63 protein-coding genes and 2 pseudogenes (1 of these 65 cut by a window edge) are annotated in these 54,763 nt (G+C 67.8%); 31 read left to right on the top strand and 34 right to left on the bottom strand.

What is annotated here, in order from left to right; all coding sequences use genetic code 11:
- Positions 1-515: the 3' portion of a slipin family protein gene (locus G514_RS25825; protein ID WP_028651507.1), read on the top strand. The gene continues 421 nt to the left of window position 1, outside the view; the window shows 515 of its 936 coding nt (coding positions 422-936); the start codon falls outside the window, past its left edge; it ends in the stop codon at positions 513-515.
- Positions 516-634: 119 nt separating this feature from the next.
- Positions 635-1,066: a PRC-barrel domain-containing protein gene (locus G514_RS0109170; protein ID WP_028651506.1), complete on the top strand. Its 432-nt coding sequence runs from the start codon at positions 635-637 to the stop codon at positions 1,064-1,066.
- Between the two features lie 28 nt (positions 1,067-1,094).
- Here G514_RS0109170 and G514_RS0109165 read toward each other — a convergent pair whose 3' ends face one another.
- The 3 genes from G514_RS0109165 to fdxA are packed head-to-tail and all read right to left on the bottom strand — an operon-like array spanning position 1,095 to position 2,534.
- Positions 1,095-1,520, bottom strand: coding sequence for a hypothetical protein (locus tag G514_RS0109165; RefSeq protein ID WP_028651505.1), 426 nt, complete (start codon positions 1,518-1,520; stop codon positions 1,095-1,097).
- Positions 1,517-2,188 (bottom strand): helix-turn-helix transcriptional regulator, encoded by a 672-nt coding sequence (locus G514_RS25820; RefSeq protein WP_036564259.1) that lies wholly within the window; start codon positions 2,186-2,188, stop codon positions 1,517-1,519. Before G514_RS25820 ends, G514_RS0109165 begins: the two co-directional genes overlap by 4 nt.
- On the bottom strand, positions 2,181-2,534 hold the full coding sequence (gene fdxA, locus G514_RS0109155) for a ferredoxin (protein WP_028651504.1): 354 nt from the start codon (positions 2,532-2,534) through the stop codon (positions 2,181-2,183). The genes G514_RS25820 and fdxA overlap by 8 nt, the downstream gene beginning before the upstream one ends.
- Before the next feature lie 50 nt (positions 2,535-2,584).
- Here fdxA and G514_RS0109150 point away from each other — a divergent pair, with 50 nt between their 5' ends.
- The 6 genes and pseudogenes from G514_RS0109150 (at position 2,585) to G514_RS25810 (ending at position 7,250) form a co-directional block, all read left to right on the top strand.
- Positions 2,585-3,184, top strand: coding sequence for a DUF2249 domain-containing protein (locus tag G514_RS0109150; protein ID WP_028651503.1), 600 nt, complete (start codon positions 2,585-2,587; stop codon positions 3,182-3,184).
- The gene (locus G514_RS30895) at positions 3,181-4,032 is read left to right on the top strand and encodes a DUF488 family protein (RefSeq protein ID WP_084151922.1); all 852 of its coding nucleotides are present in this window, start codon (positions 3,181-3,183) and stop codon (positions 4,030-4,032) included. The genes G514_RS0109150 and G514_RS30895 overlap by 4 nt, the downstream gene beginning before the upstream one ends.
- A 452-nt stretch (positions 4,033-4,484) precedes the next feature.
- Positions 4,485-4,952, top strand: a pseudogene (locus tag G514_RS31085) (SigE family RNA polymerase sigma factor); the annotation flags it as partial.
- Positions 4,953-5,007: 55 nt separating this feature from the next.
- Positions 5,008-5,718, top strand: coding sequence for a hypothetical protein (locus G514_RS31080; RefSeq protein WP_245582152.1), 711 nt, complete (start codon positions 5,008-5,010; stop codon positions 5,716-5,718).
- 496 nt (positions 5,719-6,214) lie between these two features.
- Entirely contained in the window at positions 6,215-6,514 is a 300-nt protein-coding gene (locus G514_RS0109135) for a DF family (seleno)protein (RefSeq protein ID WP_028651501.1), read from the top strand.
- A 211-nt stretch (positions 6,515-6,725) separates the two neighbouring features.
- Entirely contained in the window at positions 6,726-7,250 is a 525-nt protein-coding gene (locus G514_RS25810; RefSeq protein WP_051247196.1) for an SRPBCC family protein, read from the top strand.
- Positions 7,251-7,395: 145 nt separating this feature from the next.
- Here the strand turns inward: G514_RS25810 and G514_RS0109125 are convergent, their stop codons facing one another.
- On the bottom strand, positions 7,396-8,991 hold the full coding sequence (locus G514_RS0109125) for an alkaline phosphatase (protein ID WP_051247193.1): 1,596 nt from the start codon (positions 8,989-8,991) through the stop codon (positions 7,396-7,398).
- A 537-nt stretch (positions 8,992-9,528) separates the two neighbouring features.
- Here G514_RS0109125 and G514_RS29800 point away from each other — a divergent pair.
- A complete protein-coding gene (locus tag G514_RS29800; protein WP_211222095.1) occupies positions 9,529-10,500 on the top strand; it encodes a M23 family metallopeptidase in 972 nt (323 codons plus the stop codon).
- Positions 10,501-10,568: 68 nt separating this feature from the next.
- On the opposite strand, the gene G514_RS0109115 is transcribed toward G514_RS29800, so the two are convergent.
- The 3 genes from G514_RS0109115 to G514_RS0109105 are packed head-to-tail and all read right to left on the bottom strand — an operon-like array spanning position 10,569 to position 12,576.
- Positions 10,569-11,327, bottom strand: coding sequence for a cytochrome c biogenesis CcdA family protein (locus tag G514_RS0109115; protein WP_245582148.1), 759 nt, complete (start codon positions 11,325-11,327; stop codon positions 10,569-10,571).
- Between the two features lie 20 nt (positions 11,328-11,347).
- Positions 11,348-11,971, bottom strand: a complete 624-nt coding sequence (locus G514_RS25800; protein ID WP_084151916.1) for a vitamin K epoxide reductase family protein — start codon at positions 11,969-11,971, stop codon at positions 11,348-11,350.
- Positions 11,968-12,576, bottom strand: coding sequence for a DsbA family protein (locus tag G514_RS0109105; RefSeq protein ID WP_157544678.1), 609 nt, complete (start codon positions 12,574-12,576; stop codon positions 11,968-11,970). Before G514_RS0109105 ends, G514_RS25800 begins: the two co-directional genes overlap by 4 nt.
- Before the next feature lie 137 nt (positions 12,577-12,713).
- Between G514_RS0109105 and G514_RS25795 the strand changes: the two genes are divergently transcribed.
- Both G514_RS25795 and G514_RS31365 read left to right on the top strand, forming a co-directional pair.
- Positions 12,714-13,307 (top strand): TlpA family protein disulfide reductase, encoded by a 594-nt coding sequence (locus tag G514_RS25795; RefSeq protein ID WP_051247188.1) that lies wholly within the window; start codon positions 12,714-12,716, stop codon positions 13,305-13,307.
- Positions 13,307-14,113 carry a DUF3152 domain-containing protein gene (locus G514_RS31365; RefSeq protein WP_084151912.1) on the top strand — a complete coding sequence of 269 codons (807 nt, stop codon included), beginning with the start codon at positions 13,307-13,309 and terminating at the stop codon, positions 14,111-14,113. The genes G514_RS25795 and G514_RS31365 overlap by 1 nt, the downstream gene beginning before the upstream one ends.
- Here the strand turns inward: G514_RS31365 and G514_RS29120 are convergent.
- Positions 14,074-15,075, bottom strand: coding sequence for a M56 family metallopeptidase (locus tag G514_RS29120; protein ID WP_051247186.1), 1,002 nt, complete (start codon positions 15,073-15,075; stop codon positions 14,074-14,076). The two genes, G514_RS31365 and G514_RS29120, sit on opposite strands and share 40 nt — an antisense overlap.
- Complete coding sequence (locus G514_RS0109090; protein ID WP_051247184.1) at positions 15,072-15,440, bottom strand: BlaI/MecI/CopY family transcriptional regulator; 369 nt, start codon at positions 15,438-15,440, stop codon at positions 15,072-15,074. Before G514_RS0109090 ends, G514_RS29120 begins: the two co-directional genes overlap by 4 nt.
- Before the next feature lie 64 nt (positions 15,441-15,504).
- Between G514_RS0109090 and lnt the strand changes: the two genes are divergently transcribed.
- Positions 15,505-17,067 carry an apolipoprotein N-acyltransferase gene (lnt, locus tag G514_RS25785; protein ID WP_084151910.1) on the top strand — a complete coding sequence of 521 codons (1,563 nt, stop codon included), beginning with the start codon at positions 15,505-15,507 and terminating at the stop codon, positions 17,065-17,067.
- On the opposite strand, the gene G514_RS25780 is transcribed toward lnt, so the two are convergent.
- Together G514_RS25780 and G514_RS29790 are read right to left on the bottom strand one after the other, a co-directional pair.
- Positions 16,996-19,011 (bottom strand): bifunctional copper resistance protein CopD/cytochrome c oxidase assembly protein, encoded by a 2,016-nt coding sequence (locus G514_RS25780; protein ID WP_051247180.1) that lies wholly within the window; start codon positions 19,009-19,011, stop codon positions 16,996-16,998. The genes lnt and G514_RS25780 overlap by 72 nt on opposite strands.
- On the bottom strand, positions 19,008-19,547 hold the full coding sequence (locus G514_RS29790) for a copper resistance CopC family protein (RefSeq protein ID WP_169576358.1): 540 nt from the start codon (positions 19,545-19,547) through the stop codon (positions 19,008-19,010). The genes G514_RS25780 and G514_RS29790 overlap by 4 nt, the downstream gene beginning before the upstream one ends.
- A gap of 185 nt (positions 19,548-19,732) precedes the next feature.
- Between G514_RS29790 and resB the strand changes: the two genes are divergently transcribed.
- Genes resB through G514_RS30225 form a run of 8 tightly spaced genes read left to right on the top strand, consistent with a single transcriptional unit; the run spans position 19,733 to position 26,312 of the window.
- On the top strand, positions 19,733-21,322 hold the full coding sequence (gene resB / locus G514_RS0109075) for a cytochrome c biogenesis protein ResB (protein ID WP_028651496.1): 1,590 nt from the start codon (positions 19,733-19,735) through the stop codon (positions 21,320-21,322).
- Positions 21,309-22,277, top strand: coding sequence for a c-type cytochrome biogenesis protein CcsB (ccsB, locus tag G514_RS0109070; protein ID WP_028651495.1), 969 nt, complete (start codon positions 21,309-21,311; stop codon positions 22,275-22,277). Before resB ends, ccsB begins: the two co-directional genes overlap by 14 nt.
- Positions 22,278-22,325: 48 nt before the next feature.
- Positions 22,326-22,706: an ArsR/SmtB family transcription factor gene (locus tag G514_RS29785; protein ID WP_084151908.1), complete on the top strand. Its 381-nt coding sequence runs from the start codon at positions 22,326-22,328 to the stop codon at positions 22,704-22,706.
- Positions 22,706-23,605: a cation diffusion facilitator family transporter gene (locus G514_RS0109065; RefSeq protein ID WP_028651494.1), complete on the top strand. Its 900-nt coding sequence runs from the start codon at positions 22,706-22,708 to the stop codon at positions 23,603-23,605. The genes G514_RS29785 and G514_RS0109065 overlap by 1 nt, the downstream gene beginning before the upstream one ends.
- 31 nt (positions 23,606-23,636) lie before the next feature.
- Positions 23,637-24,314 carry a methyltransferase family protein gene (locus G514_RS25775; RefSeq protein ID WP_084151906.1) on the top strand — a complete coding sequence of 226 codons (678 nt, stop codon included), beginning with the start codon at positions 23,637-23,639 and terminating at the stop codon, positions 24,312-24,314.
- 52 nt (positions 24,315-24,366) lie between these two features.
- A complete protein-coding gene (locus G514_RS30630; RefSeq protein WP_051247178.1) occupies positions 24,367-24,840 on the top strand; it encodes a hypothetical protein in 474 nt (157 codons plus the stop codon).
- Positions 24,841-24,850: 10 nt separating this feature from the next.
- On the top strand, positions 24,851-26,170 hold the full coding sequence (locus G514_RS0109050) for a hypothetical protein (RefSeq protein WP_028651493.1): 1,320 nt from the start codon (positions 24,851-24,853) through the stop codon (positions 26,168-26,170).
- A gap of 4 nt (positions 26,171-26,174) precedes the next feature.
- Entirely contained in the window at positions 26,175-26,312 is a 138-nt protein-coding gene (locus G514_RS30225) for a hypothetical protein (protein ID WP_157544675.1), read from the top strand.
- Positions 26,313-26,509: 197 nt separating this feature from the next.
- Here the strand turns inward: G514_RS30225 and G514_RS31285 are convergent, their stop codons facing one another.
- The 6 genes from G514_RS31285 to G514_RS30890 form a co-directional block, all read right to left on the bottom strand.
- Entirely contained in the window at positions 26,510-26,836 is a 327-nt protein-coding gene (locus G514_RS31285; protein WP_051247176.1) for a hypothetical protein, read from the bottom strand.
- 732 nt (positions 26,837-27,568) lie between these two features.
- Entirely contained in the window at positions 27,569-28,768 is a 1,200-nt protein-coding gene (locus G514_RS0109030) for a sensor histidine kinase (RefSeq protein WP_245582150.1), read from the bottom strand.
- Positions 28,722-29,417, bottom strand: a complete 696-nt coding sequence (locus G514_RS31070) for a response regulator transcription factor (protein WP_028651491.1) — start codon at positions 29,415-29,417, stop codon at positions 28,722-28,724. The genes G514_RS0109030 and G514_RS31070 overlap by 47 nt, the downstream gene beginning before the upstream one ends.
- Positions 29,418-29,461: 44 nt before the next feature.
- Positions 29,462-30,025, bottom strand: a complete 564-nt coding sequence (locus G514_RS0109020; protein WP_028651490.1) for a hypothetical protein — start codon at positions 30,023-30,025, stop codon at positions 29,462-29,464.
- Positions 30,022-30,318 (bottom strand): SHOCT domain-containing protein, encoded by a 297-nt coding sequence (locus G514_RS25760; RefSeq protein WP_051247172.1) that lies wholly within the window; start codon positions 30,316-30,318, stop codon positions 30,022-30,024. Before G514_RS25760 ends, G514_RS0109020 begins: the two co-directional genes overlap by 4 nt.
- A gap of 234 nt (positions 30,319-30,552) precedes the next feature.
- Positions 30,553-30,816: a hypothetical protein gene (locus tag G514_RS30890; protein ID WP_028651489.1), complete on the bottom strand. Its 264-nt coding sequence runs from the start codon at positions 30,814-30,816 to the stop codon at positions 30,553-30,555.
- A 125-nt stretch (positions 30,817-30,941) separates the two neighbouring features.
- Here G514_RS30890 and G514_RS0109005 point away from each other — a divergent pair, with 125 nt between their 5' ends.
- Genes G514_RS0109005 through G514_RS0108990 form a run of 4 tightly spaced genes read left to right on the top strand, consistent with a single transcriptional unit; the run spans position 30,942 to position 34,398 of the window.
- A complete protein-coding gene (locus G514_RS0109005) occupies positions 30,942-31,301 on the top strand; it encodes an ArsR/SmtB family transcription factor (protein ID WP_028651488.1) in 360 nt (119 codons plus the stop codon).
- A complete protein-coding gene (locus G514_RS0109000) occupies positions 31,298-33,268 on the top strand; it encodes a heavy metal translocating P-type ATPase (protein ID WP_028651487.1) in 1,971 nt (656 codons plus the stop codon). Before G514_RS0109005 ends, G514_RS0109000 begins: the two co-directional genes overlap by 4 nt.
- Positions 33,265-33,798, top strand: coding sequence for a signal peptidase II (locus G514_RS25755; protein ID WP_051247170.1), 534 nt, complete (start codon positions 33,265-33,267; stop codon positions 33,796-33,798). The genes G514_RS0109000 and G514_RS25755 overlap by 4 nt, the downstream gene beginning before the upstream one ends.
- A 3-nt stretch (positions 33,799-33,801) precedes the next feature.
- Complete coding sequence (locus G514_RS0108990) at positions 33,802-34,398, top strand: cadmium resistance transporter (RefSeq protein ID WP_028651486.1); 597 nt, start codon at positions 33,802-33,804, stop codon at positions 34,396-34,398.
- A 303-nt stretch (positions 34,399-34,701) separates the two neighbouring features.
- Here the strand turns inward: G514_RS0108990 and G514_RS0108985 are convergent, their stop codons facing one another.
- The 11 genes from G514_RS0108985 to G514_RS0108935 form a co-directional block, all read right to left on the bottom strand.
- Positions 34,702-35,319 (bottom strand): DUF305 domain-containing protein, encoded by a 618-nt coding sequence (locus G514_RS0108985; protein WP_028651485.1) that lies wholly within the window; start codon positions 35,317-35,319, stop codon positions 34,702-34,704.
- A gap of 74 nt (positions 35,320-35,393) precedes the next feature.
- On the bottom strand, positions 35,394-35,837 hold the full coding sequence (locus G514_RS0108980) for a hypothetical protein (protein ID WP_028651484.1): 444 nt from the start codon (positions 35,835-35,837) through the stop codon (positions 35,394-35,396).
- 118 nt (positions 35,838-35,955) lie between these two features.
- Positions 35,956-38,409 (bottom strand): heavy metal translocating P-type ATPase, encoded by a 2,454-nt coding sequence (locus tag G514_RS25750; RefSeq protein WP_084151900.1) that lies wholly within the window; start codon positions 38,407-38,409, stop codon positions 35,956-35,958.
- Entirely contained in the window at positions 38,406-40,748 is a 2,343-nt protein-coding gene (locus G514_RS25745) for a heavy metal translocating P-type ATPase (RefSeq protein WP_084151898.1), read from the bottom strand. Before G514_RS25745 ends, G514_RS25750 begins: the two co-directional genes overlap by 4 nt.
- 47 nt (positions 40,749-40,795) lie before the next feature.
- Complete coding sequence (locus G514_RS31340; protein WP_342662572.1) at positions 40,796-41,176, bottom strand: heavy-metal-associated domain-containing protein; 381 nt, start codon at positions 41,174-41,176, stop codon at positions 40,796-40,798.
- Positions 41,177-41,202: 26 nt separating this feature from the next.
- On the bottom strand, positions 41,203-41,481 hold the full coding sequence (locus tag G514_RS0108960; RefSeq protein ID WP_245582147.1) for a metal-sensitive transcriptional regulator: 279 nt from the start codon (positions 41,479-41,481) through the stop codon (positions 41,203-41,205).
- A 145-nt stretch (positions 41,482-41,626) separates the two neighbouring features.
- Complete coding sequence (locus G514_RS0108955) at positions 41,627-42,247, bottom strand: peroxiredoxin family protein (RefSeq protein ID WP_028651481.1); 621 nt, start codon at positions 42,245-42,247, stop codon at positions 41,627-41,629.
- A 23-nt stretch (positions 42,248-42,270) separates the two neighbouring features.
- Positions 42,271-43,209 carry a cytochrome c biogenesis CcdA family protein gene (locus G514_RS0108950; RefSeq protein WP_028651480.1) on the bottom strand — a complete coding sequence of 313 codons (939 nt, stop codon included), beginning with the start codon at positions 43,207-43,209 and terminating at the stop codon, positions 42,271-42,273.
- Positions 43,202-43,528, bottom strand: coding sequence for a hypothetical protein (locus G514_RS25740; RefSeq protein ID WP_051247165.1), 327 nt, complete (start codon positions 43,526-43,528; stop codon positions 43,202-43,204). Before G514_RS25740 ends, G514_RS0108950 begins: the two co-directional genes overlap by 8 nt.
- Positions 43,529-43,657: 129 nt before the next feature.
- Positions 43,658-44,782, bottom strand: coding sequence for a sensor histidine kinase (locus G514_RS0108940; RefSeq protein ID WP_084151896.1), 1,125 nt, complete (start codon positions 44,780-44,782; stop codon positions 43,658-43,660).
- A complete protein-coding gene (locus G514_RS0108935; protein WP_425411434.1) occupies positions 44,779-45,543 on the bottom strand; it encodes a response regulator in 765 nt (254 codons plus the stop codon). The genes G514_RS0108940 and G514_RS0108935 overlap by 4 nt, the downstream gene beginning before the upstream one ends.
- 134 nt (positions 45,544-45,677) lie before the next feature.
- Here G514_RS0108935 and G514_RS0108930 point away from each other — a divergent pair, with 134 nt between their 5' ends.
- The 5 genes from G514_RS0108930 to G514_RS30885 all read left to right on the top strand — a co-directional run bounded on the left by G514_RS0108930 (position 45,678) and on the right by G514_RS30885 (position 48,658).
- Positions 45,678-45,944 carry an SHOCT domain-containing protein gene (locus G514_RS0108930; RefSeq protein WP_211222093.1) on the top strand — a complete coding sequence of 89 codons (267 nt, stop codon included), beginning with the start codon at positions 45,678-45,680 and terminating at the stop codon, positions 45,942-45,944.
- Positions 45,945-46,006: 62 nt separating this feature from the next.
- Positions 46,007-47,518 (top strand): multicopper oxidase family protein, encoded by a 1,512-nt coding sequence (locus G514_RS0108925; protein WP_028651476.1) that lies wholly within the window; start codon positions 46,007-46,009, stop codon positions 47,516-47,518.
- Positions 47,519-47,520: 2 nt separating this feature from the next.
- Positions 47,521-47,964, top strand: a complete 444-nt coding sequence (locus G514_RS0108920) for a hypothetical protein (RefSeq protein WP_028651475.1) — start codon at positions 47,521-47,523, stop codon at positions 47,962-47,964.
- Positions 47,965-48,095: 131 nt separating this feature from the next.
- Positions 48,096-48,341, top strand: coding sequence for a YgaP family membrane protein (locus G514_RS0108915; RefSeq protein ID WP_028651474.1), 246 nt, complete (start codon positions 48,096-48,098; stop codon positions 48,339-48,341).
- 155 nt (positions 48,342-48,496) lie between these two features.
- On the top strand, positions 48,497-48,658 hold the full coding sequence (locus G514_RS30885; RefSeq protein ID WP_211222092.1) for a hypothetical protein: 162 nt from the start codon (positions 48,497-48,499) through the stop codon (positions 48,656-48,658).
- Positions 48,659-48,961: 303 nt separating this feature from the next.
- On the opposite strand, the gene G514_RS0108905 is transcribed toward G514_RS30885, so the two are convergent.
- From G514_RS0108905 to G514_RS25730, 3 genes are read right to left on the bottom strand one after another with little or no spacing between them, the layout of a single operon-like run.
- On the bottom strand, positions 48,962-49,600 hold the full coding sequence (locus G514_RS0108905; protein ID WP_028651473.1) for a maleylpyruvate isomerase family mycothiol-dependent enzyme: 639 nt from the start codon (positions 49,598-49,600) through the stop codon (positions 48,962-48,964).
- Positions 49,597-50,079 (bottom strand): SRPBCC family protein, encoded by a 483-nt coding sequence (locus G514_RS0108900; RefSeq protein WP_245582146.1) that lies wholly within the window; start codon positions 50,077-50,079, stop codon positions 49,597-49,599. Before G514_RS0108900 ends, G514_RS0108905 begins: the two co-directional genes overlap by 4 nt.
- 2 nt (positions 50,080-50,081) lie before the next feature.
- Positions 50,082-50,477, bottom strand: a complete 396-nt coding sequence (locus G514_RS25730) for an ArsR/SmtB family transcription factor (protein WP_084151890.1) — start codon at positions 50,475-50,477, stop codon at positions 50,082-50,084.
- Positions 50,478-50,524: 47 nt separating this feature from the next.
- On the opposite strand from G514_RS25730, the gene G514_RS0108890 reads away from it, so the two are divergent.
- Positions 50,525-51,130, top strand: a complete 606-nt coding sequence (locus tag G514_RS0108890; protein ID WP_028651471.1) for a class I SAM-dependent methyltransferase — start codon at positions 50,525-50,527, stop codon at positions 51,128-51,130.
- Positions 51,131-51,169: 39 nt separating this feature from the next.
- Here the strand turns inward: G514_RS0108890 and G514_RS25725 are convergent, their stop codons facing one another.
- From G514_RS25725 to G514_RS0108875, 3 genes are all read right to left on the bottom strand, one after another.
- Positions 51,170-51,751 carry a class I SAM-dependent methyltransferase gene (locus tag G514_RS25725; RefSeq protein ID WP_169576350.1) on the bottom strand — a complete coding sequence of 194 codons (582 nt, stop codon included), beginning with the start codon at positions 51,749-51,751 and terminating at the stop codon, positions 51,170-51,172.
- A 149-nt stretch (positions 51,752-51,900) separates the two neighbouring features.
- A complete protein-coding gene (locus tag G514_RS0108880) occupies positions 51,901-52,629 on the bottom strand; it encodes a TetR/AcrR family transcriptional regulator (protein ID WP_028651470.1) in 729 nt (242 codons plus the stop codon).
- 81 nt (positions 52,630-52,710) lie between these two features.
- Positions 52,711-53,634 (bottom strand): tyrosine-type recombinase/integrase, encoded by a 924-nt coding sequence (locus tag G514_RS0108875; RefSeq protein ID WP_051247198.1) that lies wholly within the window; start codon positions 53,632-53,634, stop codon positions 52,711-52,713.
- A gap of 178 nt (positions 53,635-53,812) precedes the next feature.
- Between G514_RS0108875 and G514_RS0108865 the strand changes: the two are divergent.
- A pseudogene (locus G514_RS0108865) lies at positions 53,813-54,749 on the top strand (IS5 family transposase).
- The last annotated feature ends 14 nt before the right edge of the window (positions 54,750-54,763 follow it).

Genomic DNA, 54,763 nt, shown 5'->3' with positions numbered 1-54,763 from the left:
GCATGGCCCTGATGATCGACAGCCCCGCGCTGGGGTGGGGGGTGCACATCGAGCGCGTCGAGATCAAGGACGTCGCCCTGCCGGAGTCGATGAAGCGCTCGATGTCACGTCAGGCCGAGGCCGAGCGTGAGCGGCGTGCACGGATCATCACCGCCAACGGCGAGCTGCAGGCCTCCGAGGAGCTCGCTCAGGCCGCCGAGATCATGGCGGAGCATCCGGCAGCACTGCAGCTGCGGCTCCTCCAGACGGTGGTCGAAGTCGCCGCTGAGCGGAACTCGACGCTGGTGCTGCCCTTCCCGGTGGAGCTGCTTCGCTTCCTCGAACGGACGACGCCGCCCGAGCCGACCCCGGCCGCGACGAACAAGTCGATCACCGGTGTCGGTCGGGCACCTGTCCCAGCTTCGGTGCGCGCCCCGGGCGAGGCCGCCGGTAGCGCTGCGCACCTCGTACCCCACCATTCGCCTCTGCAGACCGTCACCGACGCCCACGGCTTCCTGGCCGGTCAGTGCGGTTGACCTCGAGGCGCCGGCCGGACTGGTGACCCGTCCCCGCGGGCCTGGCTGGCTCACCAACGACACCACCGCGGGTCGACTCGCACTCCAGAAGCTCTCCACCACCTCACGAAGGACCCACCATGACGCTCTCCGCCAGCTCCTCCATCCACAAGCTGAGCGACACCGGCAACACGATCACGCCGGCGACCGACGACATCCGCGGCCGCTCGGTCACGGACAAGGACGGTGAGCCGATCGGGAGGGTGCACGACCTGCTCATCGACGACGAGGAGCAGCGAGTTCGCTTCCTGCTGGTCGAGCACAGCGGGTTCCTCGGGTTCGGACACACCACCTCGTTCATCCCTGTCGATGCGATCACCAGGATCAGCGAGCACGAGGTAGCCATCGACCACGACCGCGAGCACGTCGCCGCTGCGCCCCCCTACGACCCCGCGCTCATCGCTGACTCCACCTACCACGGCAGGGTCTACCGGCACTACGGCTACAACGCGTTCTGGGACGACGGGTACGTCTACCCGGCGAACTTGCCCGCCATGCTGGCGCCGCACTGAGGCGGGGCCGACGGCACATCCGCTGGGGTCAGAGGTGCATGAGCATCACGCCGGTGACGGGGAGCGCGACCACCTTGACCAGCTCGAGACCGACGTACCAGTAGTGCGCTCTTGATCGCGGCGGGCTCTCGCCGGCCAGGACGCGGTCGGAGCGCCTGCTCAGCACCGGCCGCACCAGCGCCACCTGCGCGGCCAGGACCACGACGGCCACGGCCGCGCCCGTCACCACGCGCGCCGGTGGGGTGGCGACCACGAGGGCGATCACCAGGACGGATGCGAGCACGAGCTCGGCCGCGTTGAGCGCGCGGAAGACCAGGCGCCCGATGCCGAGCCCGAGCTGGACGGTGACGCCGGGCGCGCGGAACTTCAGCGGGGTCTCCATGAACGAGATCGCCAGCACCATGCCCAGCCATACGAAGAGGACGGCCGTCGCCAGCATCGTCGAGGCGCTCACCGCGGAGCCTCCCTGGAGTCGGCCGTCCCGGTGTGTGCCAGGCACAGGTCGACCTCGGCGAAGGGTTCGAGACGGGTCACCGTGACCCCGGCCCCCATGGCACCCAGTGCGCCCTGCATGAGGCCCAGGTGCAGGGGGCAGATGACCGCCGCATGCTCCGGGACGAGGTCGAGGAAGGGGCAGTGGCGCAACCCGATCGGGCCTGCTCCCGCCGGGTCGCGCTCGGGTGCGAAGCCGAGCTCGTCCAGGATCTCCACCATCCGACCGGTGGCCTGCTCGTCGCTGGCGGGAGCGCTGGGGGTGACCCGGGCGGCGTCCCCGGCGTCGCCCTCGATCAGTCGGCCTGCCCACGCGCGGCCGGCCTCGACCGCGACGGATGCGGGGTCGGGGCCGGCGCCGAGCACGCCGGCGAGCGCGCCCGCGAGGAGCTGGTAGTTGCGCGGGCCCGCGGGGTCCATCCCCACGTGCGCACGGAACAGGAGTGCGGGACGTCCGGGAGCGCCACGCGCCGCCTCCACCTGGTCGACCCGGCCATCCCCGACGAGAGCCCGGAGGTGGAACCGGACGGTGTTGGGGTGCAGGCCCAGGCGGTTCGCGATCGCGAGGATGCTCAGCGGCGAGCGGCTCGACCGGAGCGCCTCGAGGACCTCGCGGCGCCGATCAGGCATCGCCCGGACCCTGAGGAGGCAGCCCTGCGACCAGCGGCGTGTCGACACCGAGGGGCCCGACCTTGGCCGCACCACCCGGCGATCCGAGCGGCGCCGGTCGGCCGTCGAGGGTGTCGCTGAAGAACGCGGCATTGTCGGTCAGGTGCGCTCCGAGCCCCGCAGGCAGGTCGTCCTCGTAGTAGATGGCCTCGACGGGGCACACCGGCTCGCACGCCCCGCAGTCGACGCACTCATCAGGCTGGATGTAGAGGCTGCGCCGCCCTTCGTAGATGCAGTCGACGGGACACTCGTCGACGCACGCGCGGTCGACCACGTCGACACACGGCTGCGCGATCACGTAGGTCACGGGCTAGAGTTTACACAACATTCACTTGTAGAAACTAGGGAGACTCCGACGTGACCACCGAGGTGCTCGACGTACGACCGCTTCGCAAGCCTGACAAGCACCCGACGATCTTCTCCGTCTACGACGGTCTCGCGCGTGGTGAGTCCTTCGTCCTGGTCAACAACCACAACCCGCTCCACCTGCGCGAGGAGTTCGAGGCCGAGCACCGGGGCAGCTACGGCTGGGACTACCTCGAGCGCGGCCCGCGGGAGTGGCGGATCCAGATCACCAAGCTGGCGTCCAGCCCGCTGCCGAGGGTGCTGTGCAACACCCTCGCCGTCACGTCGACCGCGTCCGAGCCCGGAGACGCGGGTGCGGCGTGGAAGCTCGAGACGCGGCGCCGCGACCTCGACTCCAACATCATCCGGCTGCCGGCCGGCGGCACCATCGAGGCGCACACGGGGCCCGACCTCGACGTGCTGATCCACGTGCTCGCCGGGTCGGGCGAGCTCACCACCGAGCTGGACACCGTCCCGCTCGAAGCCGGCGCGCTGGTCTGGCTACCGCGCCGGTCGCGTCGCCAGTTCACCGCGGGGTCCGACGGCCTGAGCTACCTGACCGTCCACCGGCAGCGGCAGGCGCTCACGTTGACCGCCCCAGGACCCTCGTGACGGATCGGCCGAGCCAGAGGAGCGCGCCGACGGACGCGAACAGGGCCGTCCTGACCATCGGACACTCCAACCGCTCCTTCGACGAGGTGCTGGCCATGCTGCGCGCCAACGACGTCACCCACCTCGTCGACGTCCGCGCCTTCCCGTCCTCCCGCACCTTCCCCCAGTGGAACCGCGACGCGATCGAAGCCGCGCTGCCCGGCGACCTCGACTACCGCTGGCTCCCCCAGCTCGGCGGCCGGCGGCACACGCCCGCCGGCATACCGACCGAGAACGGCGCCTGGCGGGTGAAGGCCTTCCGCGACTACGCCGACCACATGGCCACCGACGAGTTCGCGCAGGGCCTGGCCGTGCTGCTGGACCTCGCGGCCCACGGCCGGCCGGCGATCATGTGCAGCGAGGCGGTGCCGTGGCGCTGCCACCGCCGCCTCATCACCGACGCGCTCCTCGTGGCCGGCGCCGCCGTCTCCCACATCATGTCGCCGACCTCGACCCGCGCGGCCCAGCTCAACGAGACCGCCGTCGTCGCCGGCGACCGGATCACCTATCCCGCGCCGGACGACGGCCCCGACCTCACCGACCGCGTCCGCGACCTCGTCGCGACCATCCCCGCCGGCCGGGTCGCGACGTACGGCGACCTCGCCGACGTCCTCGGCGTCCACCCCCGCCAGGTCGGCCGCGCCGTGAGCCTGCTCGACGCCGCGGTCCCCTGGTGGCGCGTCGTCCGCACCGACGGCACCCCGTCGAGCTGTCGCGACGGGCGGGCCGTCGAACTGCTGGAGTCCGAGGAGACCCCGATGAAGCGCTCGCGGATTGACCTGAGCCTGGCCCGGCACGGCTGGGAGTGACTCCAACAAGTCCGCGACCGGCCGACAAGGTGAGAGGCCGCCTCCAAACTCCGGAAGACGGCCTCTGACCTGACGTTCTCTTTGTAGCGGGGGCAGGATTTGAACCTGCGACCTCTGGACGCAATCAGGGGCATTGCGACGACTACGGTCTCGGGCCGGAAGTTACCGATTCACTCGATGTGGTGAGGGATTCGCCCTCGCTTCCGGTCTCAGGATACCCGTTCACTACCGACTCGGGCGGACCCAATGTGGACCGTTAGTGGACAGGGTTTTAATCCTCGCGTGAGCATCAGGTGTCAACTGGGCCTGGCCTTCGCACGCCAATGCTCGAGAGCGCCGTCTAGCAAGGGCCGTGGAGGGCCAGCCGGGCGTGACTTGGTTTCAGAGTCTGCAGCGCATCCGCAGCTTGGATGCGTCTAAGCAGTGGAGAGTGATTCTTCCGGCTTAGCGGGGTGGAAGCAGACGTGGACTTCGAGGAGTACGTGGCTAGCCGTGGTCAGGACCTTCTGCGGCTGGCCTACGTCCTCACGAGCGACCGTCACCGGGCCGAGGATCTGACCCAGACGGTCTTGACTGAGGCCTATGCCCGCTGGCGGAAGGTGTCATCGGCGCGGGACCCGCACGCCTACATGCGCAAGATGCTGGTCAACCGGAACATCGACTGGCATCGACGTCGCTCCTCGGCCGAGCAGCCGTTGTCACCGGACCGGATGAACCAGTCCCTGATCCGGAGCCGCGCTCCCGACCACGCCGTAGCCCACGCCGACCGAGAAAGTCTCCGCGCAATGGTGGACGCGCTTTCTCCGCGGTCTCGCGCCGTGCTGGTCCTCCGCTACTACTGCGACCTCGACGACGCCTCGATCGCGAAGGCGATGGGCATCAGACCCGGCTCGGTGCGATCGCTGGCATCGCGCGCTCTCGACCAATTGCGTTGCCTGTCTAGTCAACAGGACCATCAAGATCAGAAGAGTTGTCATGACCCGATACCTCGAAGACGAGCTCAAGGAGATGTTCAGCGAGGAGGCCGCACGCGCACCCCGCCTACCCGATCCCTCCGTCGTGCTCGCCCGAGCCCAGAATGGTCGAAGCGCTCCTCATCTGCCTCGTGTACAGCGAGTCCGGCTCGCCGTCGGCGGCGCGGTCCTGGTCGCCGCCTCGGTCGCCCTGGCACTCGGGGTCGCCGGAGTGTTCGACGATCCGCGTGGTCCCACTGACAGCCCCGTCCGGGTGGTGCCGTCACCGTCATCACGCACCCCGGATGCACCCGTGGCCCCTTCTCCGTCGGGCGCCCTACCTGCGCCCGCGCTCCTGCGCTGCACCACCTCGTACTCGCTGGAGACCCTCCGGCAGACGTCGTCCTTCGCCTTCGACGGGACTGTGACAAAGATCGGTCCTGCTCGAGACGAGGACTCCGATGACGGCGCCTACGTGGCGGTGTCCTTCACGGTGAATCAGTGGTTCGCGGGTGGCGACACCGACACCGTGACCGTCGACATGATTCCGCCGGAGGTCGATGCCTTCGAGTCGACGCCGCCCGCCTACCGCACCGGCACCCGACTACTCGTCAGCGGCCAACTACGCTCCCTGACGGACGCCGACCGCGGCCTGGTCGCCGAGGCATGCAGCGGCTTTACTCGCTACTACGACGCCGACACTGCCACCGCCTGGCGCGGCGCGTACCGCTGAACGGTTGAGTTCACGCAGGAGATCGAACCCCTCTTGCGCAACGAGTGAGATCCACGGCGTGCCCGGACAGTTCCATTCGAGCGGCCAACTAGGTCACTCCCGGAAGGCGCCGGCCACGACAAGGCGATGGTTGACGCAAGAGAGCAAGGGGACGCGGATGAAACAACCAGTTTGTATTGCGGCCATCGTGGTCGCAGCGGCCGGCGCACTCGCGGGCGGCACGGGCGCCTTCGGCACCGCAACGGTCGACAGGGACGCTCCGGCGCCGGTCACAGCGGCAGAGTAGCGATATTAGCGCCACGCCTGCTGCATCAGGTCACCTCACCTGACGGGCGGTTGTTCTTGACAGAGGTTGCCGAGGTCGCTCATCAATGGGCCGGTCACTCCGGAGCCGCCCTCCCTGCCGTCCGGTCGAAGGCGAGCCGGGGTGGCCGTCGGGTAGGGGGTGGATACTGCTGAGGCATGGGTAGCCGGCCCGCGCGCGTGGATGGTGGTCATGAAAGTTGAGTTGCTCTATTTCGATGGCTGCCCGAACTGGGAGGTGGCCGAGGAACGCCTAGCCCAGGCGCTCAAGGCGGTGGGGCGGGACGATCTCACCGTGCGCTTGCGCCAAGTGGAGACCGCGCAGGACGCTGCCAACACGGGGTTCACCGGGTCACCGACGGTCCTTGTCGACGGCAGGGATCCGTTCGCGACTGGTCACGAGCAGATCGGACTGGCTTGCCGGGTCTACTCGACACCGCAGGGTCTGGCTGGATCGCCCAGCCTGGAGCAGTTGGTGGAGGTTCTCTCGTGAAGCGACTCTTCTTGTTTGGGCTCGGCGGCTACCTGCTACTGGCGGTTGGCAACAAGGTGGCGGAGGCAGCGGGTGCCAGGCGATGCGACTGCGCACGTGAGTGCTGGTGCCGGCGCCCGGGCCTCAGCCTCTTCCGATGGGTGTTCCCCTGGCACACGAGCCGTCAGCACCCTGACGTGGCGGCTTACCTCATGGACGAAGATTGACGGCCGTGCAGGACGACACGGCCCGGCAGGCCGGGCGCCGAACCTTCGAGGTCCGCTCCGACCTGAGTGCCCCTGCCGAGCGGGTATGGGAGCACGCGACGGATCTCGCCGGGGTAAACGCTGAGTTGATGCCCCTGATGCGGATGACCTTTCCAAAGGGAGCGGGCAGCCTGTCGGCTGATCGAATCCAGCTCGGTGAGCGGCTGTTCCGGTCATGGCTACTTCTGTTCGGCGTGGTGCCGATCGACTACGACGACCTCACGATCGTCGAACTACAGCCTGGACACCGCTTTCTGGAGCGGTCCCGCATGATGAGTGCCTCGGTCTGGGAGCACGAGCGCGTCGTCGAACGCACGAGCAGCACCTCGTGTCGAGTCAGCGACCGACTGTCGTATCGTCCGAGGTTCGCTCCTTTCGGTCTCGTGCTCGGCTGGCTCGTGCCTCGCCTGTTCGCGCATCGCCACCGCCGACTGCGGCGTTTGTTCGGCGGCGCGGACGGGTCGCACGCGGATCCATCCCGTCCCTGCTAGGAGACGTCGCCGCCCGGGGTCGCTCTACGAGGGTGGTCGTGCAGGACGCTGACCCATGCCCACATGGCCTGCGGGTCCCTTGCGCGGACGACGGGTCGGCGCCAGTCCCTGATGCCGACCCGTCGTCGTGGTGCCTCGCAGGTTCTTACTTGCTGACCTTGACCATGTCGGTGTCGGTGACGGTCCCGCCTGGCCCGACGGCCGTGACCGTCACGGTGACGCTGCCCGGGCCGGCCTTCCCCTTCAGCTTGGCGGTCCCCCCATCGCTCCCAAGTGCCTTGGCGTCCAGGATCGCGCCATTCTGCGAGAGGGTCACCGTCACCTTCGTGGCGCCGGCTGCGGCGACCACGACCCGGAGCCCCTTCTTCCTCAGGTCCGACTTACTGATCTTGTTGTCCGTCGCCACGACGCTAGCCTTGGGCGCTAGCGGTGCCGGGGGTTGCGTACCCGGACCCGGCAGAGTGCTCGGTGTGCGACCCAGCATCGTCAGAAACAGGTCGGTCTGGTCGATCGTGCCCGTCACGTTCGCTGCCTGCGGACCCTTGGCGGCTACCCGGATCTGCGAACCGGTGTGGTCCGAGCCGGCGTCGCTGGTCGAGTAGGCCACCGTCATCGGGTCGCCGTCGGCGGTCCTGAGCGTGGCGACCTGCTTTCCGTCGGTGTTTCCACCGACGATCTGGGTGGAGTGGGAGTGGTCGCCTGTGACGATGATGAGCGTGTCCGGGTGGGTCTTCTGGTATTCCAGAGCCACCTTGACCGCCGCATCGAGCTCGACAAGGTCGCCGATCGCGCCGCAGATGTCGGACGCGTGCTCCTGCTTGTCCACCATGGCGCTCTCAGCCTGCAGGAAGAAGCCATTCGGGTTGTCCAGCAGCTGGATGGCCTTCGTCGTCATCTCCGACAACGTCGGCTGGTTGCCGCGTACGGAGGGAAGGCACTGAGCGTCAGGCCCTCCTGTTCCGGGCGGTGGGGCGGCGACAAGCGGTGCGAACATCGGCGTCATGTTGCCGCCGGTGAACAGACCGAGCACTGGGCCACCCTGCAGCGAGGTGATGCCGTCCATGGCGGCCTTGTCCTGCACGAGCCGGTAACCCTTGGTGGTCGTGGCGTAGGTGAGCGCCGTCGGACCAGCGTCGGTCACCTGGTCGTAGCGGTTCTTGCCGCCACCCATCAGCACGTCGACACCGGAGTCGACGAGCTGCTCAGCGATGGAGCCCTTACCGCCGTTGGACTTCTTTGCGGTCGGGCAGTTGGTGAGGTCCGTCGGGCCCTGGCAAGCGCGCAGGTTGATGTGCGAGGCGGCTGCGGCCGGCGTGGCGTCGGTGATCTCGGACGTCGTGATGTTGCCGGTGAGCTTGCCCTGCTTCTCGTACTTCTCGAGCACGGTCTCGTAGTCCTGACCCGGGACGTTGTCCGCCGTGCTGGGTCCCTGGGAGACGCGGCTGTCGACGGTCTTCTTGCCGGTCGACCAGGCGCTGGCCGTCGGCGCCGAGTCCGAGACGTAGGCCTTCTGGTAGTCCGGGCCAGGCCCGACCTTGAGGCCGTGGGTTGTCATGGCGCCGGTGAACGGCAGTTCGTCGAGGGCGAAGCGGCCGTCCGCCCCGAGGGCGTAGTTGCGGGCGGCGGTGATCATGGAGTCATCGGTGCCGTCGCCGATGAACAGGATGACGTTGCGGGGTTTGGAGGGGTCAATCTGGGACGCGAGGACAGCAGAGCGGTCGTCGGTGAAGCCGACCTGCACAGCGGCCGCGGTTCCGGCTCCGAGGGCGGCGGTACCTACAAGCAGGCCCGCACCCAGGAGCGCGAGACGTGGGTTTCGCACGAGGTTTCCTTTCGATGGAGTGGTCGCGCGAAACGTCTCCTACGCAGACGACCTGCCAACAGTCGTCGCACGCCTTGCACGTGACTACGAGATGACGCCACGGAGAAGCGATCGGACCGCGTTTCAATCTCACCGCGCACGACCGCAGCAGTGCCGTGTGGATACGCCGAGCAAGCGCAAGTCCCTGTCCGCAGTGAATTTTCGGGGCCGTTGCCAATCCGTTATGGTCGGGCTTCGCCTACCGCCCCCGATGCGTTCACAAGAGGTCTATCCGTGGGTCAGCACCGAGCAGACGTGCCTTCACCGGCACGCGCCGGCGCAGCGACCTCCCACGCTCCAGGACGACGGGCGGCCAACGTTCCCGTTGACTCTCGTAGCACGACATCGAGCCTCCTCGCGGCGGACATCCGGGCGGAGGCGGACAGGCAGTCATACGTCGGAAGGCGTCGGGCGTCGGTGCCGCAATCCTCGGAGGTATCGACATATCGGGACGACGTCGACAGACGAGCCAGTGTCGAAGATGTACTCGCGTCTCTCGAACCGGTCGACCAGACCACCTCCTTCGAAGCTGAGGACACCGCGCGGCTCACGATCGACCGGTGGCGGCCAGAGGCAGAGGCGGCAACGTACGTCAACGATCGGCCAGTCCAGCCCGGCAGGCGCCGCGCGATCAAGCACGCCTCTTCCCGTGGTCCACTCTCAAAAGCGCTCCCCTCCGCACCGGTGCTACTCGGCATCGCTGCCCTCGCAGTGTCGATAGGCGGCGTTCTAACGACGGGCGACCAACTGCCAGTCAGCACCGTCGCCAGCGGGCCAGAGCCCGCCTCGGCCCTCAGTGGCTCGAGCAACATCGGCAGGGCCGTTGCCGACCGGGGTGAGGTCGTGACCCGGAACTCGTACCGCGCGGCCGATCGCAACAAGACACACCAGGGCACGCCCGGGTCGGTCGAGGATCTTGCGGGCCATCGCAGCACCGCCCTGACGCAAATCGCGGCCGACGCCGAGAAGCAGGCCGCCTTCCTCGAGCTCAACCTCTGGCAGTACCCCCTGTCCTCGGTCAACCTCACGGCGACGTTCGGTCAGTACGGACTCTGGTCGAGCTACCACACCGGCCTGGACTTCAACGGCGACACCGGGGACCCGATCTACGCGATTGCCAACGGCGTGGTCACGGCAGCAAGCTACGACGGCCCCTACGGCAACAAGACCGTCATTACCCTCGATGACGGCACTGAGCTCTGGTACTGCCACCAGACGTCGTTCAGCGTCAGTGTCGGCGACACGGTGCGAGGTGGTGACGTCATCGGCACCGTCGGAGCGACTGGAAACGTCACCGGCTCTCACCTTCACGTAGAGGTCCGTCCCGGCGGCGGCGACCCCGTCGACCCCTACGCCGCGATGCAGCAGCACGGCCTTTTCCGCGATTGAGCCGCTCCTCGGCTGGCTAGCGCCACAAACAGTGCGCAGGACCGGCGACCTCAATCGCCCGAACTGGCTCAAATGGGAGGCTGCCAAGCCGCAATCACGGCTTGCAGCCGAGCCACGAGCTCGGACCAGACGCCGCTGACCTGGAGCACCCCCACCACGATCAGGACCACCCCGCCACCGATGCTGACCCACCGTGTGCGGTTCCGCATCCACGAGAAGACGCGCATCGCGCGGGTGAGGGAGAGCGCAGCAAGTACGAACGGCGTGCCAAGTCCGAGCGCGTAGGCCAGCGAGAGGAGCGCTCCCCGACCTGCGGTTGCGGACGTCGTTGCCAAGGTGAGCACCGCGGCTAGCGCCGGTCCGATGCAAGGAGTCCAGCCCACGCCGAACACGGCACCGAGGATGGGCGCACCGGCGAGGCCCACCCGGGGTCGTAGTCGTGGCCGGATACTCGCGTTGAGACCCGGGATCCGGTCCCCCAGGCCAGCGAAAAGCAGCCCCAACAGGATCGTGATGACGCCTGCCACACGGATGATCGCGTCCTGGTGCTCGACCAACCTTCCGCCGAGACTGCCGAAAAGGGCTCCGTAGCTGGTGAAGACGGCGGCGAACCCCAATACGAAGAGCAGCGACCCGGCCAGCACTCGTCTACGCCCTGTCTCGATCGGCTCGCCTCGCAGCTCGCGAGTGACCGTCGACTCCTGGCCGGCGATACCGGCGACGTAGGACAAATAGCCGGGAACAAGCGGCAGCGAGCATGGCGTGAAGAACGACAGCAGACCGGCCAGAGCCGCGATCGGAAGTGCAATGACGAGCGAGCCGCTCAAGATCGCGTCCTGGGCACCATTCACAGCAGGGTCGACCAGTACGACCAGAACTGCTCGCCGATGAGAACCACGAGAAGTAGCGCCACGGCTAGCAGAGGCGGAGCATGCCAGCTGCGCAGCGCTCTGGATGCCGCGGACCGCTGCGCCCGCTCACCGAAAGCTCCCGCATGCAGGTTGCGAATCGTGACGTACCAGAACGTAGGTATCACCACGGCCCACACGACCATGCAGTAGGGGCAGAGCGCGCCGATGCGGTAGAGGCTCTGGAACACCAGCCACGCGACGAAGACGACGCCGAACACCGTCCCGGCCTGCAATCCGAGCCAGTACCAGCGGGCGAGACGACCGCCGGCCAGGACCGCGGCCCCCGTGGTCGCGACGACCGCGAAACCGGCGATGCCGAGCAAGGGATTCGGAAAGCCAAAAATCTCGGCTTGATCGGTCTTCATGATCGAGCCGCAGTTCAGGACCGGGTTCATGCTGCAGCTCGGAACGTAGTTCGAATCCTTGAGCAGCGCGATCTTCTCGACGAGCAGGGTGCCTGCGGCGACGAGACCGATGAGGCCACCTACCAAGAGCCACCACGCGAGCCGCCGGTCGGATCTGACGTTGGTGCCGCCCTCGTTGACGGCGGCGTCGATCACTTCGTGAGGGCTGCGTCGATCGCGTCGACCAGGTCCTGAGCGCTCTCCGGCTGGATCAGCTCGCCGTCGATGTAGAGCGTCGGCGTCCCCTGGACCTCGAGAGACGTCCCGTCGTCAACGTCCCTCTGGACGCGCGCGGCCACCTCCTCGGACGAATAGTCAGCATCGAATTGCGCCATGTCGAGACCGAGCTCCTCCGCGTAGCTGCGGAACAGGTCGTCCATCGGCTCTTGCTTCTCCGACCAGGACGTCTGGGTGTCGTACATCTTCATGTACATCTCCTCGAACTTGCCCTGCCGGGCCGCAGACTCGACTGTCCGCGCGGCCCGCTCGGAGTTGAAGTGTCCGGGCAACGGGAAGTATCGAGCTACGAAGGTGACCTCGCCGGCGTAGTCCTCGCGCAACTGCTCCACGATGGGAAACAGAGCCAGGCAGGCCTCGCATTCGAAATCCAGGAACTCGACGAAGGTGACACCACTGGCCCCTTCCTCACCGATGATTCGGCTGTCCTCGCGCAATAGCGGCGAATCCGCTTTGGACGTGTCGACCTTGGCGACTGGTCCGTCGTCGGATGCAGCCCCCATGGCGAAGAAGATCCCCACCATGACGGCGACCGCGGCCGCAAGTCCTAGGGTGATCTGAGTAGGGGTTCGCACTCTTGCTCCTCCGGAGATCGGGCTGCTGCGGACGCGAAAAGACGTGGCGTCCGCCTTGTACTAAGCAGAATAGTAGTGTCTGGTTGGTGGACAGCCCGAAGGCCGTCGCGACCCGCATAGTCGTCTGCCTACTTCTCACGTCTACCGCCGCTTGCTCGGTTGGCGGTCAGACAGAGATCGATGGTGGCATCACTAGCGACGAGTCAGGCGAGGGCACGATCCAGCGGTACGCCCCCGAGGATCGGGTAGGCGTCGACGATTTCTCGGGCACCCTTCTTGACGGCGGCGTCATTGCCGCAGACGACCTCGATGGAGATGTCGCGGTGGTCAATGTGTGGGGCTCGTGGTGCGGCCCGTGCCGGGTCGAGGCACCCGCCCTGCGTGAGGTCGCGAACGCGTTCGAAGACCAAGGCGTGCAGTTTCTTGGACTCAACGTGCGCGACAACGATGCGGCCGCACTCGCCTTCGAGAAGCGCTTCGACATCCCGTACCCGAGCCTCACGTCAAAAGACTCCCCCGCGGCGTCACTCGCCTTCGGGGGGGAGCTGAGCACCATGGCGGTGCCCATGACGGTCGTTCTCGACCGTGACCGCCAGATCGCCGCCCGCGTCGTGGGGCAGGTCAGCGAGCCGACCTTGCGCGGCCTGGTCGAAGACGTGCTGGCGGAGAGCGACGAGTAGTGGTGCCGCAAGGGCGGCACCGAGCCTCGCGTCGCCGGTGGAACCATCTGACAGTCGGGGCGCTATCACTGGCCGGCACCCTTGGCGCCGCCGGTGTGGTACTGCTCCTCACAGGAGGAGCCGGGACATCCACTGGACCTGGGACGGGCGCCGGCGACAAACCACGCGCCGCCGCGTCCGTGCTTGTTGAGACGCGACCCCCAAACGAGCCCAGCCCGGCGTCGTCACTAACTGAGCGCCCGAGGCCGACCCCGAGCCTCACTCCAAGACCGAAGCCCTCCGCTCCACCCATCCCCGATGACGGACCCGGCACCTTTGCTGTCGTTGCGGCCAGCGGCGAGGCGCCAGAGGCCGTCGAGGCCATCTCTTACACCGTCGAGCTTGAGTCCGGTCTGCCACTTCGGCCGCGAGCCGTGGCTGGCTTCGTCGACGCCACGCTCGCCGATTCGCGGGGGTGGACCTCCGAGGGCGACCACGTGCTGGGGCGAGTTGCGAGCGACCCGGACGTACGGGTGCTAGTTGCCTCGCCAGGCACGACCGACGAGCTGTGCGCTCCCCTTGACACACAGGGACAGGTTTCGTGCCGCAACGGAGCATTGGTCGTCCTGAACGCGTTGCGCTGGGCGGAAGGAATTCCCGACTATGAGGGCGACCTGCTGCAGTACCGTCGCTACTTGGTCAACCACGAGGTCGGTCACGCGCTGGGGCATGCCCATGTGACGTGCCCCGGTCCAGGCGAACCCGCGCCGGTGATGATGCAGCAGACCTACGGCTTGGAGGGGTGCTCGCCAAACCCCTGGCCGTGAGCCGAAGTTGAGCTCGCGACTGGCGTCGAGCAGCAGGTGCCCTCAACGGCAGGGCTCAGAGCCAGAGCGACGGGCGCCGCGAGCACCAGCGCTCCCAAGGTGGCAGCAAACACGAACCGCGGCCTGCGCATAGGAACCGTCGACCGACTCAGTCGCTCAATTCGCGCAGCGGCCTCGCAGCGCTGTCGCGGGGCAGAGCCGCTTGCTCCCAAGGCGGGACCGACTGGCATCGGCGAGAGCGCGACCAAGGCTCGGGCGAGGTCTTGCCGATCCGAGATGTGGCGCACTGCGTCATCGGCCTGCATCTCAGCCAGGGCCCCGATCTGTTGGTGAGCGAGGCCGAACACTCCGACGCCGTAGAAAGTACGCGACAAAGCCGCGGCCAGACTCAGCGCCAGATGATGCCGCACCCGCAGGTGACGTCGCTCATGTGCGAGCACCAGGTCAAGCTGGTGCGACGACAGTGTGTTCATTGCTCCGCGTGTGACGACGACCGTGTTGGACCGCCCTGGGAGGCAGTAGACAAGGGCGACGTTGTGCTCGACGACATCGAAGCCTCTCGGGTCCGTGACGCCTACGAGGGCCAGCGCCTGTCGCTGCCCGGTACGACGTCGACGCGCGATACGCAGTTCATTCACTGTCAGAAGGCCGAAACGCATCGCGATGGCCACGCTGACGGTGAGGCCGACGGTCGCCGCGGCGAGGCCGCCCGGCGCCTCGTAGTGCTCCGCCAACGCGTGGGAGCAGGAGCGCAACAGCGCAGCGAACTCATCACGCAATGGCGTCGCGGGCACGGCGACAACGACTCCAGCCAAGACAAGGGAGATTGCCGCCGAGACGCTGGTCGTCTGCCAGACCCAGATCCCCCATGCCGGAGCTCGCGCCGCCCAGTCTGATCGCACGAGCAACCTCGCGAACCCAAAGACCAGAAGCGTGAAGCCCAGCAGCAATAGCGTGATCATCGCGCCGACCCGTCATCGGTCTGGCCGAGCGCTCCGCGCAGGTCTGCCCGGGTGTCCTCGTCCAGTCGGCCCAGGAAGTGCAAGAGCGCCGCACGCCTGTCCCCGGTGCTGTCCAACACGTCATCGAGGAGTGCGGAGGTGTACGCCGCCCGGCTCTGTTCGGCCTCGTAGACGAAGGCCCGCCCGTCCTTGTGGCGCCGTACCAGGCCCTTGGCGTACAGGTTGTCAAGGACCGTCATCACGGTCGTGTAGGCGATTGCACGCTCGCGCCGAAGGTCCTCCAGAACCACGCGCACAGACAAAGGCTCGGAGGCATCCCAGAGTCGTTGCATCACGACCGCTTCGAGCTGACCCAGCGACTTCACCAAAACTCCTCGCTTGCTCCTACCCGGCATAGTAGATACCTCAGTGACTCGAGGACCAGCAGCCATGACATCACCTGGTCGCGCCGTCGCCAAAGCCAGGTCCGCCAGAGCCAAAGCCCCCATAGCGGTATCGGCCTTGTGCGGGGTTGTTGGGGGTCTGGCTACCGCGGCGGCGTTCGAGCCGTGGACGTTGCCCTACCTGGCCCCGGTCGGCATTGGTTTGCTCGTCGTGGGCGTCCGCCATGGCTCCAGAACCGCCACACTGCTGACCGGCACGCTTTTCGGGCTGGCCTTTATGGGGCCGGTGCTGTGGTGGCTCTGGTCCTCCATCGGGCCCGGAGCCTGGGTCATTCTTACCTTCGTCCAAGCGGTCTGGTTCTCGATCTTGGCGATCGCGTTCCGATGGGTCGCACACCTACGGGGCTGGCCCCTGTGGTGCGCGCTGCTGTGGACGGCCGCCGAGCAACTGCGCAGCACCTGGCCCTTGGGTGGCATGCCCTGGGGCCGGCTCGGCTTCGGAGTCGTGGATACGGCCTGGGCCCCGACGTTGAGCTGGGTGGGAGTGACCGGCGTCAGCTTTCTGGTGGCTCTCATGGGATGCACCTTGGCCTTTATGGTCCTTAGTCCTACGCGAAGGCCCAGCGGCCTGCTGGCGCTGATGGCGCCCTGGCTGCTCGCCGTGACTCCCGCCTCAGCGGGGGCGGTCCTGCCAGCTTCTCCCCTTGCAGAGACCGCACAGGTCGGCGTGGTCCAAGGTGGTGTCCCGGGGGCCGGAAACCGGCTCTCCGCGTTCCACCGCGAGGTCACCCGCAACCACGTCGAGGAGACCCGAGGCCTGATGACGCGGGCCAGGGCCGGTGGCATTGCCCAGCCGGACTTCATCCTCTGGCCGGAGAACGCCACCGCAGTCGATCCGATCCGGGACGTGGAGGCTCAGAGCGGGATAGTCACCGCACTTGCCGCGGCGGAGGTTCCGATCGTGATCGGCTCGATCGTGGACACAGATCGCGCCGACCGGGCACTCAACCAGGGCATCGTGTGGACCAGCGACGGTTCGGCGGACCGATACACCAAGCAACACCTGGTGCCGTTCGGCGAGTACGTACCGTTCCGATCGTTGGCCGAACGGATCTCCTCCCGCGTCGCCGAGATCCGGCGCGACATGATCCCTGGCTCCGATGCCGCGCCACTGAACATAGGAGGGTTGGCCGTCGCGGACGCGCTGTGCTTCGACGTCGCCTACGACGACGTCATCGGGCCTCAAGTTCTGCGGGGCGCCGACCTCGTCACCGTTCAGACCAGCAACGCGATGTTTCTCGGAACTGCGCAGCTGGAGCAGCAGTGGGCAATCAGCCGGGTCCGCGCTTTGGAGACTGGCCGGTCGGTTGTGGTGGCATCGGTCAATGGCGTCTCCGGCGCTATCGGTCCGGACGGAACCGTGCTGTCGCGGCTGCCGGTGCGAGCGACCGGAAGCGACGTGGTGGAGGTTCCAGTGTCCGACCGGCGCACCCTGGCGGTGACACTCGGGCCCTGGCCCGCACGCAGCGCTGTCGCGCTAGGAATCGCCGGGCTGCTCGCCGCGGGGGTCGTGCGCCGACGTACCCGTTCGTCCCGGACCGAGGCCTGACAGATAGGCGTTGTAAGCCGCCAACTGACGACCGCCGTCCCGTTCCTCCTGGCGGTCGAACCGCGCTCCATCGAGCTGGTCAGATCGGACCCACGAAAACACGAGCAAACCTGCCAGCAACGCGAGCGGGTAGTCGCCCAGGGCCCAGCCCAGTGACGCGCCGAGGTACTGGTCATCGGCGAGCGAGGCCGCCCACGAGGGTCGGACACTGACGAACCAGCCCTCGGCAAGGATCCGTGAGCTGGCCATCAGGGTGACTGAGAACAGTGAGTGGAAGCCGAACGTCACCATGACCATGAGCACTCGGAGTGGGTAGTCCGGCTGGCGCAGCCCAGGATCGATCCCGACCAAGCATCCCGCAAAGAAATAGCCCGATACGAGGAAGTGGGCGGTCATCAACACATGGCCGGTATGCGTCTCGAGCGCAAGCGGGAACAGTCCGCTGTAGTAGAAGACGACCAAGCTCACGATGAAGTTGCCGGCCGCGACCAGCGGATGCGACAACAACTGGGACACAGGAGAGTGCACTATCGCGAGAGTCCACTCCCGCGGCCCCATCGAGCCGTCCGCTCTCCGCCGAAGGGTCCGCAACGCCAAGGTGACAGGAGCGCCGAGGACGAGCAGCACCGGGACGGTGGTGGCAATAGTCATGTGCTGGACCATGTGCATGCTGAACAGGACTCGGCCGTACGCGCCGGGAGCGCCACTGGTTGCCCACACAAACAGAGTCCATCCCAATACCCATGCGATGGTGCGACCAACCGGCCAGCGGTCGCCACGTCGGCGCAGACGCATCGCTCCCGCGACGTACAGGAGAACGCCCACCAGCGCGACAGGCAGCCAGAATCCATCGACCTGCCACGCGGTGAACCAGTCGACCGCGTGGAGGCGATCCGGCACTGGGTAGCCGAGGAAGTCTTCGGCGCCGTCGACGATGCGTGCGTCCGACGACGCGGGCGGAGGTGTGCGGTTGAGGGCCACGGCAGTTCCGGCGGCCGCGGCCATTACAACCGCCTCCACGACAACCATCCGACGGAAGACGGCTGCCCCCCGGGACTCGATGAGACCAGCCATCCGACGCCGGTGCTGGAGCCCGAGCAGGCCAAGCAGAGCCGCGGCCGCAATCTTGAGAAGGAGCAACACCCCGTAGTCCGAGGCCAACGCCGCCGGACGCTCGATCCGGATCACTGCCCCGGCAACACCGGCCACGGCCACCAGCGCAAAGCACCAGCCGGCGAGAGAGGAGTAGCGGCGCACCGCGGCCCCCAGCCGGTCTCCCAAAGAACCCCGGACCACAACGAGACCGAACAAGCCACCCGCCCACACGGCCACACCGAGTAGGTGCGCGGCCTGCGCGTCGACAGCGAGGTCGTGGCGGAGCGTCCCTGCGCCGTGCGCGTTCAGCGCCATGGGCCACAAAGCTGCCATAGCGATGACGGCCGCCAGACCGGCCACGCGGACGCTGGCGGCCGTCAGTGCGAGCAGACCTGCGCTCATGGCCAGCACGGAACTCCAGAGCAGGTACTGCCCCAGCTCGTAGTCGTGCGCGAAGAACAGCACCTGGTCGACGAACCCGGCCGTGCCGAACGCCGATCCGGAGACGTCGGAAAATGTGAGAGCGATCAGCGCCATCCCGAGTCCCGCCCACAGCAGAGCGATCCGGCCCGCGAGGTCGACCAGCCGTCGAGAGGGTCCATGAAGTCGTCCGGCCCGCATGCCGTCCGGTGCCCACACGCAGGCCACCGCGAGGACCAGCATTCCCACAGTTGCCATCGCCGCCAGGTCGCGGAGCGCCTGAGTGAACGGTAGGCCGATCCGCGTGACCCGGCCCGGGTCCGGGAGCCCCGGAAGGCCAGGGCCGAGGCCGCCTGTGACCAGGAGCAGTCCGATGGCGGTTGCCGGCGCCACCGCGACAAGCGCGAACGCCAGGCCGCGCTGCCTCACGAGTCGAAAGAGCGGCGTCGGGCTCGGATCAACCAACCACAGCCGGTCGCGACGCCTAGCAGGGTGATGCCGCCGATCACCAGCGTGGAGGTCGTCGTGCTTGTCGTCGCAGTCGGTCCGTCAACCGCCTCGGGTACTGACTGCGGCGAGCTGCTGGGCTGAGGACTCAGCGTGGGTGACGACTGACCCGGGGTCGTGGGCGCCGCCGCCGGGTCTTCGTCCGATCCGTCCGCAGCCGGTGCGCGAAAGGCTATAGACCCTTCGACGGCATGGCCGTCTCGGGACGTCACGCGATAGGTAGTTAGCCAGACGGTGCCGGCCCGACCCTCGGGGAGCGCCTCCGGCGGCACAGTGGCCGTGAGCGTCGAGGGCGTCCTTCCTTGTCGAACAGGAAGGACGCTGCGTCGTTCATCCCCCTTGTCGCCCACCGACAGCAAGACCGTCGACAGTTCGGGACTGATCGCGTCATTGAAATACAGCGTGACGGTCGTAGGCGTCACGTCGAGCCGGGAGCCGTCCTTCGGATCCGTCCTCACCAGCTCGGTGTGGGCGGAGGCGAGCGATGGGACGAGAACCACTGTCAGCGCCGCTAGCGTCGCGGCGACCCTGCGTGTCCTCAAGGCGATTCTCCCTCCCAACGATGGCCCGGTTCGATAGCGCTTCAACAAACTACTACCCTGCTTCGTAGTTGCTGATGTCGTCCTCGTCGCAAGGAGCTTCCGTGCCCGCCGTGCCGGTGCACCCCACCCTCCGTCCCTCATGGGGATGGTGGCGCTGGACCTGGCGCACCCTCGTGTCGATGCGCACGGCTGTCGCGCTGCTCTGCCTTCTCGCCCTAGCGGCGGTCCCGGGGTCTCTGCTGCCTCAGCGTGGGGTTGCCAGTGATCCGAACGCGGTCCCGCAGTTCTTCGTCGATCACCCTCGTCTCGGGCCGTGGCTGGACCGGGCCGGGCTGTTTGAGGTCTACGCGGCCCCTTGGTTCGCCGCGATCTACCTCCTCCTCTTGGTCTCCATGTTGGGTTGCGTTCTCCCTCGGTCCTTGCGGTTGTGGCGCAACGTCCGAGCTCGCCCGGTCGCCGGGCCGCCCCGTCTTGAACGTCTGGAGCAGCACCGCAGCTGGAATATCGAACGAGAACGGATCTCGGACGCGCGGCTAGCAGCCACCTCAGCGCTGCGCGCCGCGCGTTTCCGTGTCGACATCGATCGCGACGAGGTCCGCGCGGAGAAGGGATATCTTCGCGAGCTGGGAAATCTGGGCTTCCACCTGTCCCTTCTCATCCTCCTCGTCGGTGTCGGTTACGGAAAACTCGTCGGCTTCGAGGGGCGCGTGGTCGTCGTCGAGGGTCAGGGATTCACGAATACCCGGTCGCAGTACGACGAGTTCACGGCGGCTACGTTGACGGACTTACGTGAGCTCACGCCGTTCAGCATGACGCTCGACGCGTTCGACGTCGTGTACGCCAACTCTGGTCCCAATCTCGGGCAACCCTTGGTGTTCGACGCCACGGTCTCCGTCACCAAAGGAACAGGGGCCGGCGCGGAGACCACGATCGTGCGTCCCAACGAACCGTTGAACGTTGACGGCACCAAGATGTTCGTGACCGGCAACGGCTATGCGCCCGTCATCACGGTGCGCGACGCCAAGGACAACGTGGTCACGTCGGGACCCGTGGTCTTCCTGCCGACCGACCAGAACTATGGCTCGAGCGGTGTCATCAAAGCCCCAGACGCGCAGCCCGAGGGGCTCGCCTTCGAAGGTGTGTTCCTGCCCACTGCCGCGACAGGTACGGCGGCCCCCATCTCTGCGTTCCCCGACCTGCAGAACCCCCAGATCCTGCTCACGGGCTACTCAGGAGACCTCGGCCTCGACCGCGGCCCTCAGTCAGTCTTCGTCATCGACAAGAGCAACCTGACTCAGCTGAGCGTGGACGCGAAGCCCTTCCAGATCTCCCTCGCGCCTGGCGAGACGGTCGAACTGCCCGACGGTCGCGGCTCGCTGACTTTCGAGCGGGTCGACCGGTTCGTGAACTTCCAGGTGGCTTATGACCCCGGTCGGCAGATCGCCCTCCTCGCCGCGATCTTGCTCCTCGTCGGACTGACCGCCTCCCTGACCATCCCGCGCCGCCGCTGGTGGCTGCGAGTGGTCGAGAGCCAGGGATCGGCCCGGGTCGAGCTGGGTGGGCAGAGCCTGACCAGGCGCAGCCTGCCCGATCGGGACCTTCGACGTCTCGAGTCCGCCCTCGCACCTCTGCTCGGCGACGCATCCGACAGCCTCCACGACGACCGGAGATACGCCCATGTCCGCGACTGACCTAGCCATCTGGAGCGATCGCGCGGTTGCAGCCGCGATCATGGTGTACGCCCTGGCCATGGTGTGCCTGGCCGTGACCACCGCACGTCTGCGGTTGGCCCGGCCGGCTCCGGCCGAGGTTGTCACAGCCAACGCGGCGATGGTCTTCGGACCAAGTGCGACATCAGCGGACGAATCCACCTCCGGCGCCGCGTGGGGTCCGGGGTCAACGCCGACGCAAGGATTCCTGGAGCGGCTCGGCGTGGTTCTTTTAGGGCTAGGCGTGGTCCTGCACTCCGCCGGCCTGCTTACTCGCGGCCTTGCGGCCGGACGCGCCCCTTGGGGCAACATGTACGAGTTCACGCTCGCCGCGTCCCTGGCCGCCGCCGTCGTCCTCTTGGCGCGGATCCGGTTGGCCGCCGTTCGCGTCCTCGCGGTGTGGGTCGTCGGCATTGTCCTCCTCGCACTTGGCCTCGCCGTGACTGTGCTCTACGCACCCGCCGACGACCTTGTGCCGGTGCTGAAGTCGTACTGGCTGGTGGTCCACGTCGCCGCGGCCATCACTGGCGGCGGCATCTTCACGCTGGGGTTCGTTGCCTCGGTCGCCTATTTGTTCCGCGAGCGTGCCGAACGTAGAGGAGCCGTCCCACGCGACGGACTGCCTTCGGCCGGCACCCTGGATCGGCTCATCTACGGCGCTCACATGGTCGCCTTCCCCATCTGGACGTTTGCCGTGATCGCGGGAGCAATCTGGGCGGAGAACGCTTGGGGCCGCTACTGGGGATGGGATCCCAAAGAGACGTGGGCGTTCATCACCTGGGTCTGCTACGCCGCCTACCTGCACGCCCAAGCAACACCCAGCTGGCGAGGACGGCGAGCGGCCTGGCTCGGCGTCGTTGGCTACATGGCCTTCTTGTTCAACTTCTTCGGCGTCAACCTCTGGATCTCCGGACTGCACTCCTACGCGGGAGTTTGACCATGAGCACTGGTGGACAATGTCGGCCTCTGCCGATAACATCGGCATATGCCGATGAATAATTCTTTGCTCGAAGCGGGCCCGCGCACCCATGGCCGAGACAACCTGCGCGTCGCGGCGTGCCTGTTTCGCGCACTCAGTGACCCGTCCAGGTTGGAGATCCTGCGCCACTTGCAACTTGGACCTCATCGCGTCGTCGATCTGGTCGACCATCTCGGGCTGGCACAGTCGACGGTGTCGCAACACCTCGCCTGTCTTCGTGACTGCGGGTTGGTCCGATCCCAGCCCCGGGGAAGGGCGTCTGAGTTCTCCCTCGATCCCGACGTGCCCGTCACGCAGCTGCTCGCAGCAGGAGAGCAGGTACTGGACGCCACCGGGGCTGCCGTTGCCCTGTGTCCGACGCTCAACCAAGAGGGAGGTCTGGACTGATGGGGCACAACCATGGTTCGAGCAGCGCCTCGACGAGTCACCGTTGGCGACTGGCCGTTTCGTTCGGTTTGGTCGCCGTCTTCTTCGTGGTCGAGCTGAGCGTGGGCCTGCTGAGCGGGTCTCTAGCCCTCATCTCGGACGCCGGGCACATGGCCGCCGACGTCGTCGCCCTCGGCGCCGCGCTCGTTGCCACGAAGATCGCGACCCGCACGGATCGATCTGGACGCCGGACCTATGGCTCCTACCGCGCGGAGGTCTTCGCGTCCGGCTTCACAGTCCTCCTGATGCTGGGAGTGTCCGTCTACGTCGTTCTCGAGGGCATCTCGCGAATAGGCGAGCCGGTCGACGTAGCCAACGGTCCGCTACTCATCGTGGGTGCCATCGGCCTGGTCATCAACTTGGTGTGTCTGGTGCTACTACGCGGCGGTGCGGACGAGTCGCTCAACGTCAAAGGCGCCTACCTTGAGGTCGTAGCCGACGCCGCGGGCAGCGTCGGCGTACTCGTCGCCGGCGGTCTGATCGCCCTGACCGGCGAGGGCTACTGGGACACCGCGATCGCGCTCGCTATCGGCGTATTCGTCGCAGTCCGAGCCGTGATGCTGGGTCGCGAGGTGCTGGCTGTGCTCGGGCAACACGTCCCGGCCCACATGGATCTCAACACCGTGATCTCCGACCTCGAAGCCGTCGACGGAGTCGCCGACGTTCACGACTTCCATGCTTGGACCTTGACATCCGGAATGAACGTTGCCACCGCTCATCTGGTCCTCGCGCCGTCAGCCGACGGACAGGCTGTCCTGTTGCAGTCCCGGACGGTGCTGCGGCAGCGTCACGACGTTCAGCACGCCACTTTGCAGGTCGAGAGCAACCCCAGTCGAGAGTGCCAGGAGTCCACGTGGTGACTGAGGTGCTAGCAACCGGGCACTGGCCGTCATGAATCCGACTGTCAGCGCCTTGCTGGGCTTCCTCATCTACGTCCTGGTCGTGTTCGTAGCGCGCTCTTGGCTGCAACGACGCCGCACCGGCGATGCAGGTTTCCGAGGGATCAGCGGTCGACCTGGCTCTCTCGAGTGGCTGGGCGGCGCGGCGTTCATCGTCGCGCTGATCGGCTTTCCTAGTGGCATGACCCTTGACCTCGTCGGGCTACCGCCGTTTTGGGATGGCGAGATCACCAGGTTTGCAGTTCCCCTGGGCGCCATTCTTGCGATCTCAGGTGCCGTCGGATGCCTGATCGCGCAGCTCGGCATGGGCGCCGAGTGGCGAATCGGCGTCGATTCGGACGAAAGAACAGGCCTGATCACTGCCGGGCTGTTCCGGTGGATGCGCAATCCCGTGTTCAGCTTCATGGTCGTCTCCGGCTGTGGCCTGCTGCTGATCGTGCCCAATGTGTTGACCCTGTGGAGTCTGGTCCTCGTGATCGTCGCTATCGAGCTGCAGGTCCGTCTCGTCGAGGAGCCCTACCTGCTCCGCACCCACCCAGCAGAGTTTCGTCAGTACGCCGCGCGAACCGGTCGTTTCCTTCCCGTCATCGGCCGACTCGCCGCCGACGTCGGAGGCCCAACGGAGGACTCTGCGCGCCCCCAACCCCTCATCGACAAGACGGACTCGTGAAGATCACTCACACCGTCGACGTACCGGACACCACGACGAAAGGTCAGATCCGATGAAGCGCCCTCGCCTCTTGGCCGCCGCCCTGCCCCTCCTACTTGTATTGGGCGCGTGCTCTTCCGACGACCCGGAGGACCCCACCACCGAGGCTGCCACCACAACCCCGTCTGCTTCCGAGTCGGCGACCCCATCCAGCCCTACGCCTGGCCAGGACATCCCCTCCCCCAGCGCGTCCTCAACCCCGACGCCGACGCCGAGCCAACCGGCCGGTCCCGAGCTGGTGGTCACGATCAAGGGCGATCAGGTCAAGCCGAACAGTCAGGAGATCGATCTCGAGGTGGGCGAGACCCTGATCATTCGATTCGACACCGACCGAGACGGTGAGCTGCACGTCCACTCCACCCCGGGGCAGTACGTCGAGTTCGAAGCAGGGACGTCGACTAAGAAGCTCGTCATCAAGGCGCCAGGGGTGGTCGAGGTCGAGGAGCACGACACCAGCCACGTCGTCGCCAGCCTCGAAGTCCGGTAGGGGCGTCCCTTTGATCGAAGCCCACGGGCTCGGCGGCGCAACCGACCTGCCCATCCCAGCCTCGTTGGCCATCGCCGGTGGGGCGGCTGCGCTGGTCCTGTCCTTCGTGGTCCTCCTGCTGGCTTGGCGCGAACCCCGTTTTGACGGCCACAACACGGGTCGACAGGTTCCAGCTGCGCTGGGCCGGTTCGCCGACAGCCGCGGCTGGAAGATCACCTGCCGCGTCGTCGGCGTCCTCGGACTCCTGGTCACCCTCGGCCTGGCCATACTCGGCCCTGATTCGCTCAACAACCCCGTGTTCGGCATCTTCTACGCCTACCTGTGGGTCGGGCTGATCCCGGCGTCGCTGCTTCTTGGACCGGTGTACCGCGCCATGAGTCCGGTGCGATCCATGCATTGGCTGCTGACCCGGATCTCCGGCACCGATCCCGACGAGGCCGTGTTCTCCTATCCCGCTCGCTTCGGCTACTGGCCTGCGGCGATCGCCGCGTTTGCTTATGTGTGGCTGGAGCTCGTCTACCCAGGATCGGTCAACCTCGGCCCCGTCCGGCTCTGGATTGCCGGCTACGTCGCCGCCATGCTCGTCGGCGGCGCCATATTCGGACGGACCTGGTTCGAGCACGCGGACCCCTTCGAGGCGTTCTCCACGGTCGTCTCACACCTGTCGTTGTGGGGGCGAGACCACGACGGTCGGCTGGTGTTCCTCAGTCCCTTGCGAAACCTCGCCCGCCTGGAGCCGAGGCCAGGGCTCGTTGCGCTCGTCGCTGTTCTCCTGGGGTCGACCGCCTACGACAGCTTCCGTGGTCTCAACCGTTGGGTGCGGTTCGTGCAAGGGAGCGAACTCAACCCCACTTGGCTCGGATCGGCGGGACTGATCTCAGCGGTAGCGGTAGTCGGACTGACCTTCAGCGCAGCCACGCTGGCCGCCACCAGTCGGCCGATCGGGTTCACGCGCCGGCAGCTTCCGTCCGCACTGGCACACTCGATCGCGCCGATCATCGTGGGCTACTTCATCGCCCACTATCTGTCGTTCCTGGTCGAGTACGGCCAGGTGACCATGATCCAACTGAGCGACCCGATGAACAACGGGGCCGACCTGCTCGGCATCTCAGGTGAGGAAGCCAACTACTTCCTGTCATTGCATCCGACGCTGCTGGCCTCGATCAAGGTGCTCGCCATCGTCACCGGTCATATCGCTGGGGCCGTCGCAGCTCACGACCGAGCCCTGTCTGTGCTGCCTCGCCGCCATCAGGTGACAGGACAACTGCCCTTGCTCGCCGCCATGGTGCTCTACACCTATGCGGGCCTCTATCTGTTGTTCGGGTCGTGAAGCAATGACCGAGGACAACTCAGCCGACGAGCCGGGCCGCGACCCGCCTTCGACGTGGCTCATCTGGACCGTCTTGATACTCGTCTTTGTCCTGACAATAGCCATGTTGGTGGGACTCATCGAGCTGTTGGAGCGACTGTGACTCGACCAGTTCAGCGCAAGGCCAACGACGCGATCACCGCGTCCCTCTTAATCGATGCACGGGATGAACAAGATCAGCAGCACCTCAAGCAGTAGTGCCCGCGCCAGCGATGGATCAGTTGACGTGACAGCCGATGCGCGAGTCTCCTGGGGGGCGACAGGCCACCGCCGACGCTCAGCGACTCCTTGCCGAATAGGTCAGCGGCGCTCGTGCCCCATGCCCCCGTCGTGCGAGCCGTCGTGCGAGCCGTCGTGCGAGCCGTCGTGCGAGCCGTCGTGCGAGCCGTGGTGTAAGCCGTCGTGCACGTCGTCGGCGCCCTGGCCCCCGAAGCAGTGGTCGGTGCCCGCGCCGCCGTAGACGTCGTCGTCGCCATGACCGCCGTACAGGTGGTCGCGTCCGTAACCGCCGTAGAGGCCGTCGTCGCCGTCGCGGCCATAGAGATGGTCGGCGCCCCCGCCGCCGCGTACAACGTCGATGCGACTCGAGCCGCACACCAGGTCGTCGCCTCCGCGCGCGCGGACCACGTGACCGCCGTCGCGGATCGCGATGACGTCACGGTGGCCGGTTCCCTTGACAACATGCGGTGAGTCCGCGGTGACTACGACCGTCGCAGCCTGCCCGTTACACGTGATCGGGGCGGCGGCTGGGGAGTCGGCAGCGGCGACGGAACCAGCGGGTTGGAATGCGAAGAGCACCATCGGGGCAGTCATTGCGACTCGTAGAGTGCGCTTGTGCTGATGCATGAAGGACTCCTCATCCAGTCGGACCCCCCGGAGCCGTTGATACGGCCCAGGTGCAACAGTCCGCAGACACCCGTGCCCATCCTCGGACTCATGCGCTCTGAGCTGGAGAGCCGAACGACTCCACACCGTGGGTCGAAGCGCCCGGGAGCGCGTCCTTCCCTTCCCGGCGAGGCGTCCAGAACTGTCTGCGGGTCGGTGCCGTCGCGGGTCACCAGGTGACCGGTCGAAGATCCCAGTAGGCGAGCTCGAGGTTCACCTTGAAGTACTTGGGCCCACAGTGGTCGGTGCACATGACCCAGGAAAGGCCGAAGCTCTTCGCCATGATGCGTTGGTTACGTGATCGTTCATCGAAGCTGCTCCTGGACGCGATTGGCGGGTGTACCTCCATCCGACCCGACTGAGCCGATCGACTGAGCCGATCGACTGAGCCGATCGACTGAGCCGAAGCGTCCCTCACTCGCCCTCAGGATCGCCGTTTGCGGCGTCGTTTGGCGAAGGCGTGGGTCTGTTGAGTCACGGTGCGGCGGGCAAGGTGAGCGTGAAGGCCGCTCCCCGGCCCGGCCCGGGGCTGGCGGCGCCCAGATGGCCGTGCTGGGCCTCGGCGAGTGCGCGGGCGATGGTCAGCCCTACGCCGGTTCCGGCGGGGCCACGGAGCGGGTCGGGGCCTCGGTGGAACCGTGCGAACAAGCCCTCGGCGACCGATGGTTTGAAGCCGGTGCCGGTGTCGGCCACGACCAGGCTGACGGTGTCCGCCCGGGGATGACATGTCACCGTGACCGTGTCCCCGCCGGCGCAGTGCCGCAGTGCGTTGTCCAGAAGCTGGTCGAGGATCTCGGTGACTCGGTCGGGATCTGCCCACCCGTACACCGACTCGTGCGCCGGGCCGGCTCGGGTCTCGTCGCCACGCGCAGTCGCGGTGAGGGTGACGTCCGCTGACCGGTAGCGGGCCTGGTGGGCCGCTACCGCAGTTCTGGCCAGATCGGCGAGATCGACCCGGAGAAGCTCGAGCCGGAAGGCGCGCTCGTCGCTGCGGGAGACGGCCTGCAGGTCGCGGGTGAGTCGGGTGAGCCTCCCGGTCTGGTCGGTCAGCGTTGTCAGGGTCTCGGGGTCGGCGGGCAGGATCCCATCCACGATCGCCTCGACCGTGGCCTCCAGTGCTGCCAGCGGGGTGCGTAGCTCATGCCCGAGGTCGCTCAGCAGTCGCATCCGGTGCTGTTCGGCGGTCTCCAAGCGCTGGGCCAAGGTGTTGACCGCAGCGGCCAGCTCGTCCAGCTCGGGCCCCACCCCGGGCATCGCCATCCGGACGCCGTAGTCGCCATCGGCCAGGCGTCCCGCGCTGTCCGCCGCCACAGCGACCGGCCGGCTGATCCGTCGCGCGATCACCGCGGCGACCACCACCGCGACCAGGGAGGCGGCGAGGACGGCCGCGCTGATCGAGGTGACCAGGGCGAGGGTGAACCCCTCGTCGATCTGCGAGGCCAGCGCGGACTCGGCGCTGACACCGGCATCCTCCAGGTGGCCGCGGAAGACCACCGGGGCGGTCACGAGTGCGACCAGGAGCAGCGTGCTGGCACCGGCCAGGATCACCAGGGCGATCGCGACGAAGATCCGCGTCCCGAGCCCGGCCCTGCGCCAGGAATAGCCGGGCCAGAAACGCAGCCGCACCTCAGCCGCCGCCCATCTTGAAGCCGACTCCTCGCACCGTGACCACATAGCGTGGTGCGGAGGCGTCATCGCCGAGCTTGGCGCGTAGGTGGGAGACGTGGACGTCAGCCAGGCGGTCGTCACCGACATAGCCTGGGCCCCAGACCGACTGAATCAGCTGGCCCCGGGTGTGCACGTGCTGGGGCCGACTCGCCAGATGCAACAGGATGTCGAACTCGGTGCGGGTCAACTCGACCCGCTCCCCTGCGACCCACGCCTCACGGCCGGCGGCGTCGATGCGCAAGTCACCGATCTCGACAACCTGGCCGGCGTCCTCATCGGTCGCGTCCGCGTCATCGTTGCGGGGTCGGCGCAGCACCGTCCGGATCCTGGCCACCAGCACTCGTGGGCTGAACGGTTTGGTCAGGTAGTCGTCAGCGCCCACGGACAGACCAATCAGGGTGTCGACCTCGTCGGTGCGGGCCGTCAACATCACCACATAGGTGTCGGTGAACCTCCGCAACTGGCGACACACCTCGATCCCGTCGAGGTCGGGCAGCATCAGGTCGAGCACGATCACGTCGGGATGCTCTGCCCGCGCCAGTTCGAGTGCGGTGGTCCCGTCGGCGGCCTCGAGCACGTCGAAGCCCTCCTTGACCAGGTACGCCGCGACCACGCGCCGGATCGCGTCCTCGTCGTCGACAACGAGTGCGCGCATTGGCTCCCCGCGGCGGGGCGGGGAGCCAGGGGGTCTCGGAATGCTCACCGGTAGCCGGTCGGCCGTAGTTGTCCGAAGATCGTGGAGGTGTCGTCGTCGACCATGATCATGGCCACCACTGTGCCGCCTTGCGAGGCCAGGAACCGGTAGCCCATCGGCATGGCCACGGGGTCACCCAGGCGGGCCGAGGTGGCGTAGCGGTCCAACCATCGCTGCGCGACCTCGCGTGCCTGCGCGGCGGTCACCGGGCCGGTGCCGTTCCATCCATAGGAGTGTGAGTCGCTCCAGCCATCGCCCGACCAGCCATCCGGCCAGTCGTCCGTCCAGGCTTGTCCAGATGACCCGGACCCCATCATCCAGCCGTAGCCGTCGCCCCCCTCGCCCATCATCGAGCCGCCCCAGCCCGGGTCACCCAGGTCCGGGTCCACCATCCGACTGTTCCCGGGGCCGCCATAGGAATCGTCGTACCGGTTGGCGTAGCCCGGCTGGTGGCCCACCGATCCCCGGTCACCGGAGGCGGCCACCGCGATGGCGGTCCCCACCGAGGCCAGCAGTAGCAGCACCGCAGCCACCAGGGCCATGGTGGTCCTGCTCCGTGTCGTGGTCATCTCGGCTCCCTCGTCTGCCCCTCGCCGCGCATCTCGCTGAGCGCCGAGCGCCGAGAACGGTATGTCTCCTCGTCGATCTCCCCGGTCGCGAACATACGGTCCAGGATCTGCTCGGGCGTTTCGCGTACTGCGCCCGACGACTGGGTCGAGCGCGGGCCGCTTCCGGCGGGAAGGAGCTTGACCACCAGGAAGACGATCAGCGCGATCAGCGCCACCCAGAACACCAGCATGAACATCCACATCACCGGCCCGAAACCACCCATGTGGTCCCCGTCATACCAACCCATCATCACCGGCTCCTCTCCTCCGCGCCCTCCGGCTCCCGCCGGGGCTCTACGACCAGCATGCGCAGCCCACCTGCAACTTCTGATCGAGGAACCGTGTAGTTCCCGTTGAGATCCGCCCGACGGTGCCCCGGGTGTAAGGCGTGCATGCCGTGTTCATGGGCTGGATGGTGAGTATCGGTAGCCGGGTGCTCTGGCCGGCGTGTAGATCGTGAACGTTGTGGACGTCTAGAAGCGCCAGCATCAGGTCCACTCGCCCCAGCGGAGTCGAGCGATGCCCGTGACGAGCACGGGCTCGGCGCGGAGTTGTTCCTCCTCGGTGCGCAGCCGCAGTCCGGCTTGGACGGCGTAGCCGCCGGCGATGATGCCCAGGATGCTGAAGGTGCCGGCGAGGAACCCGTCGCTGGCCCCGGCGCGGCCGCCGACAGCGAGCCACCGAGCCGCCGCAGGGTGGGCGCCTCGTACCAGCGTTGCAGCGCCCGGCGAGCCGGACTGTCGACCACCCACGTCTCGGTCTTGTTCATCAACATCGCGCACAGACACCTCTCTCCGAGGACGCCCAAGAGTCAGCACGAAAACCAGGTGGCATCCGGATTTGACGATCTATCGACGCCGCAAGGTATCATCCGGATATGGCGATGATGCAAGAGGAGCGGGCGACGTTGGCCCCGGCAACGGCTCTGTTTCGCGGGCTGGCCGATCCGGTACGGCTGGCGATCGTGCGGCAGCTGGCATCGGGGGAGGCACGGGTGGTGGACCTGGAGCGCCGACTCGGGCTAGCGCAGTCCACGGTGTCGGCGCACCTGGGGTGCCTGCGCGAATGCGGCCTGGTCGAGTACCGAGCCGTGGGCCGGCAGTCCTTCTACTCGCTGACCCGCCCGGAGCTGATGGACCTGCTCACTTCGGCCGAAACCCTGCTGGCCGCAACCGGGCAGGCGGTGGCTCTCTGCCCCACCTACGGCACCTCGACGGCCACGAGGGAGACCCGATGAGTACGGCTTGCGGCTGCGCCGACGACGAACCCCGAAACGACGAAGGTGAGTTGGAGGAGCAAGAGCCCGAACGTCTGTGGGAGGTCAGCGAGCTGAGGTTCGCAGCCCTCGCCGGACTCTTGCTCCTCGCCGGCTACATCGCCCACCGCGCCGGCGCCTCCGAGGGTGTGGTGACCGGGCTGAACGCCGTTGCCCTCGCCCTGGGGGCCTGGACCTTCGTCCCCGGCACCCTGAGGCGACTGGCCATGGGCAAGATCGGCGTGGGCACCCTGATGACCATCGCCGCGGTCGGCGCGGTCATCCTGGGTGAGGTCGCCGAGGCCGCAGCGCTCGCGTTCTTGTACTCCATCAGCGAGGGCCTGGAAGAGTACGCCGTCGCCCGCACCCGCCGCGGTCTGCGCGCTCTGCTCTCCCTGGTCCCGGCCGAAGCCACCATCCTCCGCGACGGCGCCCAGGTCACCGTCCCTCCGGCCGCGCTGGCAATCGGCGACCTCCTGCTGGTCCGGCCCGGTGAACGAGTCGCCACCGACGGCGTGATCCGCACCGGCCGCACCGCCCTGGACGTCTCCGCCCTCACCGGTGAGTCGGTGCCGGTCGAGGCCGGCCCCGGTGACGCCGTCTTCGCCGGCTCCATCAACGGGACCGGCGTCCTCGAGGTGGAGGTCACCACCACCGCCGAGGACAACTCTCTGGCCCGGATCGTCACCATCGTCGAGGCCGAACAGTCCCGCAAGGGCAACGCCCAACGACTCGCGGACCGGATCGCCCAGCCGCTTGTGCCCGGCATCATGGTTCTCGCCGCGATCATCGCGATCGTCGGCAGCCTGCTCGGGGACGCTGCGACCTGGATCGAGCGCGCGCTTGTCGTTCTGGTTGCCGCCTCTCCGTGTGCGTTGGCGATCTCCGTGCCGGTCACCGTGGTTGCCGCGATCGGCGCCGCGAGCCGCATCGGAGCCCTGGTCAAGGGCGGCGCCGCCCTGGAGGCGCTCGGCCGGATCCGGGCCGTCGCTCTGGACAAGACCGGCACCCTGACCCGCAACCAGCCCGCGGTGGTGGAGGTCGCCACCGCCACCGGCCACACCCGCGAGCAGGTCATGGACATCGCCGCCGCCCTTGAGTCCCGCAGCGAGCACCCGCTGGCACGCGCCATCCTCGCCGCCGTCCCCGACCACCGCGACGCCGACGGCGTTGAAGCCGTCACCGGCGCCGGCCTCACCGGCACCATCGACGGCCGACCCGCCCGCCTGGGCCGGCCCGGCTGGATCCCCGCCGGCGCCCTCGCCGAGCCCGTGACCCGGATGCAGGCTGCCGGCGCCACCGCGGTGCTGATCGAGTACGACGGCGCAGTGATCGGTGTCGTCGCGGTCCGCGACGACCTGCGACCCGAGGCCGCCGAGGTGGTCGCCCGCCTGCGCGCCGACGGCTACCAGGTCACCATGCTCACCGGCGACAACGAACGCACCGCCACCGCATTGGCCGCCCAGGCCGGCATCACCGAGGTGCACGCCGAGCTCCGCCCCGAGGACAAGTCGGCCATCATCCACCGGCTCCGCGAGGACCGACCGACCGCGATGGTCGGCGACGGCGTCAACGACGCCCCCGCCCTGGCCACCGCCGACGTCGGGATCGCAATGGGGGCGATGGGTAGCGACGTAGCGATCGAGACCGCCGACGTCGCTCTCATGGGCGAAGATCTGCGGCACCTGCCGCACACCCTGACCCATGCCCGCCGCGCCCGGTCCATCATGCTGCAGAACGTCGGCCTGTCCCTCGTGCTGATCGCCATCCTGATCCCCCTGGCCGCGCTCGGCGTGCTCGGGCTGGCCGCGGTCGTGCTGGTCCACGAGGTCGCCGAGATCTTCGTGATCGGGAACGGCGTGCGTGCCGGGCGCGTCCGACCTCTCCCTCCCGCGCCCGTCTCCATGCCCACCACCGTTGCGGTGCCGGCCGATGCGGTGGCCAAATGAGCCGAGGTCCCGACACGTCGATCAGGCGCGAGCGCACGGGCCGCGTCTTGGTCCTGCTCACGGCGGCGACATTCGCAGGGATTGATCTGGTCGCGAAGGCGGCATCCGAGGTCCGGCTGGCCAGCTCAACAGTCGACCTCGGACTGCTCCAGCTCCAGCTGGCCTACAACTCCGGTGTGGCGTTCAGCATGGGCAATCGACTGCCTGCGGGCGTGATCGTGGCGATCACCGCGGCTCTCGTCGTCGTCATGACGGCGTACGCGTGGCGCTGGGCCCCCCGAGCGGGCCTGGTCGAGCGGATCGCTGCAGGCGCCGTCATCGGCGGCGCTCTCGCGAACGTGCTGGACCGCGCCCGCGACGGTCGGGTCACCGACTACCTGCACACGGGCTGGTGGCCCACGTTCAACCTCGCCGACACCTTCCTGGTCTGCGGGTCCATCGTGATCGTGCTCGTGCACGCTCGGCCGGAGCCGGCGACTGACACAGCCATCTCGCTGACGACGGATCAGGGCGCCGACCCCTCCGTCTAGGACATGAACGTGCTCTCGTCCGCCCTGCAGGCCGTGGTCCTGTTCCTCGTCACCAACATCGACGACATCATCGTGCTGTCGCTGTTCTTCGCACGCGGAGTGGGGCAACGAGGCACCACGGCCAAGATCGTCGTCGGGCAGTACTTGGGCTTCGGCGGCATCCTTCTGGCCTCGCTGGCGGTGACCTTCGGGGCGAGGCTGTTCCTTCCCGACGATGCCATTCCGTACTTCGGCCTGATCCCACTGCTGCTCGGCGCCTTCGCGGCCTGGCAGGTGTGGCGCAACGGAGACGATGACGACGACACCCTGGCCGACAGGCCCGTCAGCGCCCTTGCGGTAGCCGCAGTCACCTTCGCCAACGGTGGGGACAACATCGGGGTCTACGTGCCGGTCTTTCTCGCAGTGGACACCGGCGCCCTGGTGACCTTCTGCGTCGTCTTCCTGGTCCTGGTCGCCGTCTTCGTCCTCACGGCGGGGTTCGTGGCTACCCGCACGCCAATTGCCGAGGTGCTCGAACGGTGGGAACACATCCTCTTTCCCCTCGTGCTCATCGGCCTGGGGCTCGTCATCTTGGTCGAGGGCGGAGCGTTCGGCGTCTGATCGGCACGCACCCCATTTCTCACGCGCCAATTGGTTCAACCCAGCCCTCAGCCGGGGAGGGCAATACCCCTGGGCGGTCTTTGGGATCGTATGGCCCTATGTCTGCGTGGAGAGTACGTGGCAGATGTCGTCGTCTGCGCACTCGGCGGGATCCAGCAGGTAGCTGCGTTCGAGCAGTGCTTCGAGCTCGACGACGTGGGGTCGCTGTTCTGCATAACGAAGACTCCTAGCAAGGAAGGCCAACGAGGCAGACCGATCGGGGTGACGATCTGCCCCGCTGACGCTCGGAAGCTTGGACGGCTACTAGCCGTCCAGCAATGCCTGCATCGTGTCGATCTCGGCCGTCTGGGCCGCCTCGATCTCCTCGGCCAGCTTGATCGCAGGCGAGTACTGGCCGTCTTCCTGCTCGGCCTTGGCCATCTCGATCGCACCTTCGTGGTGCTCGATCATCATCGTGAGGAACATGTCCTCGAACTCGACGTCGCTGGCCGACTCGAGCTCGGCCATTTCTTCGTCGCTCATCATCCCGGGCATGTCCACACCGGTGTTGTCTTCGTCCATGCCCTCCATGCCATGTTCGCCTTCGTCGGCGTTGGCGTGGTCGTTGACGGTGGCAGGGATCGGCTCGTCCCACTGGGTCAGCCAGTCGGTCATCGTCTCGATCTCCGGAGCCTGTGCCATTCGGATCGCCTCGACGACAATCTCGAAGTCGGCGTCGAGGTCGCGGCCCACCGACAGGTCAACCATCGCCAACGCCTGCGCGTGGTGCTGGATCATCTCGGTCGCGAAGGCGACGTCCGCGTCGTTGTGGTCGGTACGGGTGCTCGAGCTGGTGTCAGGCGCGGTTTCGTCGTCGCCACAGCCGCTCAGAACCAGGCTGAGGCCGATCAGAAGTGCCGCTACGGCACGGGTGGTACGCATTCGCATCCTCCTTGGATGACGTCATATGGGTGAGTGGCCTGCGGGCGCGCAACAACACGCGCCGAGCAGTCGGCTCAGCACCTGATGACGGTGAATGCGAGCGTTCGTGGCGGCCCGTTGTCAGCCACAATCAAAGACGGGCGCCACCGGCTCATGCTCATCGGGAGCAGCGCGATCGGACGATCGACTCGACGGCGACGCAGCAGCATCAGGATTGCCCCGGCACCGAACAGCATGGCCGCGCAGAGCAGCAGCATCTCGTCCAGGCCGCCGGCTGGATGGTCGGTGACCTGCAGAACCTTGATGCCGGTGTACGCCGACGCAACGGCGTCCGCTAGGTGCTCACCGGTCTGATCGGTCGTATGAGCCACCGATGTCGACACAGGCGTGGTGTGCGGCGGGGTCGGACAGTGCTGCATCAGGGCATGCATGCCGACGATCCCGAAGATCACCGCAGCCACGCAGGCAGGCAGCAGCCGCTGGTGACGGTGGCTGACGGTCCTGCCCTGGTTGGACACGGGGTCATCCTATGGATCGTCGCGAATCTGTGGAGCCAGCAGGTCCGTTGCACCGCTCGTACGGACGTGCCCCATTCTCAGCTTCGGGCTGATGACCTTTCGCTCGGCGGTCGCCACGTCACGGGGTCGGCTGAAGCTGCGAGCGCTTAGCGGGTTGGGCCCCGGAGGGCTGTGCAGACAGCCGAAGTCGCTTGAGCAGCAGTGCGTTGACTGCCACCAAGAAGCTAGACCCAGACATCGACAGGGCAGCGATCTCGGGTCGCAGCACCAGGCCGAACGCGGGTTCGAAGACGCCGGCGGCGATCGGCAGCGCGATCGCGTTGTAGCCGACGGCCCATCCGAGGTTCTGTCGCATCTTGCGCAGGGTGCCCCGTCCGATCGTGAGCGCCACGGGCACGTCCAGGGGGTCGGACCGCATGAGGACGACATCGGCGGCCTCGATCGCGACATCGGTGCCGGCGCCGACAGCGATGCCGACGTCGGCCCGCACCAGGGACGGAGAGTCGTTGACGCCGTCGCCGACCATGGCGACGACCCGCCCCTCGCCCTGGAGTCGCTGCACGTGGCGGGCCTTGTCCTCGGGGAGCACCTCGGCGATCACGGTGTCGATTCCCAGCTCCTCGGCGATGCGTTCGGCGGTCGCCTGGTTGTCGCCGGTGAGCATGACGACCCTGATGCCGGCCTCGTGCATCGCCGCGACGGCGGCGGCCGAGGTCTCGCGCACCGCGTCGGCGATCCCGATCACCGCGACGGCCGTGTCGTCGACGCCGACGAACACGGCGGTGCGGCCACCGGCGGCGATCTCGTCGCGCTTGGCCGCGAGGGCCTCGACCGAGATCCCTTCGGACTGCATGAGGCGCAGGTTGCCGATCGCCACCTTGTGTCCGTCGACCTCGGCCAACGCACCGATCCCGGTGACGTTGCGGAACCCGGTGGCGCGCAGGCGTGGGACGCCTTCCGCGTCGACATGGCGCACTACTGCCTGGGCGAGCGGGTGCTCGGACTCGCGTTCGAGAGCGCCGGCCAACGCGAGGACACGTTGCTCGTCGACACCGGGGCCAACGACGACGTCGGTGACTTCTGGCTCACCTTTGGTCAGCGTGCCGGTCTTGTCCATCACAACGGTGTCGATGCGGGCCGAGGTCTCAATCGCCGTGGCGTTCTTGAACAGGATGCCGCGCTTGGCGCCCAGCCCGGAGCCGACCATGATCGCGGTCGGTGTTGCCAGGCCGAGGGCATCGGGGCAGGTGATCACCACGACGGTGATCGCGAACAACAAAGCTGTCTGCACGCTCGCGCCCGCCGCCAACCAGACCAGGAACGTTCCGACCCCACCGACCAGGGCGACCAGAACGAGCCAGAACGCGGCCTTGTCGGCCAGTCGCTGTCCGGGAGCCTTGGAGTTCTGCGCCTGCTGGACGAGCGCGACGATCTGGGCCAGGGCGGTGTCGGCTCCGACCTTGGCGGCCCGGACCCTCAGGGTGCCGGTGGTGTTGACCGTGGCTCCGATGACCGGGTCGCCCGGCAGCTTGGTCACGGGGAGGCTCTCGCCGGTGACCATCGCCTCGTCGACGTCGGACTCACCCTCCTCGACGACCCCGTCGGTGGCGATCTTGGCGCCGGGGCGGATCAGGAGCAGGTCGCCGACAACGACGTCTGAGGTGGAGATCTCGACCGGTTCGCCGTCGCGGATGACGAGCGCCTGGGGTGGGGCCAGGTCGAGCAGGGTTCGGATGGCGTCGTTGGCGCCGCCACGGGCGCGCATCTCGAACCAGTGGCCGAGCAGCACGAACGCGGTCAGCACCGTGGCCGCCTCGTAGAACACCTCGCCGCCACCGGTCAGCGTGACTCCGAGCGAGTACGACCAGCCCGCTCCGACGGCGACCGCGACGAGCACCATCATGTCGAGGGTTCGTGCGCGCAGGGCCCGCCAGGCGCCGTCGAAGAAGATCCAGGCGGAGTAGAAGACGACCGGCAGCGACAGCAGCAGGCTGAACACGTCGTCGCGGAGGCCGAAGGGGGCGGCGGTGTTGAAGTTGAGCACCTCGCGGCCGATCGGCGACCACAACAGGATGGGGACCGAGAGAAGGGCGGCGACGAGGAACCTGTTCCGCATGTCGCGAACCATGTCGGCCATCGACATCGACCCGTGACCGCCGTGGCCCATCGCGTCGTGGGGCGAGCTCACCGGGGATCCGGGCGCCATGGCGTGCCCCGCGTGGGCGTCATGGGTGACGCGCTCGTCCAGTCCGGGAGCCGCCGTGGGTTCGGTCATCGGGTCGCACACGTGGTGAGGGACCGACTGGCCGGCGCAGTGGAAGCCGCACTCGCGCACCCAGTCCCTCAGTTCGGTGAGGTTGGTGCGTTTCGGGTCGTAGGTCACGGTGGCGGTCTGCGCGACTGGGTTGGCGTCGACCGAGTGGACCCCAGGTCGTCGTGACAGGACGGCCTCGGCCACGTTCTTGCTAGTGGCCCATTGGACCCCGGACACCTCGAGCACCGCGGTGGCGGTTCCGCTGCCTTCTGCTTGTTCGTGGTCGTGGCGGCGCTCGGGGTGTGCGTGCGCGGTCATCGGTCTGCCTTCCTGGGGAGGACACCGGCGGCGGCCCGGTCGTGACTTGCGTCCGGGTGAGGTGTGGGGGTCGTGGAGACGGCCTGGAACCGGCGCAGCCGCAGGCTGTTGGACACCACAAACACCGAGGAGAAGGCCATGGCTGCGCCGGCGATGAGGGGGTTGAGCAGGCCGACTGCCGCGAGAGGTAGGGCGGCGACGTTGTAGGCGAAGGCCCAGAACAGGTTGCCTTGGATGGTGCGCAAGGTGCGGCGCGAAAGCCGGATAGCGTCGACGGCGGCGCGGAGGTCGCCGCGCACCAGCGTCAGGTCGGAGGCCTCGATGGCCACGTCGGTGCCAGTGCCCATGGCGATGCCTAGGTCTGAGGTGGCCAGCGCGGCGGCGTCGTTGACTCCGTCGCCGACCATCGCGACGGTGCGGCCCTCGCGTTGGAGACGTTCGACGACCGCGACCTTGTCGGCCGGCAGCACTCCGGCGATGACCTCGTCGATGCCCACTTCCGCGGCGACGGCACGGGCCGCACGTTCGTTGTCTCCGGTGAGCAGCACCGGCCGGAGTCCGAGGTCCTTGAGCTCGGCAACGGCCTGGGCGCTGGTGGGCTTGATGGTGTCGGAGACCACCACGACACCACGAGCCGCGCCGTCCCAACCGACTGCGATCACGGTGCGGCCCTGTTGCTCGGCAATATCGACCGTGTCAGCCAGGCGCTCGTCGAGAGGTTGGCTCCACTGGGTCGCCAGCCAGGCTGGCCGCCCGGCCACGACCGCGTGACCCTCGACGACGCCCACGACTCCGAGACCTTGGGTTGAGGTGAAGCCCTCAACTTCCGGCAGCCGCTTGCCGAGGCGGTTCACCGCCCCGGTGGCGACGGCCTGGCCGATCGGGTGCTCGGAGGCGTGCTCGAGCGCGCCGACCAGGAGGAGCAGCTCGTCGGGGTCGACACCGGCGGCGGTGATCACGTCGGCGAGCTCCATCCGTCCGGTGGTCACGGTGCCGGTTTTGTCCAGCACGATGGTGTCGACGACCCGGGTGGACTCGAGGACCTCGGGACCCTTGATCAGGACGCCTAGCTGGGCGCCGCGGCCGGTCCCGACGAGGAGGGCGGTCGGGGTAGCCAGGCCAAGAGCGCAGGGGCAGGCGATGATCAGGACCGCGACCGCGGCGGTGAAGGCAGCGGTGACGGTGTGGCCGGTCAGCAGCCAGCCGCCCAGGGTCGCCAACGACAGGGCGATCACGATGGGCACGAAGACTGCCGATACCCGGTCAGCGAGCCGTTGGACCTGGGCTTTGCCGTTCTGGGCGTCCTCGACGAGTCGGGCCATCTGAGCCAGTTGGGTGTCGGCTCCGACCCGGGTGGCGGAGACCACCAATCGGCCGCCGGCATTCACGGTGGCACCGACGACGCTGTCACCTGGGCTGACCTCGACCGGCACGGGTTCCCCCGTGAGCATCGAGGCGTCGACGGCGGAGGTGCCCACCTCGACCACTCCGTCGGTGGCGATCTTCTCTCCAGGGCGTACGACGAACCGGTCGCCGACGACGAGCTGGTTCACGGCGATGCGCACCTCTCCCCCGTCACGAAGAACTGCGACGTCCTTCGAGCCCATGTCGAGCAGGGCACGCAGCGCCGCACCTGACTGTCGCTTTGCGCGCGCCTCGAAGTAGCGGCCGGCGATGATGAAGGTGGTCACAGCCGCGGCCACCTCGAGGTAGATGTGGACGCCAGCCTCCCCGTCGGGGAAGAGGTCGAACGGCATCCGCATCCCGGTCATGCCAGCGTGGGTGAACAGCAGTGCCCACAGCGACCACAGCCAGGCGGCCGAGACCCCTACAGAGATCAGGGTGTCCATGGTGGCCGCGCCGTGCCGGGCGTTGGTCACCGCGGCGCGGTGGAACGGCCAAGCGCCCCAGACGACGACGGGTGAGGCCAGGGTCAGCGAGATCCACTGCCAGTTGTCGAACTGCAGCGCAGGGATCATCGAGAGGGCCAGGACCGGCACGGTCAGGGCGGCCGAGACGACGAGCCGTTGCCACCAGCCCGCGGCAACGGCGTCGCGAGCGTCCGGCTCGGTGTTGGTCGGAGCCGCGTCCTCGCGTCGTGGAGTTGGCACGGTCGCGGTGTAGCCGGTTGCCTCGACCACACCGACCAGCTCGTCGGTGGTGAGGGTGCTCGGGTAGCTGACCTTGGCTTTCTCGGTGGCGTAGTTGACCGTGGCTGAGACGCCGTCGAGCTTGTTCAGCTTCTTCTCGATCCGCGCGGCGCAGGACGCACACGTCATCCCACCGATGGCGAGCTCGACGTCGCTCAGGTCACCGGTTGTGGTGGTGTGACGTGTCATGGCTGTCTCTCCTGCAGGGATCGTGGTTGGACCCGGGGTTTGGCTCCTCAGGTGAGCTGGTAGTCGCCGGCCTCGTCCAGGGCGGCGGCCACCTGCGCCTGGTCGAGCGGCTGGGTGCTGGTGACGGTGACGGACGAGGTGCCGCCGGCGACGAGCTCTACGGCGACGTCGATGACCCCATCGAGGGTCTTCAGCTCGCTGGTGACGGCACTGGCGCAGTGACCGCAGGTCATGCCGGTGACGGAGTAGGTATTGGTGGTCATGTCGGCCTCCTTCGTTGTGGTAACGGCGGACGACCCAGCGGCGGTGCCGGTGGATCGTCCGGTCTCGTTGCCGGTTTCGCAGCCGCATCCCCCGCAGCCGCACCCACCACCGGCATCGAAGGTGTCGAGCAACTGGAGATCGTGGCTGGTGTCTGTCGTGGGCATCGGTGCTCCTTGATTGGGCGGATGGATCATGAGCGGACAAGTCGTCGGATCGCTGCGGAGGCCTCGTTGAGCTTCTGCTTGGCCTCGGCAGGGTCGGTGGCGTGTGTCAGACAGTGCTCGAGGTGCTGGTCGAGGAGAAGCAGGGCGACGCCTTCGAGAGCCTTCGTGGCGGCCGAGACCTGGGTGAGGATGTCGATGCAGTACTGCTCCTCGTTCACGAGGCGCTGCAGGCCGCGGATCTGGCCCTCGATCCGACGAAGCCGGCTCAGGAGTGCCTGCTTCTCGGTGATGTATCCCGGTTCCATGGCCATGGCGATCCTCTTGACTGAGTACCCCGTTGGGGTATGTGACCCTCTAGAACCAAGGTACCCCGGGGGGGTACTAGGACAAGAGTCTCGAGAAGACCTTCACCGAACCTTCATGAAGGCGGCGGTTCCCCCGGTTTGAGGGTCAGGCTCCAAGTCGGTTGCGGACTTCATCGAGCAAGGCGTCGGGTGCCAGCCACATGGAGGGGTACTCGCCGTACCAGCGTTGCTGGCCCTTCTTGTCGATGAGCACGAAGCTGTGGCCTGGCAGGCCGCCGTGCATGCCCTTGCCGAGAGTGCCGTAGGCCTCGGACACCGTGCCGTCGTCGAGCAGGAAGGGGGTTGTGACTCCATTGGCGGCCATGTCGGCAGTGATCTGCTCGCGGGTGTTCATGACGATCGGCAGCACGGTGACGTCCTCCCGACCGTAGGCGTCGGCCATCTTCTCGATCTCACCCATCTGGACGATGCAGGACTGACAGCCGGCGCCCTCAGAGAAGTACAGGAGCACGTTCTGGCCGCGGTGCTGGGCCAGGGTGTGCTGGGTGCCGTCGGTGTCGATGAGAGTGAAGTCGGGGGCGGTGCGGATCGCATCGGATGACTCGGGCCGCGACGTGAGCATCATGGCCGTGACAACCGCGACGAGCGCCAATGCGGTGGTTGCCCCGATGCCGATGCGCAACCGACGCCGACGCGCTGTCCGGGCGGCCTGTTCGGCGCGCAGGAGGCGTTCCTTGCGCGATTGCTCGGCGGCTTTGTGCGACATGACGTGTTCCTCCAGCGTCCGGGTCAGTGGTGGGGTTCGGGGTGGGTCTCGGCGCTTGAGCCGTGGCAGGCGTGGTCGTGCTCCTCGCCGGTCGATCGGTCTGTGTGGTGCCGGTCTCGGAGGGTGGCGGCGACGAAGACCGCCGCGAGCCCGAGCACGGCGAGTGCGAGCACGGGCTCTGGGACTGGGTCGGCCCACTTCTCGATGCGGACGAAGACCTCGGACAGTCCCTTGCCGATGGAGACCTGGAATCCAGGGCCGCCGGTCATCTGTCCGGTGTTGGCCAGGTAGATGACGAAGCCACCCATGACGGCGAACGCAACTGCGACGGCGAGGTTGATGGTGTTGGTAGCCAGCACCTTGCCGGCGAGCCGAAGCCGGACGGGCCGGGCCTGCAGGAAGCGACGCTCGCCGAGTCCGAAGCGGTCCCACAGCAGGGCCATCACGAACAGGGGGAACACCATGCCGAAGGTGTAGGCGAGGCCGAGCGTCGCTCCGCCGACGGCGGAGCCAGAAAGTGCAGACAGGGTCATGACCCCGACCAGCACCGGGGCGCAACACGAGCTGGCGATCCCGGAGAAGACGCCGAGCGCGAAGAAGCTCGCTGAGTCTCCACGAGTCGTGTCGGGGGCACGCAGGAACGACGGCAGGCTGACCATGCGGCCGGACAGACTCAGCCCCGCCAACGCGAGCATCAGCGCTCCGCCGGCGTAGTAAAGCGGCGCGTGGTAGTTGGCGATGGTCGAGGCGATCAGGCTCATGCCCAGCGTGATCGGAACGAGCACCAGTGCAAGGCCGGCGGCGAACACGAAGGTGAGCGGCAGCAGTCGCCACCGCCGGTTCTTGACCGCCACGGCCAGGTAGGAAGGGGCGAGGAAGACGATGCAGCAGGGTGCGAACAGGGCGACGCCGCCAGCGAAGAAGGCCGCGAGAACCGACCCGGTGGTGAGCAGGTCACCCATGGTGGGACTCCCCCGCGGAACTGAGAGGGGCGCCGGTGTTGCCGAATCTGTCCCTCAGGAGCTTGTCGAGCTTGCGTCGCGGCAAGCGTCCGCTGCTGAAGAAGGCGTCCTCGAGCAGGACCAACGGGGTCATCGCCGCGCGGTGGCGCGCGATCAGCTCTCGGCCGGCGGCACTGCGCGCGTCCAGCGTGTCAAGCGCGACAGGGTAGCTGGCGGCGAACGCTTCCAGCGCTCGGTGCGCGTCCTCGCAGAAGTGGCAGGCCTCGCTCTCCACCACGGTGATCCGGGCCGGCTCGAGTTTCGGCGTGGGTGATGACATGGGTTCTCCCTAGGCGCGCTGGTTCGACACCCCCGAGCGTCGGCGAAGTCCTCGGCGAAAACCCGCGAGGTTGTGTGAAGGTTCCCTGAAGATGCCGGGCCGTTGGTCCCGACGACTGGGCCGAAGGGCCTAGTGGATGCCGGGCAGCCGGACCGTGAACGTGGCGCCGAGTCCAGTCCCAGCGCTGGTCACCGAGATACCACCACCATGCGCGTCGACCAGCGCCTTGGCGATGGCCAGCCCGATGCCCGATCCGCCATGGCGACGATCGCGGGCTGTGTCGGCGCGGAAGAACCTGTCGAAGAGGTGGGGCAGGTGCTCCGCTGCGACTCCCTGACCGGTGTCGGCGACCCGGTACTCGACCCAGTGATCGATCCGGCGGCAGGCCAGCGTCACGGTCCCGCCCTCGGGTGTGTGGCGTAGTGCGTTGTCGAGCAGATTTCCGAGCACCTGTCCGAAGCGGTCGCTGTCGACGCGGACCTGGCCGGCTTCGTCGAACTCGGTACGAAGCTGTACCCCCTTGGCGGCGTAACGGTCTTGGGCGACCTCGGCGGCCGCCGCAGCCAGTGCAGCAGCGGCCATCGGTCTCAGGGTGACGTCGAGTCCTTCCTCCGCCCGGGAGACGGCTGTCATGTCCTCGGCGAGGCGCCGCAAGCGGCCTGTCGAGCCCCGGATCACGCCCAAGGTGTCATCGTCCAGGGCTCGGATGCCGTCCTCGACAGCCTCGAGGTGTGCGTCGATCGTGGCCAGGGGCGTGCGCATCTCGTGGGCCAGGTCGGCCAGCATGCTGCGCCGACTCGACTCCGTAGCCCCGAGACGCTCGGCGAGCCGGTTGTAGGTCAGTGCCAGCGACGCGAACTCGCCGCCCAAACCTGGATCGGGCACCCGTGCGTCGTAACGACCGTCGGCGATCTGCGCTGCTGCGGCGGCTACGTTGCCGATCGAGCGCTGCACGCGACGGCTGAAGTACCACGAGACCGCCAGCGCCGCGAGAACAGAGGCGAGCAGCGCCAGTGCGACCGAGAGGACCAGCGCCGAGGCGAAGGCTTCCTCGACGTGCCGGGTCTCCTCGGCGGTGTGGGTGTCGCCGGCTTGTTCGAGGTGTTCGGTGAAGATGCTGGGTCCGACGACCGAGGCGACCAGCCAAGTGGTCAGGGCTCCGGCCACCAGCACGAGAGCTTGGGCGACCAGGAGCCGAGCGGCGAACCGCGGCCGAACACGGCCCGTTTCCACCGGATATGCGGCAGTGGTCACTGCCCGGTGCCCATCCGGTAGCCGACTCCACGGACCGTCCGGATGAACCGGCCTTGGGTGGCGTCATCGTCGAGCTTGCGGCGAAGGTGGCCGATGTGGACGTCGACCAAGTGCTCGTCTCCGACCCAGTTGGGACCCCAGACGGCGTCGATGAGCTGGCGCCGGCTGAATGCCATCCGTGGCCGTCCGCTGAGGGCAGCGAGGAGGTCGAACTCGGTGCGTGTCAGCGCCACTGGTTCGCCGTCGAGCCACACGTCGCGTCCCAGCGGGTCGATGACTATCGCACCGAAGCTTCGGGCGTCTTCCAAGGCGGCGGCCGCTCCCGATGGGCGTGGTCGGCGCAACATGGCCTGGATCCGGGCCATCAGGACCCGGGGGCTGAAGGGTTTGGTCAGGTAGTCGTCGGCACCCACCGAGAGCCCGATCAGTGTGTCGATCTCCTCGGTGCGCGCCGTCAGCATGACGACGTAGGCATCGGAGAAGGTGCGCAGCTGCCGACAGACCTCCACTCCGTCCAGGCCCGGTAGGCCAAGGTCCAGCACCACGACGTCCGGATCGACGGCGTGGGCGGCCTCCACTGCCTCCAGTCCGTGATGGACCACTGTCACCTCGAAGCCGTCGCGCTCGAGATAGCTGCCGATGAGTCCGGCCAGCTGCGTCTCGTCCTCGACCACCATGGCCCGCAGGCCAGTGACGGGTCGCGACCTCGCGGCACCCGCTGCCGGTGAGCCGGTCCGTCCGTCCGTCAGGTCCTCGCCCATACCCGTCATGGTGGCAGTCCCCCGCGGGCCAACTGCCGGCCCGCACCCCTGCCGGCGAGTTCTTCAGCGAACCTTCACATGATCGCGACGGAGACGCACGGGTGCCCGAGGGACCGTGGGATGAATCGAGCCACGTGAAGGAGCTGAGGACGATGATGGGCTGGTACCACGACGGTTTGGGCTGGGGCGGCTGGATTCTTATGACCGTGGCCATGGTCGCGTTCTGGGCGTTGGTCGTTTTCGCCGTCGTCGCGATCTTCCGCGACGCTCAGCGCACCAACACTTCCACACCCGAGCACCGGGACCCGGCGCAGATCCTCGACGAGCGGTTCGCCCGAGGTGAGATCGACGAGGACGAGTACCACGCCCGCAGCAGCGTGCTGCGCTCCTCGGCGCACTAGCACCCTCGCCCTCCCCACCTCGCAACTTCGGCTTTTGCCGACCACGAGTCAGGAGCCCAACCTTGTCTGAGATCTCCCGCCGCGCCGCCTTGCGCGGAGCCACCGGCCTCGCGGGTCTCGCCGCCCTCGGAGGCCTCGCCTCCTGCAGCCGACCGACAGGGACGGCGGTCGGCCCCGCCAATGACGCGGTGGCAGCGGCTGAGGCGGCGCGCCGGAATCCAGGAGGCCGGCTGGTCACCGCCCGGCTCACTCCGCAACCGGTGACCCTCGACCTGGGCGGACGGACCGTGAACACGTGGGCCTACGGCGACACCGCGCCTGGACCACTGCTCAGGCTCGACGCCGGCGACGTACTGCGCGTCGACGTCGACAACCAGCTGCCGGCCGCAACCAGTGTCCACTGGCACGGCCTCGCACTGCGCAACGACATGGACGGCGTGCCCGGGCTTACACAGGACCCGATCGCCGCCGGAGAGAAGTTCCGGTACGAGTTCACGGCGCCGGACCCGGGCACGTACTTCTACCACCCGCACTCCGGCGTCCAGCTGGACCGTGGCCTGTACGGCGTCCTGGTCGTCGACGACCCGGACGAACCGGGGCGGTACGACGCCGAGTGGATCGTCGTGCTGGACGATTGGGTGGACGGCACCGGCCGCACGCCCGATGAGGTCCTGGCCGAGTTGCAGGCCGGCGGCCATGACCCGATGGGCGACATGCAGGACATGGAGGGGATGGACCACGGCTCGATGGGTGGGATGGAGGCCATGCAGTCGCCCCTGCTGGGCGGTGCCGGTGACATCTCCTACCCGCACTACCTGATCAACGGCCGCAGCCCCACGGATCCGGGCACGCTGTCGGCAAAGCCGGGGGAACGGGTTCGGGTCCGCTTCGTCAACGCCGGCTCGGACACAGCGTTTCGGGTCGCCGTCGGTGGGCACCGCATGACCGTCACGCACAGTGACGGCTTCCCCGTGGTGCCGGTGCCCACCGACGCGCTGCTCATCGGGATGGGCGAGCGCTTCGACGTCACCGTCACCCTCGCGGAGGGCGTGTTCCCCCTGGTCGCCTCGGCAGAAGGCAAGCAGGGCCAAGGGCTCGCCGTGATCCGCACCGCCGCTGGTCGTCCGCCCAGTCCCGACGTGAAGCTCCAAGAACTGTCGGGCCAGGTGCTGCTCGGGACCGCGTTGTCGGCGGCGGAGTCGGTCCGCCTGGACCAGCGGCCGACCGACCGAAACCACGACCTGGTCCTGGGCGGTCACATGGCGCCCTACCGCTGGACCATCAACGGCAGGACCTTCCCCGACACCGACCCGCTGCAGCTGACCCAGGGCGAGCGCGTCCGGCTGCGGTTCGTCAACCACACGATGATGTTCCACCCCATGCACGTACACGGACACACCTTCGCCCTGACGAAGAACGGCGCCCGCAAGGACACCGCCATCGTGCGCCCCATGACGACCCTGGACGTGGACCTCGATGCCAACAATCCAGGCCAGTGGGCGACCCACTGCCACAACATCTACCACGCCGAGACCGGCATGATGACCACGCTCTCCTACCGGACCGGCGGATGACGATGTCCGATCCGCCCGCCCCGGGCGCCGCTGACGAGCCCTTCGGGTCTGAGGCGCTCGCCACGGCTGAACCGGACGTCGAGCGCCCTCGCATCCTGGCGACGGTGTGGAACGCGCTGACCGCCCTCGTCGGCGGCATCATGGGCCTGCTCCCCCACCTGCTGCACCACGTCGGGCTCCTCGGAGGAGCGGTACTGGTGACAGGCGCGACCGGCAACGTGCTGTTCGCTGTGGTCGGACTGGTGTTCTCCCTACCGCTGCTCCGACGCCTCTACCGGCGCTTCGCCTCGTGGAAGGCACCGGCCCTCGCATTGGGGGCATTCGCGCTGATGTTCTCGCTCTCGGCCCTCGTCATCGGCCCCGCCATCAGCAACGACGATCCGGACCAGGACCGCGCCCCCGTGCAGACCCCCGATCCTGCCGACCACGAAGGCCACCACGACTGAGGCATCCATCGCTCTGGAGCCACGTGCTTCTTCAGCGAACCTTCACCAGACGACGCCGGTACCTTTACCCCCTGGCGAGACCCTCGAATTGGACCAGTACCTCAGTGGTCCACCAGGAGTTGGAGGAAGTCATGAGTAACCGTTGGAGCACCAACATCACCCCCACGGAACGCGTCGCCCGCGTCGCCATTGGCGGCCTCGGCGCCGTGGCCGGAATGGTGTTGCTCGCCGGCGCCGCATCCACCTTGGCCGTCGTCCTCGAACTGCTACTGGTGCTGGCCGGCCTCGACCTGGTCGTTACCGGCGCCCTCGGCCACTGCCCGCTCTACAGCAAGCTGGGCCACGTGCCCGCCTCCCTGAAGGGAAGGACATCATGAGCACCCCAAACGGCATGGACCACGACCCACTGCGCGCTGCGCAGGAGTGGCCGTACTCGACGCAGTCTTCGGCAACCCCCCAGACTCGCCAGGCCGGGCACGAGCCTGGCACCGACGAAGGTGTCCACGGAGCGCACGGTGGCCACGGGTGGATGATGATCGTCTGCTGCATCCCGATGCTGGCCATCGCCGGTCTGCTCTTTCTGACCGGCGTGGCTGGCTCCGGCATCATCTTCTCCGCGCTGCTGTGCACCGCGATGATGGCGGCCATGATGTTCGCCATGCCCGGTGGGCACGGCGGCCACGGCCCCAAGTAGACGAGCGCAGTCCACGCTCGCCCAAGGGATGTGAGCCGATATGGAAGGCCGCACGGCATCGGTGCCGGTCACCCGCCGGTTCCTCACCACCCGTCCGGTGCGCACCGCCGCCGTCGCCGCGGTGGCGTCCGACCCCGCCAGCGGTCTAGTGGCCCCTGGGCCTTCACCTCTGGCCGTGCCCCCGGGACAGCCGATGAGGTCGCAGGTGCTCGACACGAACCCGATCCAGGTCGCGGAGCGCGTGGGTCAGCAGCCTGTCGATCGCCGAGGATCCGTCACTGGCGTGCCTCCTCCAACACAATCCTAGGAGGCGCGGGTCCTGACGACGCGCGAGCGAAGCGTCCCCAGCCCGGGGCCGCTCAGCTCATCCAGAGCCTGTGTGCGACCGGCCACACACATGAGGAGGGCTTCTGCGGTGCCGATGATCTCGGGGCCCTCGCCGGTGCTCCAGTCGATGTCTGTCGCGACCAGGCTCAGGTTCTTGGCGTGCTTCTTGGCGGGCAGCGTCGGGGCCTGGAGTGCGAAGTCGAGGACGGCCGGGAGCCGGCTTGTCGGGATGGTGCGTGCAAGGCCGAGAGCGCGTCTGATGTCTTGGTGGTGGATGGTGCCGTCGGTCAACGCGATGCCGCCGCGGAACCCTGACGTGAGTCCGCGTGTGTTGCGGGAGACGAGGTCGATGATGTCGTCGGGTTCGAGGGCGTCGTACCGCTTCAGGGCGACGTCGTTGACGCGACTCACACGTAGGGCGCCGCGGAGGAAGGTGGCCGCGAGGGTCGCCTTGGACAGCTCGTCGTAGCTGACGACGTGTGTGGCGACGTCACGGACGCGCCATTGGCTGCAGAGCGAAGGCGCATTCCACTGGGTGTCTGTGAGTGTGCGCAGCAGTGCCAGGAGCTCGGTGCGTTCTTCCTCGGCGAGCGCCATGAGGTCGGGCTTGCTCACGCGGACTCCTCGGCTCCCTGGGTGAGGGCCTGGTAGCGGGCCAGGTAGAGCGGCCATCCGTCCGGTGCGTCGACGCCGGCTTGCATGGTCTCCCAGCCGTTGCCGTGTCGTTCGATGCCACGGTGCACGAGGGTGACGCGGGTACGATCCTCTCCCTCGGCCTCGAAGGTGACCTCGACCTCGCTCGTTCGGGCCAGGTCCGCGGCGACCTGCCAGTCCGGCCCGATATCCCAGGTAAATGCAAGCCTCCGCGGTGGGTCGAAGGCTAGGACGCGCCCCCAGCGGCAGATGGTCCCATCGACGCCGCGATCGTAGACGTCGCCGCCGGCGTGCTGCTCCAGGACCGTTCGCTCGATGGGAACCGCCAGCATGTTGTGCTCGCGCGGCTTGATCCGATCCAGGTCAGTGAACCTCCAGAACGCCGCTTCCTGCGACAACCCGACCACGACCTCGTGCCGCACTGTCCCGTCGGACTCCACACTCACCCTGCTCCTCTTTCCTGCTCGTGAGGTCCGGCGGCCAAGTTGCCCAGGGCCCCGGCCCAGAACTGCTCGAGCTGCCGCCGATACCGGTCCAGCCGCTGCGCGTCGATGCTGTAGACCCGGTGACGCCCCGTCTGAAAGTCGTCGACGATCCCGGCGTCCTTGAGAACCTTGAGGTGCTGGCTGACCGCTGGCCGGCTGATCGGCATCTCGGCTGCCAGTTCTGTCACCGTGCAGGGACCTAGCGAAAGCCGCTCGATGATCCCGCGCCGGCTCGCATCACCGAGCAACGCCCATGCATCTAACGGGTAAGCCACCACGAACACGTAAGTTAGCACTAACGCGTCGCCGGGACCACCCGGCCGACCTGCCGCGCCGCCTGCATCAATGGACATGCAGGTTCTGTGGCCATGCTTGAAGGCCGTTGGGTGAGGATGGCGTTGTGAGCGAAGAGCACTGGGACCGGGTCTACGCGACCAAGGGCCGCGACGACGTCAGCTGGTACCAAGCAGTGCCGGCGACGTCCGTACGTCTCGTCACCGCAGCCATCCCCGCAACTGCCGCCCCGAGGCGGGTCATCGACATCGGCGCGGGAGCGTCCACTCTCGCCGACGAGCTCCTGACGCGCGGCTACGACGTCACCGTCCTCGACGTCGCCCCGAGCGCCGTCGCGTCGGTGAAGGCCAGGCTCGATGATCGTGCCACCTACCTCATCACCGATCTCCTGGAATGGCAGCCAGAGACGACGTACGACGTGTGGCACGACCGCGCCGTCTTTCACTTCCTCACCGATCCGACCGCGCAGACCGCGTATGTCCACCTCGCCGCCAGGGCGGTCCGCGCGGGTGGCGTCGTCGTGCTGGGGACCTTCGCCCCCGACGGGCCCACGGCGTGCTCCGGTCTCCCTACCGCCCGTCACGACGCCGACTCGCTGGCCGCCCTGTTCGCGGACTACTTCGAGCTCGTATCGAGCGAACGGGACGAACACACGACACCGTGGGGCGCCGTTCAGCCGTTCACCTGGGTGACGCTGTCCCGCCGGCCCTGAGGTGTCCGTGGCTTGACGTCAGCCATTGCCGAACGCGCGTCACACCTGTCCAGCGTGCGTGCTGTCCGGGGTCGCGAAGGCCTCGCGGTGAGCACTCGCCAACACGAAGGAGACCTCCGAGGGAGCGCCGTCGGGGTGGTGACACTGACCTTCGAGGCCGGCGCTGGCCAGCCAGGCAATGCACTGGTCGGTGGTGACGTCCGCGTAGACCTCCGGGTCGAGCCGGTTGGGTAGTGGGTGTTCGCGCCCGCGGAACACCATGAGGACTCGGCCACCGGGACGCAGGACGCGGGCGATCTCCGCGATCGTGGCCTCAGGCTTGGACCAGAAGTAGAGGTTGTGGACCGCGAACACCGCGTCTTGGGAGTCGTCATCGAGAGGGAGCGTGACCCCATCCCCTCGATGGAGCGTCAGGACGCCGGTCCGGACGGGCTCGGAGTTGCGGCGCCCGGCCAGGCGGACCATCTCCTCGGAGACGTCCACGCCCGTGACGCGGGCGCCGCGCTCGACAAGGAGACCGAGGGTGCGGCCGGGGCCGAAGCCGATCTCGAGGATGTCCTCGCCTGGGCGAGGCGCGAGGAGTTCGAGGGCGGCGTCATTCGTCTTCGCGGTCTCCTTCACCCACAGCCGCCCGATCAGTGGACCGCCGAGTCCGTGCGGGTGGGCGGCCTGCGCGGAGAGGTAGCGAGTCAGCGGTCGGGTGGCGATGGAGAGAGCTCGTTGCGGCCAGGGTCTGCGGTCGAGCGAGCATTGGCGGGTAAGGACGGGCATCAGGCACCTCCGGTTGGTTTCATCGAGCGGGTGATCATCGCGGCGAGGGTGGTCGCCACGGTGGTGTCGTCGTACGGCGACGGCGACGCGAGTGGGGCGGGGTCGAAGCGGCAGTGCACGCCCCACAGCACGCACAGTTCGACTGTCGTGCGCGCGACCAGGTCGACCGGCCCGGGCAGCGCGAGCAGGTCGGCCCGATGGCGGCTGTCGAGGTAGGCCTTCATGCCCGACATCTGGTCGCCGCGGCCAGTGTCGGACCAGACCTTGCCGAGCTCCGGCAGCTCGGGGGCACAGCGGTCGACGAGCTTGATGGCGACGCGGTTACGGGACAGCCGCTCGTAGAGGTCGACGACGATGCCGGAAAGCTCGGCCGCGGCCTCGTCGGGAGTTCGCGGCAGACGGTGACGCCCGAGCGCCTTGGTGAGAGCCAGGTCGGGGACCTCGGCGGCCAGGCGCCCCGCCACCAGCTCGGCGAGCTCGCCGTCGGCGGGAGCGCGCACTGGGAGAGCGCTAATGTCCGGCATTGCTTCGAGTCCGTCCCCGTAGCAAATGGCGGCGGCGAACAGCGCCTCTTTGCCAGCGGCGTAACCGTAGAGCGTGCCCTTTGCCAGCCCGAGGACGTCCGCGATGTCCTGCATCTGGGTGCGCCGATAGCCGTGGGTCACGAAAACGCCCACCGCGGCGTCGATGACGGCGGGCAGTCTGTCTGGAGGAATGCTACGTGCCACGGTTCTCACAATAACTGACCGACCGAGTCAGTCAAGTCACAAACGCCAAGGCAAGGCCCCTCCCCCGCTTCTAGCCCGTGGTCAGAGGCTGCCCAGGTCGAGGCGTCGGGCCTCGGTGGCGGCGCGTTCACCGGCGTGGGCGCGGGTGTAGCGGATGAGCATCTCAACGCGGGTCCAGCCGGCCATGGCCATCAGGCCGGACTCGGATCCGCCGGCGGCGAGCCAGCGGTGGGCGGCGGTGTGCCGGAGTCGGTGTGGGCGGAACCCGGCGATGCCGGCCAGATCGGCGCGGCGGCGCAGGGACCGGTAGAGCGCGTCGGCGGCGAGCCCGCACCGGCGTTCGCCGAGCCAGAGTTCCTCGCGGTCGGCGTGCGGCTGCGTCCGGCGGACGGCGAGGTAGGTGCGGATCGCGGCGGTGGTGGCGGGGCCGACCGGGATGACGCGGCCGCGGCCGTCCTTGCCGCGCTGGATGGTGACCAGGCCCGCGTCCAGGTCGAGGTCGCGGGCGGTGAGGGCGATGACCTCGCTGAGCCGGATGCCGGTCTCGGCCATCAGCCGGATGATCGCCTCGTCCCGCACGTGTCGCAGGGACCGCGCCTCCGGGTCGGGCTGCCGGATCGAGCTGGCAGTCGCCAGCAGCGCGCGGACCTGGGCGACGGTGAGCGGGTCGACTACGGGCTGGTCCAGCTTGGGTGACGTCATGCCCTGGAACGGCGCGGCGTCGAGGTGTCCGACGGCGGTGAGCCATGCGGCGTACCGGCGTACGGCCTGCTGTCGGATCCGCGCGGTGCTGGGTGACCGGCCGGCGGTGAGCATGTCGGTGATCCAGGTCTGCAGGCTGGTGCGCCGCATCGGCGGCAGGTCCTGAGTCTTAACCCAATTTGGGTAGCGGCTCAGGGCGTCGAGGTAGAGGGCGATGGTCATGGGGCTCTTGCGCTCGGCGGTGAGCGCAAGGCGCCACTCCCCCGTCAGGTCGCGGGCGGCGGATGCGGTGAGGTCGGTCATGCCGACAACCGACCAGCGCGCGGTCAGCGGCACGCGCTCAGCGACAGGAGACGGTCAGGACCCTGCTCGGCTCGGAGCCTGGTCCGGATAACTCAGCCGTACCGAGCAGAGCGGGCTCAATGTGAACCCTAGGGCGTGTTTCCTTAGTCCGGGCGTGGGGGGCTGATTTGCTGCTGACATGTCCCGTCAGAGATTGCTCAGCGACGCTCAATGGGAGCAGATCGCACCGTTGATGCCGTGTTCGGACGGGGTGAAGTCACGCCCCTTTCGCGACCACCGGCAGGTGGTCGAGGGAGTGATCTACCGGTTCCGTACCGGTGTCGCTTGGCGTGACCTGCCTGAATCGTTCGGTCCGTGGCAGACGGTCTGGAAGCGGCACCACCGGTTCTCGATCGATGGCACTTGGGACAAGATCCACGCCCGGTTGCTGGCCCAGGCCGACGCAGGCGGTGACATCGACTGGATGGTCAGCGTCGACTCCACGGTCAACCGCGCCCACCAGCACGCCACCAACACCCGCCGGGTCGAGCAGCCCGTCGGCGACTCTCGCGCCGCACGTTCGGCACGAGCCGCGGCCCGCACAGGGGGCTGAATCGAGTTACACAAACCCGTGGGACGAGCCGCCCGATCATGCGATCGGACGCTCCCGTGGAGGTTTGTCGACCAAGATCCACCAGCTCGTCGACGGGCGTGGCCGACCCTTGGTCATCGCACTCACCCCAGGGCAGGCCGGCGACTCCACGATGCTGCAGCCGCTGCTGGCCCAGCTCGCCGTGCGCCGGCTCGGTCGCGGACGGCCACGCACCCGACCGGTCGCGGTCATCGGTGACAAGGCCTACTCCTCACGCAGCAACCGAACGGCACTGAGCAACCGGGGAATCAAGGCGGTGATCCCCCAACCCTCCGACCAGATCGGGCACCGCAAGCGGCGCGGTTCGGCCGGCGGCAGGCCACCGGCGTTCAACGCCATGACGTACAAGGACCGCAACGTGGTCGAGCGTTCCTTCAACGACCACAAGCAATGGCGCGGCATCGCCACCCGCTACGACAAGCTCGCTGTCACCTACCGAGGCGCCGTCGTCCTACGCGCCATCACCATCTGGCTGATGACTTAGGAGACATGCCCTAG

It is taken from the genome of Nocardioides halotolerans DSM 19273 (assembly GCF_000422805.1).
GTDB lineage: Bacteria > Actinomycetota > Actinomycetes > Propionibacteriales > Nocardioidaceae > Nocardioides > Nocardioides halotolerans.
Note: the sequence above shows the minus strand (reverse complement) of the source record. Positions and strands in the feature narration are given on the sequence as shown.

Coding starts and splice junctions, on each gene's coding strand:
- G514_RS31080 (WP_245582152.1), top strand. CDS start 5,008: ATGACCCGATACCTCGAAGACGAGCTCAAGGAGATGTTCAGCGAGGAG.
- G514_RS0108915 (WP_028651474.1), top strand. CDS start 48,096: ATGAGTAACCGTTGGAGCACCAACATCACCCCCACGGAACGCGTCGCC.
- G514_RS0108955 (WP_028651481.1), bottom strand. CDS start 42,247: ATGTCGCACAAAGCCGCCGAGCAATCGCGCAAGGAACGCCTCCTGCGC.
- G514_RS0109030 (WP_245582150.1), bottom strand. CDS start 28,768: ATGTGGTCACGGTGCGAGGAGTCGGCTTCAAGATGGGCGGCGGCTGAG.
- G514_RS30885 (WP_211222092.1), top strand. CDS start 48,497: ATGATCGTCTGCTGCATCCCGATGCTGGCCATCGCCGGTCTGCTCTTT.
- G514_RS0108985 (WP_028651485.1), bottom strand. CDS start 35,319: ATGCGTACCACCCGTGCCGTAGCGGCACTTCTGATCGGCCTCAGCCTG.
- G514_RS29120 (WP_051247186.1), bottom strand. CDS start 15,075: ATGATCACGCTATTGCTGCTGGGCTTCACGCTTCTGGTCTTTGGGTTC.
- G514_RS0109020 (WP_028651490.1), bottom strand. CDS start 30,025: ATGACCACGACACGGAGCAGGACCACCATGGCCCTGGTGGCTGCGGTG.
- G514_RS25750 (WP_084151900.1), bottom strand. CDS start 38,409: ATGACCGCGCACGCACACCCCGAGCGCCGCCACGACCACGAACAAGCA.
- G514_RS29785 (WP_084151908.1), top strand. CDS start 22,326: ATGCCGATGAATAATTCTTTGCTCGAAGCGGGCCCGCGCACCCATGGC.
- G514_RS0108950 (WP_028651480.1), bottom strand. CDS start 43,209: ATGGGTGACCTGCTCACCACCGGGTCGGTTCTCGCGGCCTTCTTCGCT.
- G514_RS25755 (WP_051247170.1), top strand. CDS start 33,265: ATGAGCCGAGGTCCCGACACGTCGATCAGGCGCGAGCGCACGGGCCGC.
- G514_RS25730 (WP_084151890.1), bottom strand. CDS start 50,477: ATGTCCATTGATGCAGGCGGCGCGGCAGGTCGGCCGGGTGGTCCCGGC.
- G514_RS25745 (WP_084151898.1), bottom strand. CDS start 40,748: ATGACACGTCACACCACCACAACCGGTGACCTGAGCGACGTCGAGCTC.
- G514_RS0108875 (WP_051247198.1), bottom strand. CDS start 53,634: ATGACCGACCTCACCGCATCCGCCGCCCGCGACCTGACGGGGGAGTGG.
- G514_RS0109135 (WP_028651501.1), top strand. CDS start 6,215: ATGAAAGTTGAGTTGCTCTATTTCGATGGCTGCCCGAACTGGGAGGTG.
- G514_RS0109005 (WP_028651488.1), top strand. CDS start 30,942: ATGGCGATGATGCAAGAGGAGCGGGCGACGTTGGCCCCGGCAACGGCT.
- G514_RS25740 (WP_051247165.1), bottom strand. CDS start 43,528: ATGTCATCACCCACGCCGAAACTCGAGCCGGCCCGGATCACCGTGGTG.
- G514_RS0108935 (WP_425411434.1), bottom strand. CDS start 45,543: ATGGGCGAGGACCTGACGGACGGACGGACCGGCTCACCGGCAGCGGGT.
- G514_RS31070 (WP_028651491.1), bottom strand. CDS start 29,417: ATGCGCGCACTCGTTGTCGACGACGAGGACGCGATCCGGCGCGTGGTC.
- lnt (WP_084151910.1), top strand. CDS start 15,505: ATGACATCACCTGGTCGCGCCGTCGCCAAAGCCAGGTCCGCCAGAGCC.
- G514_RS25820 (WP_036564259.1), bottom strand. CDS start 2,188: ATGCCTGATCGGCGCCGCGAGGTCCTCGAGGCGCTCCGGTCGAGCCGC.
- G514_RS31340 (WP_342662572.1), bottom strand. CDS start 41,176: ATGCCCACGACAGACACCAGCCACGATCTCCAGTTGCTCGACACCTTC.
- G514_RS0109170 (WP_028651506.1), top strand. CDS start 635: ATGACGCTCTCCGCCAGCTCCTCCATCCACAAGCTGAGCGACACCGGC.
- G514_RS30630 (WP_051247178.1), top strand. CDS start 24,367: ATGAAGCGCCCTCGCCTCTTGGCCGCCGCCCTGCCCCTCCTACTTGTA.
- G514_RS30225 (WP_157544675.1), top strand. CDS start 26,175: ATGACCGAGGACAACTCAGCCGACGAGCCGGGCCGCGACCCGCCTTCG.
- G514_RS0108990 (WP_028651486.1), top strand. CDS start 33,802: ATGAACGTGCTCTCGTCCGCCCTGCAGGCCGTGGTCCTGTTCCTCGTC.
- G514_RS0108920 (WP_028651475.1), top strand. CDS start 47,521: ATGTCCGATCCGCCCGCCCCGGGCGCCGCTGACGAGCCCTTCGGGTCT.
- G514_RS0109065 (WP_028651494.1), top strand. CDS start 22,706: ATGGGGCACAACCATGGTTCGAGCAGCGCCTCGACGAGTCACCGTTGG.
- G514_RS0108960 (WP_245582147.1), bottom strand. CDS start 41,481: ATGGAACCGGGATACATCACCGAGAAGCAGGCACTCCTGAGCCGGCTT.
- G514_RS25775 (WP_084151906.1), top strand. CDS start 23,637: ATGAATCCGACTGTCAGCGCCTTGCTGGGCTTCCTCATCTACGTCCTG.
- G514_RS0109000 (WP_028651487.1), top strand. CDS start 31,298: ATGAGTACGGCTTGCGGCTGCGCCGACGACGAACCCCGAAACGACGAA.
- G514_RS0109105 (WP_157544678.1), bottom strand. CDS start 12,576: ATGGTGGGGATCTTCTTCGCCATGGGGGCTGCATCCGACGACGGACCA.
- ccsB (WP_028651495.1), top strand. CDS start 21,309: ATGTCCGCGACTGACCTAGCCATCTGGAGCGATCGCGCGGTTGCAGCC.